Annotated in this window: 51 protein-coding genes (2 of these 51 running past the window's edge); 15 read left to right on the plus strand and 36 right to left on the minus strand. The window is 60.1% G+C overall.

The genetic code is table 11. From position 1 onward, the window contains the following. The 6 genes in view from HCG46_RS06120 to HCG46_RS06145 are tightly spaced (at most 14 nt apart) and all read left to right on the plus strand, a layout consistent with a single transcriptional unit that may run on beyond the window. Positions 1-560, plus strand: the end of a protein-coding gene (locus tag HCG46_RS06120) for a phosphotransferase (protein WP_168685134.1). Its footprint begins 1,075 nt before the window's first position; 560 of the gene's 1,635 nt are visible here — the last part of the coding sequence; its start codon lies beyond the left edge, outside the window; its stop codon occupies positions 558-560. Next, positions 553-1,443 carry a GAK system ATP-grasp enzyme gene (locus tag HCG46_RS06125; RefSeq protein WP_168685136.1) on the plus strand — a complete coding sequence of 297 codons (891 nt, stop codon included), beginning with the start codon at positions 553-555 and terminating at the stop codon, positions 1,441-1,443. Before HCG46_RS06120 ends, HCG46_RS06125 begins: the two co-directional genes overlap by 8 nt. Next, positions 1,440-2,540 carry an HprK-related kinase B gene (locus HCG46_RS06130; RefSeq protein ID WP_055656270.1) on the plus strand — a complete coding sequence of 367 codons (1,101 nt, stop codon included), beginning with the start codon at positions 1,440-1,442 and terminating at the stop codon, positions 2,538-2,540. Before HCG46_RS06125 ends, HCG46_RS06130 begins: the two co-directional genes overlap by 4 nt. After that, positions 2,537-3,238 carry a histidine phosphatase family protein gene (locus tag HCG46_RS06135; protein ID WP_168685138.1) on the plus strand — a complete coding sequence of 234 codons (702 nt, stop codon included), beginning with the start codon at positions 2,537-2,539 and terminating at the stop codon, positions 3,236-3,238. Before HCG46_RS06130 ends, HCG46_RS06135 begins: the two co-directional genes overlap by 4 nt. 14 nt (positions 3,239-3,252) lie before the next feature. Further along, on the plus strand, positions 3,253-4,617 hold the full coding sequence (locus tag HCG46_RS06140) for a metallophosphoesterase family protein (RefSeq protein ID WP_209009324.1): 1,365 nt from the start codon (positions 3,253-3,255) through the stop codon (positions 4,615-4,617). Continuing rightward, positions 4,614-4,889, plus strand: coding sequence for an amphi-Trp domain-containing protein (locus tag HCG46_RS06145; protein WP_152505618.1), 276 nt, complete (start codon positions 4,614-4,616; stop codon positions 4,887-4,889). Before HCG46_RS06140 ends, HCG46_RS06145 begins: the two co-directional genes overlap by 4 nt. Before the next feature lie 249 nt (positions 4,890-5,138). On the opposite strand, the gene hypE is transcribed toward HCG46_RS06145, so the two are convergent. From hypE to HCG46_RS06240, 19 genes are all read right to left on the minus strand, one after another. Next, positions 5,139-6,128, minus strand: a complete 990-nt coding sequence (hypE, locus tag HCG46_RS06150; RefSeq protein ID WP_168685629.1) for a hydrogenase expression/formation protein HypE — start codon at positions 6,126-6,128, stop codon at positions 5,139-5,141. Between the two features lie 44 nt (positions 6,129-6,172). After that, the gene (gene hypD / locus HCG46_RS06155; protein ID WP_168685142.1) at positions 6,173-7,324 is read right to left on the minus strand and encodes a hydrogenase formation protein HypD; all 1,152 of its coding nucleotides are present in this window, start codon (positions 7,322-7,324) and stop codon (positions 6,173-6,175) included. Then, positions 7,321-7,590, minus strand: a complete 270-nt coding sequence (locus tag HCG46_RS06160; protein WP_168685143.1) for a HypC/HybG/HupF family hydrogenase formation chaperone — start codon at positions 7,588-7,590, stop codon at positions 7,321-7,323. Before HCG46_RS06160 ends, hypD begins: the two co-directional genes overlap by 4 nt. A 12-nt stretch (positions 7,591-7,602) precedes the next feature. After that, positions 7,603-8,424, minus strand: coding sequence for a hydrogenase nickel incorporation protein HypB (hypB, locus tag HCG46_RS06165; RefSeq protein WP_205838376.1), 822 nt, complete (start codon positions 8,422-8,424; stop codon positions 7,603-7,605). Beyond that, positions 8,424-8,765: a hydrogenase maturation nickel metallochaperone HypA gene (hypA, locus tag HCG46_RS06170; RefSeq protein WP_168685145.1), complete on the minus strand. Its 342-nt coding sequence runs from the start codon at positions 8,763-8,765 to the stop codon at positions 8,424-8,426. The genes hypB and hypA overlap by 1 nt, the downstream gene beginning before the upstream one ends. After that, positions 8,758-9,216, minus strand: a complete 459-nt coding sequence (locus HCG46_RS06175; protein ID WP_168685147.1) for a hydrogenase maturation protease — start codon at positions 9,214-9,216, stop codon at positions 8,758-8,760. Before HCG46_RS06175 ends, hypA begins: the two co-directional genes overlap by 8 nt. 207 nt (positions 9,217-9,423) lie before the next feature. Next, complete coding sequence (locus HCG46_RS06180) at positions 9,424-10,866, minus strand: Ni/Fe hydrogenase subunit alpha (RefSeq protein ID WP_082809895.1); 1,443 nt, start codon at positions 10,864-10,866, stop codon at positions 9,424-9,426. Positions 10,867-10,877: 11 nt separating this feature from the next. Next, a complete protein-coding gene (locus tag HCG46_RS06185) occupies positions 10,878-11,447 on the minus strand; it encodes an NADP oxidoreductase (RefSeq protein ID WP_055656289.1) in 570 nt (189 codons plus the stop codon). Continuing rightward, the gene (locus HCG46_RS06190; RefSeq protein ID WP_062487256.1) at positions 11,444-12,172 is read right to left on the minus strand and encodes a 2Fe-2S iron-sulfur cluster-binding protein; all 729 of its coding nucleotides are present in this window, start codon (positions 12,170-12,172) and stop codon (positions 11,444-11,446) included. Before HCG46_RS06190 ends, HCG46_RS06185 begins: the two co-directional genes overlap by 4 nt. Further along, the gene (locus tag HCG46_RS06195; RefSeq protein WP_168685149.1) at positions 12,169-14,049 is read right to left on the minus strand and encodes an NAD(P)H-dependent oxidoreductase subunit E; all 1,881 of its coding nucleotides are present in this window, start codon (positions 14,047-14,049) and stop codon (positions 12,169-12,171) included. The genes HCG46_RS06190 and HCG46_RS06195 overlap by 4 nt, the downstream gene beginning before the upstream one ends. Before the next feature lie 324 nt (positions 14,050-14,373). Next, positions 14,374-16,749 carry a carbamoyltransferase HypF gene (hypF, locus tag HCG46_RS06200; RefSeq protein WP_168685151.1) on the minus strand — a complete coding sequence of 792 codons (2,376 nt, stop codon included), beginning with the start codon at positions 16,747-16,749 and terminating at the stop codon, positions 14,374-14,376. 226 nt (positions 16,750-16,975) lie between these two features. Then, on the minus strand, positions 16,976-18,160 hold the full coding sequence (locus HCG46_RS06205; RefSeq protein ID WP_023003072.1) for a M56 family metallopeptidase: 1,185 nt from the start codon (positions 18,158-18,160) through the stop codon (positions 16,976-16,978). Beyond that, positions 18,147-18,542 carry a BlaI/MecI/CopY family transcriptional regulator gene (locus tag HCG46_RS06210; RefSeq protein WP_023003071.1) on the minus strand — a complete coding sequence of 132 codons (396 nt, stop codon included), beginning with the start codon at positions 18,540-18,542 and terminating at the stop codon, positions 18,147-18,149. Before HCG46_RS06210 ends, HCG46_RS06205 begins: the two co-directional genes overlap by 14 nt. A gap of 167 nt (positions 18,543-18,709) precedes the next feature. Next, positions 18,710-18,991 (minus strand): DUF2160 domain-containing protein, encoded by a 282-nt coding sequence (locus HCG46_RS06215; protein ID WP_023003070.1) that lies wholly within the window; start codon positions 18,989-18,991, stop codon positions 18,710-18,712. After that, entirely contained in the window at positions 18,988-19,785 is a 798-nt protein-coding gene (locus HCG46_RS06220; protein ID WP_023003069.1) for a carbohydrate ABC transporter permease, read from the minus strand. The genes HCG46_RS06215 and HCG46_RS06220 overlap by 4 nt, the downstream gene beginning before the upstream one ends. 11 nt (positions 19,786-19,796) lie before the next feature. After that, positions 19,797-20,663 carry a sugar ABC transporter permease gene (locus tag HCG46_RS06225; protein ID WP_023003068.1) on the minus strand — a complete coding sequence of 289 codons (867 nt, stop codon included), beginning with the start codon at positions 20,661-20,663 and terminating at the stop codon, positions 19,797-19,799. After that, positions 20,660-21,751 carry an ABC transporter ATP-binding protein gene (locus HCG46_RS06230; RefSeq protein ID WP_168685153.1) on the minus strand — a complete coding sequence of 364 codons (1,092 nt, stop codon included), beginning with the start codon at positions 21,749-21,751 and terminating at the stop codon, positions 20,660-20,662. Before HCG46_RS06230 ends, HCG46_RS06225 begins: the two co-directional genes overlap by 4 nt. A 12-nt stretch (positions 21,752-21,763) precedes the next feature. Beyond that, entirely contained in the window at positions 21,764-22,828 is a 1,065-nt protein-coding gene (locus tag HCG46_RS06235) for an ABC transporter ATP-binding protein (protein WP_062487252.1), read from the minus strand. A 175-nt stretch (positions 22,829-23,003) separates the two neighbouring features. Next, positions 23,004-24,743 carry an ABC transporter substrate-binding protein gene (locus HCG46_RS06240; protein WP_031270305.1) on the minus strand — a complete coding sequence of 580 codons (1,740 nt, stop codon included), beginning with the start codon at positions 24,741-24,743 and terminating at the stop codon, positions 23,004-23,006. A 559-nt stretch (positions 24,744-25,302) separates the two neighbouring features. Here HCG46_RS06240 and HCG46_RS06245 point away from each other — a divergent pair. Next, positions 25,303-26,361 (plus strand): NAD-dependent epimerase/dehydratase family protein, encoded by a 1,059-nt coding sequence (locus HCG46_RS06245; protein ID WP_168685155.1) that lies wholly within the window; start codon positions 25,303-25,305, stop codon positions 26,359-26,361. 390 nt (positions 26,362-26,751) lie between these two features. Here HCG46_RS06245 and HCG46_RS06250 read toward each other — a convergent pair whose 3' ends face one another. The 3 genes from HCG46_RS06250 to HCG46_RS06260 all read right to left on the minus strand — a co-directional run bounded on the left by HCG46_RS06250 (position 26,752) and on the right by HCG46_RS06260 (position 30,091). After that, positions 26,752-27,888, minus strand: coding sequence for an ABC transporter substrate-binding protein (locus HCG46_RS06250; RefSeq protein WP_023003062.1), 1,137 nt, complete (start codon positions 27,886-27,888; stop codon positions 26,752-26,754). Positions 27,889-28,008: 120 nt separating this feature from the next. Then, on the minus strand, positions 28,009-28,863 hold the full coding sequence (gene kynA / locus HCG46_RS06255; protein ID WP_168685157.1) for a tryptophan 2,3-dioxygenase: 855 nt from the start codon (positions 28,861-28,863) through the stop codon (positions 28,009-28,011). 136 nt (positions 28,864-28,999) lie between these two features. Further along, positions 29,000-30,091, minus strand: coding sequence for an ABC transporter substrate-binding protein (locus HCG46_RS06260; RefSeq protein ID WP_168685160.1), 1,092 nt, complete (start codon positions 30,089-30,091; stop codon positions 29,000-29,002). Positions 30,092-30,695: 604 nt separating this feature from the next. Between HCG46_RS06260 and HCG46_RS06265 the strand changes: the two genes are divergently transcribed. The 4 genes from HCG46_RS06265 (at position 30,696) to HCG46_RS06280 (ending at position 38,960) form a co-directional block, all read left to right on the plus strand. Continuing rightward, positions 30,696-34,028 carry a transglutaminase family protein gene (locus HCG46_RS06265; RefSeq protein WP_168685162.1) on the plus strand — a complete coding sequence of 1,111 codons (3,333 nt, stop codon included), beginning with the start codon at positions 30,696-30,698 and terminating at the stop codon, positions 34,026-34,028. A 33-nt stretch (positions 34,029-34,061) separates the two neighbouring features. After that, a complete protein-coding gene (locus tag HCG46_RS06270) occupies positions 34,062-36,467 on the plus strand; it encodes a circularly permuted type 2 ATP-grasp protein (RefSeq protein ID WP_168685164.1) in 2,406 nt (801 codons plus the stop codon). 42 nt (positions 36,468-36,509) lie between these two features. Next, entirely contained in the window at positions 36,510-37,385 is an 876-nt protein-coding gene (locus tag HCG46_RS06275) for a transglutaminase family protein (protein WP_023003057.1), read from the plus strand. A 138-nt stretch (positions 37,386-37,523) separates the two neighbouring features. Continuing rightward, positions 37,524-38,960 carry a serine protease gene (locus HCG46_RS06280; RefSeq protein WP_168685166.1) on the plus strand — a complete coding sequence of 479 codons (1,437 nt, stop codon included), beginning with the start codon at positions 37,524-37,526 and terminating at the stop codon, positions 38,958-38,960. Between the two features lie 38 nt (positions 38,961-38,998). On the opposite strand, the gene HCG46_RS06285 is transcribed toward HCG46_RS06280, so the two are convergent. The 9 genes from HCG46_RS06285 to HCG46_RS06325 all read right to left on the minus strand — a co-directional run bounded on the left by HCG46_RS06285 (position 38,999) and on the right by HCG46_RS06325 (position 49,838). After that, complete coding sequence (locus HCG46_RS06285) at positions 38,999-40,057, minus strand: ABC transporter ATP-binding protein (protein WP_168685168.1); 1,059 nt, start codon at positions 40,055-40,057, stop codon at positions 38,999-39,001. A gap of 10 nt (positions 40,058-40,067) precedes the next feature. Then, positions 40,068-41,357: a trehalase family glycosidase gene (locus HCG46_RS06290; RefSeq protein ID WP_168685170.1), complete on the minus strand. Its 1,290-nt coding sequence runs from the start codon at positions 41,355-41,357 to the stop codon at positions 40,068-40,070. Between the two features lie 43 nt (positions 41,358-41,400). Beyond that, on the minus strand, positions 41,401-42,633 hold the full coding sequence (locus tag HCG46_RS06295; protein WP_077291865.1) for a carbohydrate ABC transporter permease: 1,233 nt from the start codon (positions 42,631-42,633) through the stop codon (positions 41,401-41,403). After that, positions 42,630-43,934 carry a sugar ABC transporter permease gene (locus tag HCG46_RS06300; RefSeq protein ID WP_023003052.1) on the minus strand — a complete coding sequence of 435 codons (1,305 nt, stop codon included), beginning with the start codon at positions 43,932-43,934 and terminating at the stop codon, positions 42,630-42,632. Before HCG46_RS06300 ends, HCG46_RS06295 begins: the two co-directional genes overlap by 4 nt. Positions 43,935-44,134: 200 nt before the next feature. Beyond that, on the minus strand, positions 44,135-45,484 hold the full coding sequence (locus tag HCG46_RS06305; RefSeq protein ID WP_055656322.1) for an extracellular solute-binding protein: 1,350 nt from the start codon (positions 45,482-45,484) through the stop codon (positions 44,135-44,137). A 1-nt stretch (position 45,485) separates the two neighbouring features. After that, a complete protein-coding gene (locus HCG46_RS06310) occupies positions 45,486-46,592 on the minus strand; it encodes a substrate-binding domain-containing protein (RefSeq protein WP_168685172.1) in 1,107 nt (368 codons plus the stop codon). A gap of 297 nt (positions 46,593-46,889) precedes the next feature. Continuing rightward, on the minus strand, positions 46,890-47,300 hold the full coding sequence (rbsD, locus tag HCG46_RS06315) for a D-ribose pyranase (protein WP_062487232.1): 411 nt from the start codon (positions 47,298-47,300) through the stop codon (positions 46,890-46,892). A gap of 27 nt (positions 47,301-47,327) precedes the next feature. Further along, positions 47,328-48,509, minus strand: a complete 1,182-nt coding sequence (locus tag HCG46_RS06320) for a GAK system CofD-like protein (RefSeq protein ID WP_168685174.1) — start codon at positions 48,507-48,509, stop codon at positions 47,328-47,330. A 72-nt stretch (positions 48,510-48,581) separates the two neighbouring features. Further along, complete coding sequence (locus HCG46_RS06325) at positions 48,582-49,838, minus strand: glycerate kinase (protein ID WP_168685176.1); 1,257 nt, start codon at positions 49,836-49,838, stop codon at positions 48,582-48,584. 190 nt (positions 49,839-50,028) lie between these two features. Here HCG46_RS06325 and HCG46_RS06330 point away from each other — a divergent pair, with 190 nt between their 5' ends. Beyond that, the gene (locus HCG46_RS06330) at positions 50,029-50,418 is read left to right on the plus strand and encodes a DUF427 domain-containing protein (protein ID WP_208984244.1); all 390 of its coding nucleotides are present in this window, start codon (positions 50,029-50,031) and stop codon (positions 50,416-50,418) included. 66 nt (positions 50,419-50,484) lie between these two features. Here the strand turns inward: HCG46_RS06330 and HCG46_RS06335 are convergent, their stop codons facing one another. The 5 genes from HCG46_RS06335 to HCG46_RS06355 form a co-directional block, all read right to left on the minus strand. Continuing rightward, on the minus strand, positions 50,485-50,856 hold the full coding sequence (locus HCG46_RS06335) for a phosphate acetyltransferase (protein WP_168685178.1): 372 nt from the start codon (positions 50,854-50,856) through the stop codon (positions 50,485-50,487). Beyond that, positions 50,853-51,242 carry a MaoC/PaaZ C-terminal domain-containing protein gene (locus tag HCG46_RS06340; protein ID WP_168685179.1) on the minus strand — a complete coding sequence of 130 codons (390 nt, stop codon included), beginning with the start codon at positions 51,240-51,242 and terminating at the stop codon, positions 50,853-50,855. Before HCG46_RS06340 ends, HCG46_RS06335 begins: the two co-directional genes overlap by 4 nt. A 3-nt stretch (positions 51,243-51,245) precedes the next feature. After that, positions 51,246-52,787 (minus strand): AMP-binding protein, encoded by a 1,542-nt coding sequence (locus HCG46_RS06345; RefSeq protein WP_168685181.1) that lies wholly within the window; start codon positions 52,785-52,787, stop codon positions 51,246-51,248. 98 nt (positions 52,788-52,885) lie between these two features. Beyond that, positions 52,886-53,659 carry an enoyl-CoA hydratase/isomerase family protein gene (locus HCG46_RS06350; protein ID WP_168685183.1) on the minus strand — a complete coding sequence of 258 codons (774 nt, stop codon included), beginning with the start codon at positions 53,657-53,659 and terminating at the stop codon, positions 52,886-52,888. Positions 53,660-53,669: 10 nt separating this feature from the next. Further along, positions 53,670-54,296 (minus strand): TetR/AcrR family transcriptional regulator, encoded by a 627-nt coding sequence (locus HCG46_RS06355; RefSeq protein ID WP_168685185.1) that lies wholly within the window; start codon positions 54,294-54,296, stop codon positions 53,670-53,672. A 460-nt stretch (positions 54,297-54,756) separates the two neighbouring features. Here HCG46_RS06355 and hemA point away from each other — a divergent pair, with 460 nt between their 5' ends. The 3 genes from hemA to HCG46_RS06370 form a co-directional block, all read left to right on the plus strand. After that, positions 54,757-55,974, plus strand: coding sequence for a 5-aminolevulinate synthase (hemA, locus tag HCG46_RS06360; RefSeq protein WP_031270302.1), 1,218 nt, complete (start codon positions 54,757-54,759; stop codon positions 55,972-55,974). A gap of 493 nt (positions 55,975-56,467) precedes the next feature. Further along, positions 56,468-57,202, plus strand: a complete 735-nt coding sequence (locus HCG46_RS06365) for a DUF1194 domain-containing protein (RefSeq protein WP_168685187.1) — start codon at positions 56,468-56,470, stop codon at positions 57,200-57,202. A gap of 149 nt (positions 57,203-57,351) precedes the next feature. Further along, positions 57,352-57,671 carry the 5' portion of a cation:proton antiporter gene (locus tag HCG46_RS06370; protein ID WP_168685189.1) on the plus strand. 928 nt of this gene lie beyond the right edge of the window, so 320 of the gene's 1,248 nt are visible here — the first part of the coding sequence; the start codon lies at positions 57,352-57,354; its stop codon lies off the right edge, out of view.

Below are 57,671 nucleotides of genomic sequence, written 5' to 3' on the forward strand. Positions count from 1 at the left end.
GAGACGTCCGCAGGGTTCACCCGGAATTCAAGGAAACCGGCATCCATTTCGCGGGAGAGACCCTTCCCTCGCTCGACGCCCTGATCACCCAGGCAGCCGACCGCGAGGCAAGGGTAACCGCTCCCTTTTCCGTCTATATCCACGGTGACTTCAACGTCGACAACATCATCTACGACCCCGGCGAGAACCGGATCCACTTCGTCGATCTGCATCGCTCCCGCTACATGGACTACGTTCAGGACGTGTCCGTGTTCATGGTTTCGAACTACCGGCTTCAGGTGCTCGACAGGGAAACACGTCGGCGGATCAGCGATGTCTCTCTCGCATTCTACAAATCCGTAAGAGCCTTCGCCCGCAAGCAGGGTGACGACACGTTCGAATATCGGCTTGCCCTTGGCCTTGCCCGGTCCTTTGCCACGTCGACGCGGTTCATTCTGGACAAGTCCCATGCCCGGCGCATGTGGCTGCGTGCCCGCTACCTGATCGAACAGGCCCTTGCCTGCCCGCCTGGCGCCGAGGCCCGGTTCCGCCTGCAAATGAAGGAGATCTTCGTTGACTGACCTCAGGATCGGCGTTGTCGGCATACCCGGCAAATGGTCGACGGAAGTTCTGGCGGACGCCCTGGAAGCACAAACAGGTTTTCGCTGCGTGGTCGACATGGCCGACGTCGTTCTGGATCTGGAAGCCAGGGCGCTGATGGCTGGGCAGATCGATCTTTGCAGCCTCGACGGCATCGTGGCCAAGAAGATCAGCCAGACCTACAGCCCCGCAACGCTGGACCGGCTGGAGATGTTGCGCCTTGCCGAGGCCAGCGGCACCAAGGTCTTTTCCAGCACAAGGTCCATTCTCGGCCTGGTCAACCGGCTGAGCTGCACCGTGACCCTGGCCAATGCAGGCATTCCCATGCCAGCCACCTGCGTGAGCGAAAGCGAAGACGAAGCACTGGCCGCCGTCCTGCGGTTCGGCAGTGCGGTGTTCAAGCCCCTGTTTTCGACAAAGGCCCGCGGCATGACGCTGATGGATGCCACTGAAGGCGAAGCAGCCCTCCGGCACAAGATTGCCGCGTTCAAGGCCGACAATCCGGTGATGTACCTGCAGAAGAAGGTCAATCTTTCCGGCAGGGACCTCGGCATGGTTTTCCTCGGCGGGTCCTATCTCGGCACCTATGCCCGCGTTGCCCAGACAAACAGCTGGAACACGACCATCCTTCACGGCGGCAAATACGAACCGTTCGAACCTGATGCCGACCTGATCGAACTGGCGCGCCGCGCGCAGGAACCGTTCGATCTCGACTTCACCACCGTGGATGTCGGCCTGACGGACAACGGACCGGTCGTGTTTGAGGTCTCGGCCTTCGGTGGTTTCAAGGGAGCTCTGGAAGGCGCCGGCATCGACGCTGCCAAGCTTTACGCCAACCATGTAATTGAAAAGGTGCGCGGATGACCGGCATAACCGTCCAGGACGTTGTGGACGCTCTTTCCCCGGCTCGGGAAACGCGAAACTGCGATCCGGTGTGCCTCACGGTCGGCGGCCATGTGGTCGAGGTAAGATGCACCTCTTCGGCGCTTCTGGCCGAATTGCTGCGCTATTTCCAGCATGTGATTTCCGCGCCGAGCGAACCGGACAGGATCGTCCATGTGCTCGGATCCATGGAACTGCCCTTCGACCCGGAGTACACCGACTGGGAGCGGGAAACGGGAAAGTCCGGCCGCAAGGATGCGGTCTGCGACCTTGAAAACGGGCGCCTGATCCTGAAGGTCCGCACGGGTCTGCAGTTCCTGCAATCCCCCGACTGGGCGATCGCCTTTGGCCCTACGGACGATCACCCCAACCAGGTGATCAACTTCATCAACACCCAGTTTCTCAATCACTTCCAGCGGCAGGGGTGGGTCGCCTGTCATGCAGCGGCTGTCCGCACCCCCAACAGGGGGCTTGCGATATCGGGCCTTTCCGGCGGCGGCAAGTCCACCTCGATGTTGCGCCTGATGGAGCTCACCGGCACGCAGTATGTCACCAACGACCGCCTTCTCGTGCGCAATGCCGGCAACAGTACCGATGCGCTCGGCATTCCGAAGCTGCCGCGCATCAACCCGGGCACCATCGTCACCAATGCACGGCTGACCGGTCTTATCGACGAGGAGCGCGAGGAGGAACTGCGCAACCTGGAACCGGACGAACTCTGGCACCTGGAAGAAAAATACGACCTCTTCATCGATGACATCTATGGTCCCGGGCGCATTTCCCACGATGCGCGCCTGACAGATTTCTGGGTGTTGAACTGGTCCCGCGACAGCGCCGACGCGACCGAAGTAAGCAAGACGGATCTGAAGGACCGGCCGGATCTTCTGTCGGCGATCATGAAGAACCCCGGCCCGTTCTACCAGACGCCGCAAGGCCCGTTCTGGCCGATGAAAACACCGCTCGACACAGAGGCCTATCTGGGGGCGCTCGAAGGTGTTCAGGTGTGGGAAGTGAAGGGACTGATCGATTTCGACGCCCTGTTTGAAGCCGGTGCAGAGCTGCTGGGACAAACGCCATGACAGACCGCTTCGCCATCCTGGTGCGTCATGGCGCTTACAATCAAAAACCGGACACGCCGAGTGCCCTGCAGCCCTATGGCCTGACCGATGCTGGCAAGGTGCAGGCACAAGAACTTGGCGCCGAGATTGCAGACATCGCGCGGCAGGAAGGCATCCGGCTGGCACCGGAGATCTTGTGTTCACGCCAGCTCAGAGCCTGGCAGACGGCAGCGCTTCTTGGCCAGTCGCTTGGTGAAGTCCTCGGATCGGACTTCACGATCACCGAGGATGAAGCTCTCGCCGAACGCAGTGTCGGTGCCCTTGCCAACCTGACCTTGCGGGAAATCGAGCAGGTGATAGCAGACGATCCACGCACCGCCTCGCTGCCGGGCGACTGGAAGTCGAACAGCCACCACAGACTGCCGGTCCAGGGCGCTGAGAGCCTGATGGAAGCCGGACAGCGGGTGGCTGCGTTCATGGATCAGAAGATGACAGATCTGGATGACGAGGCAGGGCCTAATGCCCGGATCTTCGTCGGACACGGCGCTTCCATACGCCATGCCGCCCACTGCCTCGGCGTTCTGTCGTTCGACCAGATCCGCCAGCTCAGCATGCACCACGCCCGTGCCCTAGTCCTGAAACTGGACGAGAACGGCACCTGGACGCACCACGGCGGCGACTGGAAACAGCGCCAGCCTCTTGAAACCGCAACGGATTGAACCGGATTGCTGCCATGATGACCCATCTGCCACTGACCCCGCTTCTGCCGCCGATGGACCAGGCGGAAGCCATTGATCTCGGCCTGCCCGAAAGTTGTGTCCCCTGGCCACTGGCGCCCATCGGGAATCTGCGCCTCGGCCAGTTCACCACCGAAAGCACCCTTCCCGGTGTTGTCGGCAGCCTTGCCCGGGCAAATGCTCTTGGCCCCTGGGACTGGCCGGAAAAGCCGGTGATCTTCATTTCCGACCTGCATGCGGATGCGGAAAGCCTGTTGAGATCCCTGACGGCGGCACGGGCAATCCAGCGCAATGGAGATGGTCTGAGCGACTTTCACCTGACGCCCTTCGGCCGAAGCTGCCAGTTCATCATCGGTGGCGATTGCCTGGACAAGGGCCCCAGCAATCTGGACCTTCTCGACAGCCTCAGCGCCCTTCTGAAAACCGGCGCCGATGTCGTCATCCTCGCCGGCAACCACGACCTGCGGCTTTACCTCGGTCTCGAAGCCCTGACGGTCAAGCGCAGCTCGCTCAACGCCCATATGTTCGTTCGCATGGGCAAGAAGGTGATGCCGCTCTTGAAGGAAGTACACGAGCGGTATGTCGGCAGCTCGGCCAACCTCGCCATGCTGCCCGACGAGGAAACCTGCCTATCGCTGATGGTTCCGGGAAAGAAGTGGACCAGACAATTTCCGAAGGCAGCCTCACGCTATCTGAGTGACGCGGCCATCCGCAAGGAAATGCAGCGGCTCAAGAAGAAGGCGGACAAGTTCGCGGAACACGCCGCCGAAGTCGGCCTTACCATTCGTCAGCTGTATGCTGCCGCGCTCAAATGCCGGGAACTCTTCGTTGAACCCGGCGGACGCTACGCCTGGTTCTTTCAAAGCCTCAAGGCCGTGCATCAGAGCGGATCGTTGCTGTTCGTGCATGCCGGTATCGATGATCACATGGCGTCCCAGATTTCGGCAAAAGGTGTGGCCCACGTCAATCGCCGCTTTCGGAAGGAAAGCCGGAAGGATCCCTTCGTGTTCTACTCCGGCACCATCGCCAATCTGATGCGCACGAAATACCGGGATGTGGACCATCCCCTGACCGAAACCGGCGTAGACGATCTCCATCTTGCCGGCATCAGGATGCTGGTACAGGGGCACGTCAACAGGCACAGCGGACAGGAGCTGACGTCCAAGCACGGCCTCTTGCATCTGGAAGCGGACATCACGCTCGACCGGCATTCCAGAAGCTCCGAAGGCCTTGAAGGCATTGGCACCGGCGCCACGATCATCTGCCCGGATGGCAACATCGTCGGCATCAGCCGGGATTATCCCCACGCCAAGCTGTTCAATCCGGCGCACATTCTCCAGCAACACGGATTGTCGTCATGATGGAACGCAAGGGCCGTTTCCGGCACCAGTCCCTGCAGGACAGGAAATCGATCCAGAAACTGCTCGACGCCGTCAAGCGTGGCATCGCCAAGGGCGAGCTGCAATTCGGTGACGACACCGGCGAGATTACCCTGCACCCGAAAGGTCTGCTGGCCATCAGGGTGACAGCCACCACGGAAGACGACCAGTCCCGCCTGGACCTGCGCATCACATGGGCCAATGATGGCCAGGACAAGAAGGACAATGGCAAGCTGAAGGTAAAGGGCGGATAGGGACAAGCTCCACCAATCTTCTTACCCCCTCACCCTCATTCCGGACCAGGAAGGCGCAGCCGCCCGCAGATCCGGAACCCGGTCATGAGTCGCGCTGCGAGCGCGTCCTCTCAAGTCCCTGGCTGAGAAAACAAAGCAGCCTCTTCTGGAGGAACACAAAGGCCGGTGTGTACCGGATCCCGTCCTGGCTGCGCCAAACCGGGATGACAAGCATCGGATTGGGAAAAAGCCTTGGGGCCAATGCGGCCCTCAGCAGATGCGCGGCAGTTGCTCGCCCGAGAGCCAGTCGACAACACGGGAGCCGCCGAAGCCGGTCTTCATGACCACCATGCAATCGGTGTCCTCCACGATTTCGCCGATCTTCGCAGCGTTCTGACCCAGCGGGTGAGCCTTCATGATCTCCAGCAACCGGTCTGCATCAGACGCCTCGCAGATGCAGATCAGCTTGCCTTCATTGGCGACATAAAGCGGGTCGAGACCGAGCAGCTCGCAGGCCCCTTCCACATCCGGGCGAACAGGGATCTCACCCTCGTCGAGCATCACGCCAACCTTCGAAGCATGAGCGATTTCGTTCAGCGCAGCTGCCAGTCCCCCCCTGGTCGGATCCCGCAGAACCGAAATGCCCGGCACCGCGTCGACCATCGAACCGACGAGGCCATGCAGCGCTGCACTGTCGGACTGGATTTCGGTTTCGAAGGTCAGGTTTTCCCGTTTCGACAGGATGGCAACACCATGATCGCCAATAGTGCCGGACAGGAGAACTGCCTGACCTGGCTTGGCCGCAGCGGGAGAAATCGAAACGCCTTCCGGCAGAACGCCAACACCGGTCGTTGTGATGAAGACCCCGTCGCCCTTCCCCTTTTCAACCACCTTGGTATCGCCGGAAACCACCGGCACTCCGGCTTCACGGGCAGCGCGCGCCATGGATATGACAATGCGTTCCAGATCTGCCAGCGGGAACCCTTCTTCCAGTATGAAGCTCGCGGTGAGCGACACCGGCCTCGCACCGGCCATGGCTACATCGTTCAAGGTGCCATGGACCGACAGCGATCCGATATCGCCACCTGGAAAGAACAGCGGCGAGATCACATGGGCATCGGTCGACATGACAAGACGACCTGGCGGCACTTCAAGCACCGCCGCATCATGGCCCTGGTCCAGGATTGTATTTTTCAGATGCCGGTGAAACAGGTCCTCGATCAGGACGGCCATGGCCCGGCCGCCGCCGCCATGGGTCATGTCGACAGCGCCGGTACGGAATTTTGCCTGCGGATCGATGCTGGTCACGCCGCGGCTCCCTTGGCGGCGGCAATCGCCTCGCGCTTGCGGCCATAGGTCCAGTATGCGGCGCAGGCACCTTCAGAGGAAACCATGCAGGCCCCCATAGGATTGTCCGGCGTGCAAACCGTGCCGAACAGCTTGCATTCCGTGGGCTTCTTCACTCCGCGCAGGATCGCGGGACATTCGCAGGATTTGACTTCGCGCGACTCCTTCGGGCTGAGTGCAAAACGCTCTTCGGCATCGAAGTCGACATAGGCTTCTCGGATTTTCAGGGCACTGTCAGGAACATAGCCCAGCCCGCGCCATTCAAAGGTCCGGCGCAACTCCAAAACGTCGTCAACCAGCCGTTGGGCCTTGCGATTGCCTTCCTTCGTGACGACCCGGGTGTACTGGTTTTCCACTTCATGCCGGCCTTCGTTGATCTGGCGGATCAGCATCAGGGTCGACTGCATCACGTCGAGCGGCTCAAAGCCGGCAATGACGACGGGTTTCCTGAAGTCCCGCGCTGCCGGTTGGTACGGCGCCCAACCGATGACCGAACTGACGTGAGAAGGCCCAAGGAAACCGTCAATCTTAACCGGCGGCTCCCCTGGCTCTGCCGGAGCGTTGACGATATGGGCGATGGCAGGCGGTGTCAGAACGTGATTGCAGAAGACGGAGAAATTCTTCAGGCCTTCCGCCTTTGCCTGCAGGATCGCGACCGCCGTTGGCGGCGTCGTCGTCTCGAAGCCGATGGCGAAAAAGACCACCTGCCGTTGCGGATTTTCGCGCGCAATCCGCAGCGCATCCTGGGTCGAATAGACCATCCGGATATCGGCGCCTTCGGCCTTGGCCCGGATCAGGCTCTTCTGCTTGGTGCCCGGCACCCGCATCATGTCGCCATAGGTGGTCAGGATAACATTCGACTTCAGTGCCAGCTCGATCGCATCATCGAGACGCCGTACCGGCAAGACACAGACCGGGCAGCCCGGCCCATGCACATACTCGACATTTTGCGGAACCAGATCCTGCACTCCGTAACGGAAAATGGCGTGAGTATGCCCACCGCAAAATTCCATCAGATGGTAACGCCGGTCCGGATCAGCTTCCTGCCGGATTGCAAGGGCAAGCTTTTGCGCCAGTTTGCCGTCCCGAAATTCCTTGATGTATTTCATGCGCCCGTCCCCACCACCGGCTCGCCCGCCATCTCCTCCAGCTCCACGGCAAGAACACCGGCTTCCGCCATAAGCTGAAGGGTCCGTTCGGCTTCCTCCTCGCTGAGCTTGTGCAGGGCATAGCCGACATGGACGAGCACATAGTCGCCAACGGCCACCTCCTCCAGGAGAGCTGTCGAGACCGGTTTCCGGATCCCTTCCAGAGCGACGGTTGCCATGTCGTCGCTATCGACGGAAACCACCCTTGCGGGAATGGCGAGACACATGACGGAGAACTCCTATTCCGCAGCAAGACCGCGTGCGTGCGCTGCCTGCGTCTTCAAGGCACCGTCCAGCCAGACTAGCCAGCCTTCCAGGCCACCGCCAGTGCGCGCCGACACTTGTAGGACCTGGATCTTGTGATTGACCCGTCGTGCATTCCTGATCGCCGCGCCGACGCAAAAATCGACATGCGGCAGAAGGTCGGTCTTGTTGAGGATCATCAGGTCGGCGTTGGCGAAGATATCGGGGTATTTCAGCGGCTTGTCCTCGCCTTCAGTCACCGAAAGGATCACCACCTTGAGGGCTTCACCGAGATCGAATGCCGCAGGACAGACCAGGTTGCCGACATTCTCGATGAAAAGCACGCTGCCTTCGTCCAGCGGCAACTTCTCCAAGGCATGACCGACCATATGTGCATCCAGATGGCACCCCTTGCCGGTGTTGATCTGAATGGCAGGTACTCCCGTTTCCCGGATCCGCTCGGCATCGTTTGACGTCTGCTGATCACCTTCGATGACCGCAGCCGGGATCCTGCCCGCCATCCGCTTCAAGGTTTCGACAAGCAGCGTTGTCTTGCCGGAGCCGGGGCTTGAAACAAGATTGAGTGCCAGAACGCCTTTTGCGGCCAGCAAGGCACGATTGTTGTCCGCATAGGAATTGTTCTTGCCCAGAATATCGGTTTCGATCTGGATCAGCCGTGCCTGGCTCATGCCCGGAACGGAAACGCCGGCTTCCCCTTCGCCGAAATGGACATGACCTGCGTCATGTGAATGGGCGTGTCCATGGTGATGCTCATGGTCATGTTCGTGAGACCCGCTGCAACCGCATACCGTACACATCACACCACCTCCAGTTCCCGGATCTTCAGCTCTTCCCCGCTGACAACCTGCAGGGCTTCCGAACCACATTCCGGGCAGCAATCGAACCGTGTGTTCAGCTGCACGGTCTTGAAACAGGAAAGACATAGCGCCTCGGCTGAAGGCCTGGAAATTTCCAGAATGGCGCCTTCGGCGAGTGAGCCCCGCATGACGACGTCGAATCCGAATTTCAGCGCCTCTGGTTCGACGCAAGACAGCGGTCCGATGTCGACCGCGACCCGCTTCACCCGGGTAAAGCTATCCTTCGCCGCCTGATCCTTCAAAATGTCGAGTATGCTCTCGCAAAGTGACATTTCATGCATGGGCTGCCTCCCTCTGCTGATCTGCCTTTTGCAGCCACTCCAGCAAGAAAGCCTCGGCTGCAGCCAGATTGGCAGCTGCCTTGTCGGACAGCCCTTCCTTTACCTCACCGAATTCATAGCCGGAGATACCAAGCACGAAGGCTTTCGGTCGGGCGCCATAAAGGGTATCGCAAAGAGCCAGAACAGTCTGCGGAATCAGACTGTGGCTGCCAAGCACTTCCGGTGCACCCGGCGCGATTTCCCGGAACGAATAAGGTCCCGCGGCACCGATCTCCGCGTCAACGAAGATCACCACATCGTGCTCTGAGACCGCCAGCGCATGTTCGGCGACGAGCTGATAATCGGTATCGACCTCCAACCCCGGCAATCCGCGCACGGCGATAGCCTCGGACAAGGCCGGCCCAAGCCCGTCATCGCCCCGCCCGGGATTGCCATATCCGATCAGAAGCATGAAGACGTCCTCTCTTCAGAGTTCCTACAAAAACCCTTTCCAGCGTCATCCCGGCCAAGCGCAGCGCGAGCCGGGATCGGGGAGGCACAGATTTCTCGGCAATTCATTTCCCGAAAGAGAGTATCGAACTCGCCGATCCCGGATCTCCGCTTTGCTGCGTCCGGGTGGACGATCTGAGAGGCTGTCATATCGTCGAACCTCCCACGCTCACACACACTGCGTCCGGCTGTCGACCAACGCGCCATCCGCATTGAACAGCTCTACCTGCAGCGGCATCTGACCGAGAGCGTGGGTGGCACACGAAAGGCATGGATCATAGGCGCGGATCGCGACTTCGACATGGTTGAGCATGCCCTCGGTGATCTGCTCCTTGCCGGAAAGATGCTTGACCGCAACATCCTTCACCGCGCGGTTCATGCCCTCGTTGTTATGGGTCGTGGAGACGATCAGGTTGCAATAGGTAACCTGGTCATGTTCATCGACCTTGTAATGGTGGATGAGGTTGCCACGCGGAGCCTCGATCACGCCGATGCCTTCCTCGCGCCGGTCCCCCTTGGCAATCAGATCCGTTCCTTGCAGATCCGGGTCGTTCAGAAGCTCCCGGATCTTCTCCACGCAATGCAGAACCTCGATCATCCGCGCCCAGTGATTGGCCAGCGTGGAATTGTTCGGCGTACCGCACGTCACGGCCTTGAGGTCTTTCAGGGCTGCATCGGCGAGAGGCGTGTCGATGAAGGCAGCCGTGTTCATGCGTGCCAATGGCCCGACCCGATACCAGCCGACATCCGGACCAAGCGTCGTGATGAAAGGGAATTTCATGTACGACCAAGAGCGCACGTCCTCGACAATCAGCTCGTGATATTTCGTGTAAGGCACCTGATCGAAGATCATGTCTCCGGTGGAGCTGAGAGCCCGCAGGTTGCCGTGATAGAGATCAAGCGCCCCGTCGCTCTCGCGCACCAGTGACATGTAGTTGGAGGGGAACGAACCGAACTCGGCGACCAGGTCTTCATGCTCCAGTGTGTAGTTCCTGGCGAGTTTCACCGCATCCAGGGACCATTCGATCATCTGGTCCACCGAGGCAAGAAAATGATCCCGCCGTTCAATGGGCAGGTTTCGGTTGATACCACCGGGAATGGCGCCGGTGCCGTGCACCTTCTTGCCTGCCGTCGCCTCGATGATTTCCTGCCCGTATTTGCGCATCAGGACGGCGCGCTTGCCGAGTTCCGGATTCTCCTTGATCACCTCGAAGATGTTGCGCTTTTCCGCAGGCGCACCGAAGCCGAACAGAAGATCGGGCGCTGCCAGGTGGAAGAAGTGCAGCACGTGGGACTGCATCACCTGGCCGTAATGCATCAGCCGGCGCATCTTTTCCGCCGTCGGCGTCAACTGGTCGACACCGGCGATCATGTCCATGGCTTTCGCTGCCGCCAGATGGTGGCTGACAGGGCAAATGCCGCAAAGCCGCTGCACGATCACCGGCACTTCCCACATCAGCCGGCCTCGGATGAACCGCTCGAAGCCGCGAAATTCGACAATGTGCAGCCGGGCTTCATCCACTTCGTTTTCCGCATTGAGGTGGATCGTCACCTTGCCGTGGCCTTCCACGCGGGTAACGGGAGAGATTTCAATCAGTCTGGGTTCAGTCATCGCCATCACCCTCAGTCGAACTTGATCATTTCACGCTCGAAGCCCCGGAACTTGCCGGTCAGCAGCTTGGAAAGCGTGTCGAAGATGATGTCCCCACTGGGTGCACAGCCGGGGATCTGGTAGTCGATCTCCACCACCTGGGAACACGGATAAACCTCGTCCAGAAGCAGCGGGAGAGCCGGGTCGTTGGGCACGTTGTGGGTCGTGTTGCGGATGTACTTGCCGGTGATATAGGCCTCGTCCAGACACTCGCGCAGCGGCGCATCGGAATGCATGATCGCGTTGCGCATGGCCGGCAGCCCACCCATGATCGCGCATTGGCCGAGCGCGATCAGCACATCGCAGTTGCGCCGGAAGTCATGCAGCACATGCACATTTTCCTCGTTGCAGCAGCCGCCCTCGATGATGCCGATGTCGCACCGCTGGGTGAAGCGCTTCTTGTCGGTAAGCGGCGAGCGGTCGACGTCGACAAGCTGCATCAGTTCGATCAGGCGCTCGTCGATATCCAGGATCGCCATGTGACAGCCGAAACAGCCGGCAAGAGAAGCGGTCGCGATCCGGGCCTTGGGCAGCTCGCTCATTTGCGCTTCTCCTCGATGTCGTGACCGATCAGGCCATGATCGAATTCCCGCTCGCCGATGGGAACGGCGAAACCGACGCGCTTGCGGATGATGCAGCCGACCGGGCAGACCTCCGCCGAAATCGCGTGATCGGTCACCTCCGCATCGGTATCGGCAAGGTTCTCGCCGTTGACCGCGACCCGACGATGAATGCCCCGTCCGACATAACCGAAGATGCCCTTGCCATCGACGTCCTGAGACGCGCGGATGCAGCGTCCGCAGGAAATGCAGCGGTTGGTGTCCAGCGCGATGTCGGGATGGGAAGCATCCAGCGCCCGGCACGGTTCCAGATAGGGAAACCTGGTGGCTTCCGTCATGTCCAGCCTGTAGGCCATCGCCTGAAGCTCGCAATTGCCACTGGCCTCGCAGATCGGGCAAAGGTGATTGCCCTCATGAAACAGCATTTCCACCAGGTCGCGGCGCATCTTGGTCAGGCGCGGTGTCTCGTTTTCCACCGCCTGCCCCGGCGCCGCCGGCTGGGTGCAGGCGGCAACGCTGCGCCCGCCCGCCTTCACCGTGCAGACCCGGCAACTGCCCTGATGGCGCAGGCCTTCGTGATCGCACAGGCGCGGGATATAGACCCCGGCTTCGTCGGCCGCTTCCATGATGGTCTGGCCCGCGTAGGCGGTGATCTCCACCCCGTCGATGGTGAAGGTGAAGCCAGTCTCTCTCTTCGTGCCGCTCATTGGGTGAAATCCTTGTCGAAGATATAGGAGCGGCGCTTGGCGATCTTGCGTGCCCCGTCGATGGCCGACTGGATGTCGAACGTATCGCGGATGCCGTCCTTGCTCGGCTTGATCACCGCCGAATAGACCAGCGGAAAGTTCTTCAAGGTGGTGAGAACCGGGTTGGGAGACGTCATGCCGAGACCGCAGCGGCTGGTCTCGATGATCGTACCGGAGAGGTCCTTGAGGTAGTCGATGTCCTCCGGGTTCGCGAGCCCCTTGCGGAACTTCTGGATCGCCTTCTGCAGGAAGACATTGCCGACCCGGCAAGGCGTGCAGTAGCCGCAGCTCTCATGCACGAAGAAGGACATGTAGTATTCGACGATTTCCAGAACGTTGCGCTCGCCGTTGAAGACAATGACCGCCCCGCCGGTCGCAAGGTCGTCGAACGTCAGTTTGCGGTGAAAGCTGTCGCGGGCGATCATCGTGCCGCTCGGTCCGCCAACCTGAACCGCGGCGGCATCCTCGCCGCCGACCATCGCCAGCAGTTCCCGGACCGTGTGTCCGTAAGGCAGTTCATAGATACCCGGGTTCAGGCAATCGCCACAGACGGAGAAGAGCTTGGTGCCGTGCGAGCCTTCCATGCCCATGGCATTGAACCATGCCGCCCCCTTGTCGAGAATGCGCGCGGCATGACAGAAGGTCTCCACGTTGTTGACCACCGTCGGATACCCGAGATAGCCGCGGTTAACCGGGAACGGCGGCCGCGTCTTGGGTTCGCCCGGCAGACCCTCGCAGGAGCTGATAAGCGCACCTTCCTCGCCACAGATGTAGGCGCCCGCGCCAAGCTGCAGGCGGATATCGAAATCAAAGCCCTTAACGCCCAGAATGTCCTTGCCGAGAAGACCGCGCCGGCGTCGTTCTTCCAGAACCTGAAGCAGAAGCTCGCGCAGATAGACATATTCGCCGCGCAGATAAAGGATACCCTCGCGCGCACCGACAGCCCTTGCCGCTATAGTCATGCCTTCGATCAGGAGATGCGGCCGTTCGGTCAGGAGAACGCGGTCCTTGAAAGTGCCCGGTTCGCCTTCATCGGCATTGCAGATGACGAAGTGCTTCTCGGCACGTTCACTGGCCGCGAACCGCCACTTGCGGCCGGTGGTAAAGCCTGCACCGCCACAGCCGCGCAACCCGCTTTCCTCGATCGCGGAGATGATCTGCGTCGGGGTTATCGTGGCCGCCTTGGCAAGCCCGGCGTCTTCTGGAACAGGCCCCAACAGCACTTCACCCGCATGGCGGATGTTGTTGTCGACCATATGCAAGGCGCGTTCGGAAGGTGTCAGCGCCTCGAACCTTTCGCTGATCAACTGCTCCGGGCTTCGGCCCGCCTTCAGCGCCTGCGCAGCGCTGCGCGCGGTCTCCGGCGTCAGTTTCGTCAGGACGATGTCGTTGACCATCGCGGCCGGTGCCTGATCGCACATGCCGATGCAAGGAGTGTATTCCAGCGAAAACGCACCGTCGTTGCTGGTTTCGCCGATTTTGAGCCCAAGCTCCTCTTCAAAAACACAGGCAACCTCTGACACCCCGGAGAACCGGTCAACGATATCGTCACACAGCCGAATGGTGACCCTGCCTTTCGGCGCCAGGGAGAGGAAGGAATAGAAGCTGGCAACGCCCTCCACCTCGATCCGGGTGAGACCGGTAGCGGCGGCAATATGGTCCATGGTGGCCGGGGCGATGCAGCGGTAGCGGTCCTGCACCTCGCGCAGGATGTCGAGCATTCGGTGCTTGTCGTTGCCAAATTGCGCGCAGATCGCTTCGATCTCTTCGGCAGGAACAGGCGCGGTTCCGCAGATGGCCGTGGAGACCCCGTTCCCGGTCTTGTGCCCGTTGTCCATGGCCCCTCCCTCCTGATACCCAAAGCAGATTGCACCCGCGTAGGCGATGACCGTTCCGTCCGGCGCGATTGGCTGGTGTTGCGCCCTGCCGCTAAATCGATTTGAGATCAAACCGGACTGCAGCACATGATGGCAACGACCCGCAATACACTTGTGAAATTTCCGAGTAGTTCCACGCTTCCAGACTTGCAGGAAAACGTCTTTGAGGAAGATCAACCTGCTTAAAATCGGGGCAGATGGTACCTGATGGCCTATCAGTCGATCCTGCTGAATAAGGCGCGTTCAAGGACCTTCAGTCAGGGCAAAAAATCAGTCATCGAAGGTTCAGGGCGCTTGCAAATTTGCCGCGATCACCGCCTGACCGAGCGCAAGGCCGCCATCGTTGGCGGGCACACTTTTGTGGTTGAGAACGGTGTAGCCATCGGCTTCCAGCTTCTCGGTCAGGCCGTCGCGCAAGAAGGCGTTCTGGAAAACGCCACCGGAAAGAACGACCTTGCCGGATGGTCTTGCGCCCGCAGCCGACAGGCCGCGCGCAAGGCCGTCGATCAGGCCCTGGTGAAAGCGCGCGGAGATAGTCTCATGCTTCACCCCCGATTTGAGATCGCCAAGAAGCGCAGGCCAGACCTTGTCGAACGACAGCAATACGGTCTCCGACGTCGTCACCTCCACCGGATATCCTTCCTTGCCAGCCACGGAGCCTCGCGCCAGTACCTCCAGCTGCATCGCAGCCTCACCTTCGAAACCTTGCTTGTCCGGACAAATATCAAGCGCGGCAGCCACCGCATCAAACAGTCGCCCGGCAGAGGACGTCATCGGTGCGTTGACACCTTTCTGCATCATCTGACCAAGCAGCTTTGCCTGATGGCCGGCAAACCTGGTTTCCAGACCGGTTCCCACCAGGTTGGCGCGGTAGTTCACTCCAAAGGCAGTAAACAATTGCGCTGCCAGATTGCGCCACGGCTCCCGGTTTGCAGCCTCTCCTCCCGGCAACGGCACTTGCCGGAAATGGCCACGCCGCACGAAGCCGCCGTAGCCTCCCTGCAGGATTTCACCGCCCCAAACCGTCCCGTCCGCACCCCAGCCTAGCCCGTCCAGAACAACGGCATGAACGTTCCCGGTCATCGCCTTGTCTTGCCCCTGGTCAGCCAGACAGGCCGCAAGATGCGCATGGTGATGCTGCACCCGAACCAGCGGCAGGCCACGCTCCTGAGCAAAGTCTTCGCCGGTCCGCGTCGACAGATATTGCGGATGTGCATCGACGGCGACAATATCAGGTTCGAACTGGTAGAGGTCCAGATAGAGCCTCAGCATCTTCTTGTAGTCCGCAAGGGTCGGCGCGTTTTCAAGATCGCCGATATGCTGCGACAGGACTGCATTGCGGCCGTCGAGAAGGCAGAAGGTCGCCTTCAGCTCTCCCCCAAAAGCAAGAACCTTCGGCGCCCCCTCGAAAGAAATGGGCAGACGGATCGGCGACGGAGCGTATCCGCGCGCGCGGCGCAGGATGGAAACGCCGGATCGATCCTGACGAACGACGCTGTCATCCAGCCGGTTGACCACGTCGCGGTTGTGCATCAGGAACCCGTCGACAATGCCTGCAAGGTTGTGCCGGGCACATTCGTTTTGTGTTTCCTGCGGGTTCTCGGAAAGATTTCCGGAGGTCAGCACGATCGGCCCCTTCAGCTCGGCCATCAGCAGATGGTGCAAGGGGGTGTTCGGCAGCATGACACCCAGGCGGTCGAACGGACCGGCGATACCGGACGCCAGTGGTGCGCCCGCTTTCTTGAGTAGAACGATCGGTGCCGCCGGGCTTTCCAGCAGCGCCACCTCTTTTGCATCAGCCAAGGCGAAGTCCCGGATCTGGTCCAGATCCCGCGCCATAAGGGCGAGTGGCTTCACCGGACGGTGCTTGCGCAACCTCAGCTTTTCAATGGCGCTCTGATTGCCTGCATCGACCGCTATCTGAAACCCGCCAAGACCCTTGATCGCCAGAATGGCACCGCGCCCGAGCCGCTCGGCGGCAAGGACGACAGGATCGCCATCAACAGCTCGTCCGTCTTTGTCTTCAAACCAGAGTTTCGGCCCACACTGCGGACAGGCAATCGGTTGGGCATGGAAGCGTCGGTCAGCCGGGTCTTCATATTCGATGCGGCACGCCCGGCACATTTCGAAGGCCGCCATGGCTGTCGAGGCCCGGTCATAAGGAATGTGCCGTAGAATGGACAGGCGTGGTCCGCAATGGGTGCAATTGGCAAAGGCATAGCGGTAACGCCGGTCGGCCGGGTTGCGGATGTCGGCCAGGCAGGCCGGACACGTTGCGGCGTCCGGCACCACGCCAGTGGCGACCTTGCCTTCTTCACTCGGCAGAATTCTGAAATCTCCGGCATCGGGCGCACCTGCCAGATCGGACACAACAATCTGGTCGATACGTGCCAGCAGTGGCGCGTCCGATTGCAGACGGCTCAGAAAAAGGTCAAGCGAGCGCTCGTCACCACTTGCTTCGATCAGCACACCTTCGCCGTCGTTCAGCACATGACCGGCAAGACCCAGGCCCCTTGCAAGCTGCCAGACAAACGGCCGAAACCCGACGCCCTGGACAAGACCCCTGATCCGTATGGATTTGGCTGACCTCAATGGACCTGTTTCTTGCACGCGCTCAAGATCTCTGGATTGCCCGACACCGCCGCCGACGATGACCTTCATTTCTCGCCAGCCACGAGGCACCGCCCCTGTGGAGGCACGGATCAGTAATCCCCTGAATGGCGAATGATTTCCAGATGGATATTTTTTGAATGACCCGCAATCGAGGCACGCGCAGCCCGAACGGGAGCTCGAGGTAGCCTGTCGGAGAAAGGCCTCAAGGTTTGTGGAACAGAGGGGAAATGCTCCTGCTCCGGACGACTTTCCGCCCGGAGCAGTGCTGGATCACTCAGCGCAGCGGGCGCTGCGCAAAGGTATTATAGGCCTGTTGCCCGTTCGAACCGTTTCTGGTTTCCAGGCGTTCCAGATTGATGATGGCCGACAGCATCAGCCGGTCCTGGCTCCAGTCCGCCGGTTTCTGGATCGATAGTGCCGACAGGAAAACCACCGCCACCATGGGCAGCACGGCCAGGCAGGTAACGCCCCAATGAGGACGAACCCGATTGGTCTCCAGCAAGGCCTCCACGCGGCGGCGCAGTTTCGCGGCCGGGGAACGGCGAAGCAGCTTGTCCTGCACCTCCAAAAGGGCAACGGCTGCGATCCCGACGGAACGTTTGCGCGCTTCCTTGTCCTGGCGCTTGCGGATCCCCGCCTGGGCGGCGCGGAGCAGACACATGCAATAGGACCTCAGGTCCACATGGGCGTTTTCGGCGACCTTCTGATCGCAGGCCAGTTCACGCAGACGCTCGACTTCCGACTTCCACATGTAGAAGAACGGGTTCCAGAAGAACAGCGGGCGCAGCAGTTCAAGCCCGATTTCCCAGGTGACATCGCCCTGGCGCAGATGCTGGAACTCGTGCTTGAGAACCAGCTTCAGGTCTTCCGGCTCGGCCAGCAGGTCGGACGGAATGACCACGTAGTGGCGCCTCAGCCCACGTGCGGAAAACGGCACCATTGCGCGATCCGACAGCAGCAACAGCACACGGCCATTGCTCCGCCATTCATGGCAGGTTGCCAGCACCCGGTACAATCGGACGAAGCTGACGACAAGCTTCAGCGCGAAATAGCTGAACCCGGCCACGAAAGCCAAAGCAATCCCGGCACCCAGACCGGTAGACAGGGTCAGGATCGTTTCGCTGATCTGCGTGCGCAGTCCAAGCAGCGACTGAAAGTCTTCCGCCGAAATGGCGATGCCGCCACGCAGGTACTGCGACACGGCGTAATCGGCCAGGTTGACGGACATGGTCCGGGGGACCACCTCCGCCGACAGCATGTGCTGGTAGCCCATGACGGCGAAGGGTGTTAGCAGGATCAGGGCGAACAAGCCGTTCAGCAGCCCAAGCTGTACGGAAAAGTCGACCTTCTTGCCGGAACGGGCCAGCAGAAGTTTGGCGCTCAGCCACACCATTGCGGTAATGGCCAGTGTGATGTTCAGATCGATATAGATATCGAAAATCTGGTTAAGTAGCGTCATCTGTCCTCCTCCTGTCCAGCAACGCTCTGATTTCCTCCAGATCGTCTCCCGATAGTTCGTATTCATCGACAAGTCGGGCCACGAGGGACGCCGGTGTGCCGTCGAACAGTTTTTCTGAAAGGTTTCGGAGAGATCGGGACTGGTAGGTATCCCTGGTCAGCCGAGGGGAATAGATGAATGTCTTGCCTTCTTTGCGGCTGTCCACGAAGCCTTTTTCATCCAGGATCCGCATGATGGTGGCGCAGGACGTATAGGCGAGTTTTCTCTCCGGCGGCAGACATGCAAGGATGTCCCGCACGGAACCTTCGCCGAGTTTCCAGAGTTCGGTCATGAACTCCAGTTCGACTTCGGTCAAAAACTCGTTGCTCTTACGCTTTCTCATTACAGTCCTGCACCGATTGCGGAATGGATGTGGCTTACGCATCTATTCATGCACCAGAATATCGGAAATTACTATGTCTTTAGTCGACGAAGGTGTTCGGGTTTCTCCCCTGATCGTGACCACCTGATGGACGAAGCGCGCGGGAAACCCGCGCGCCTTTATTCACATCAGACTTTCCAGAAGCAGAAGACGCCCCAACCGATGCTCAGAGCGAGCGGCCACCAGAGCGGGTTGCCCACCAGGCCAAGCCAGGCCAGGAAGATATAGGCCGTTCCGAGCAAGGTGATGAAGAGGCGGTCGCCGCGGGTCGTTTCAAGTCCCAGGACACCGCGCCGGGCAGCGCCACCGGGAAATTTCACTTCCAGAGCAGTCAGCACCCCGATTGCGGAGAATATACCGACGAACAGCAGAGCCGTCGGCAGGGTCCAGGCCATCCAACCGAGCATCATACCCTCCCCAGGGCAAAGCCCTTGGCTATGTAGTTACGGACAAAATAGATGACGATGGCGCCGGGAATGATGGTCAGGGTCCCGGCGGCCGCCAGCAGACCCAGTTCGTAACCGGCGGAGGAAGCGGTTCGGGTCATCACGGCGGCAATGGGTTTCGCCTCGACGGCGGTAAGTGTCTTGGACAGCAGCATTTCCACCCAGGAGAACATGAAGCAGAAGAAGGCGGCCACCCCGACGCCGGACTTGATGGCCGGCAGGAAGATCGTCATGAAGAAGCGCGGGAAGGAATAGCCGTCCACATATGCGGTTTCGTCCAGTTCCTTCGGTACCCCGCTCATGAAACCCTCCAGGATCCAGACCGCCAGCGGCACGTTGAACAGGCAGTGTGCCAGTGCAACGGCAAGATGGGTGTCGAACAGGCCGACGGCGGAATAGAGCTGGAAGAACGGCAGCGCGAAGACGGCCGCCGGAGCCATACGGTTTGTCAGCAGCCAGAAGAACAGGTGCTTGTCGCCCACGAAGGAATAGCGGGAGAATGCATAGGCTGCCGGCAGCGCGACGGTGATCGAAATGACCGTGTTGATGGTCACGTAGATGATCGAGTTGATGTAGCCCCAGTACCAGGTCGGATCGGTGAAGATCTCGATGTAGTTGGCGAAGGTCCAGGTCTGCGGGAACAGGGTGAACCCGGACAGGATCTCGTTGGTGGTCTTGAAGCTCATCGCGACGAGCCAGTAGATCGGCAACATCAGGAAGAGAATGTACAGGATGGGAACCAGGCTTTTCAGGCGCATGACGGTTCTCCTCAGGACTTGTTATCGTTCATCGTCATCAGCGTGTAGAACAGCCAGGAGGCGAACAACGTGATGGCGAAGTAGATGAGGGACATGGCGGCTGCCGGTCCAAGGTCGAACTGACCCAGCGCGATCTTCACGAGATCGATCGAGAGCAGCGTCGTGGAGTTGCCCGGACCACCGCCCGTCAACACGAAAGGCTCGGTGTAGATGTTGAAGCTGTCCATGAAGCGCAGCAGCACGGCAATGGTCAGCACCGTTTTCATCTTCGGCAACTGGATGAAGCGGAACACCGCCCACCGGGAGGCTCCATCGATTTCCGCCGCCTGATAATAGGCGTTCGGGATCGAAACCAGACCGGCATAGGCCAGGAGCACCACCAGCGACGTCCAGTGCCAGACATCCATGACGATGATCGTCACCCAGGCAGCGATCGGGTTCTGGGTCATGTCATAGGAGATGCCCAGGGTGTGGTTCAGGAAGTAACCGAGTAGACCGATGTCCGGCAGGGTGAAGATGTTCCACATCGCGCCGACCACGTTCCACGGGATCAGCATCGGCAAGGCCATGGTGACGAGGCAGAACGGCACCCAGAACCCCTTCTTGGGCATGGACAGCGCAATCGCGACACCAAGCGGCACCTCGATAATCAGGATCAGGAAAGTGAACAGGAACTGCCGTCCGAGCGCATTGTGAAAACGCTCCGAGCGAAGCACCTGCTCGAACCAGTCCAGACCCTGCCAGAAGAACAGGTTGTCGCCGAAGGTTTCCTGAACGGAGTAGTTCACCACGGTCATCATCGGGATGAGCGCGTTGAAGGCGACAAGAATGAGCACCGGGGTTACGAAGAACCAGGCGCGTTGATTTTGCGTTTTCATCGGGCCCCTCCCTCAGGCTGGCTCGCCAGCCAGCCGTCCTTGTAGAGACGCGTCTGGGATTGTTTGAAGTCGAGCATCACGTCGTCTCCGGCATTGGGCGCTTCGCCCTCCAGAATGGCGTTGATACGCATGTCATGAGCGATCGCCTCAACCACCTTGTGGCGGCCGATATCGGCAACCTTGCGGACCTTCGCCGCAATGCCTGCACCGTCGGCAGACACCTTGACGAATTCCGGACGGACGCCGATCTCCGCCGTGCCGTCGCCGGCGGCAATCACCGGGCCTTCCAGCGCGACCTTTTCACCGCGGAAGAACGCGGCGCCGTTCTGGACGTCGCAGGGTAGGACGTTCATTCCCGGAGAGCCGATGAAGTGACCGACGAAAGTGTGGGCCGGACGTTCGAACAACTCCACTGGCGTCCCGATCTGCACGACTTCACCGTCCTGCATCACCACCACCTGGTCGGCGAAGGTCAGCGCTTCGGTCTGGTCGTGCGTCACGTAGATCATGGTCGCCTTGACCCGCTGATGAAGCTCTTTCAGCTTGGATCGCAGCTTCCATTTCAGATGCGGGTCGATCACCGTCAGCGGCTCGTCGAACATGACGACGTTGACGTCCTCGCGGATAAGGCCGCGGCCCATGGAGATCTTCTGCTTGTTGTCCGGCGAAAGATTTGCCGCCCGGACCTTCAGCATGTCGCTGACTTCCAGCATTTCGGCGATCGCGGCGACCCGGCGCTTGACCGTGTCCTCGTCCCGCCCGCGGTTTCTGAGCGGAAAGGCCAGATTGTCGTAGACGGTCATCGTGTCGTAGATGACCGGAAACTGGAACACCTGCGCGATATTGCGCTTTGCCGGCGGCAGCGAGGTGACGTCCTGATCGTTGAACAGGATCTTGCCTTCAGAAGGAACCAGCAGGCCGGAAATGATGTTCAACAGCGTGGACTTGCCGCAGCCCGACGGGCCAAGCAGAGCATATGCGCCGCCGTCATCCCACGTCAGGTCGATCTTCTTCAGCGCGTAATCCGCATCGCTCGCCGGGTTGGGCTGGTAGCTGTGACGCAGATTGGAGAGTTTGATTTGTGCCATGATGTCCTCTCCTCAGGCGACCAGCTGGCCGTCAGGCGCAAAGAAGAAACAATGGCTCGGATCCAGGTAGAAAGTGTGGACCTCGCCGACGGAATAGGGATGAACACCGGGTGACAGAGAGACCCAGGCGTTGCCGTCCATGTCGAAATGGGCACTGCTTTCCGAACCGCTGAGCTCCGTCACCAGTACGTGTCCGTCAAGCTTCACGGTATGATGCGCACTTGCCACCGGCATCACGTGATTGGGCCGGATCGCAAGGGTGTAGGCGCCATCCCGAAGACCCGACGCAGCACCTGTGGCCTGCCAGCTCGTAACCTCGTTCAGGATCACCAGGTCTCCGCGCTTGGTCACCGGAGCGACATTGATCGGCGGGTTGGAGAACACCTTGGCGGCATCCAGATCCTTCGGCTTGCGATAGATGTCGGCGGTCGGGCCGAACTGCACCACGTTGCCGTCGGTCATGAGGGCCGTGTGCCCTCCCAGAAGAAGGGCCTCTTCAGGCTCGGACGTTGCGTAGACGACGACCGCGCCGCGGCCTGCAAAAAGTTCCGGAAGCTGGTCGCGCAGTTCCTCGCGCAGCTTGTAGTCGAGGTTGGCGAGCGGTTCGTCGAGGAAGACCGCATCGCTTTCCTTGACGATGGCCCGCGCCAGCGCGGTGCGCTGCTGCTGGCCGCCCGACAGTTCATGCGGCTTGCGGTTGAGATACGGGTTCAGCTTCATCAGCTTGGCCGCTTCTTCCACCCGGCCTTCGATCTCCGACCTGGCAACACCTGCAACCTTCAGCGGCGAGGCGATGTTGTCGAAGACAGACATATGCGGGTAGTTGACGAAAAACTGGTGCACCAGGCTGATGTTGCGCTTTTGCGCGGAAAGGCGGGACACGTCCTTGCCATTGAGCACGATCTGCCCTGTCGCCAGGCTGTCGAGACCAGCCATCAGCTTGATCAGCGAGGTCTTGCCCGAGCCGGTTTCCCCAAGCAGAACGTTGAAGTGACCGGGATGCAGCGTCAGGCTCGTTTCCTTGACATGGGTGATGCCTGCAACGCGCTTGCTGACGTTCTTAAGTTCTAGAGACATTTATTTTTCGCCCGCGTCCGGACAGGTGCAAGTGGCGAAACATCGATTTCGCGCCCTGTCGCTTCGGATCGGTGGTGGACCGGGGAGACGCCCCGGTCCGGTTTGTTGGGTGATGGGTGCCCGGGCATCATGTTCTGCATGGCAGACACGATGCCCTTGCACGTCGCGCTCAGGTTTACTTTTCAGCCCAGCGTGCGACCAGCTCGTCGTAGTTCACGGTCTGGCCCTGCGGCTTCTCGTTTTCGAGCTTTGCCTTCGGTGCGCCCGGCTTGTTCAGCCATTCTTGCGGATCCGACTCTTCGTTCAGACGCGGACCGCAGCCACCGTAGACGTTGGCGCGTTCGTCAGCCTGCTGCATGCGGGCCATGACGATGTCCATTTCCTGTGCCAGACGATCCATGGCTTCCTGCGGCGTGAACGCGCCGGAGTTCACGTCACCGATCTGCTGCCACCAGATCTGGGCCAGCTTCGGATAGTCCGGAACGTTGATGCCGGTCGGGGACCAGGCAACACGGTCCGGCGAGCGATAGAACTCGACCAGGCCGCCGAGCTTCGGAGAACGCTCGGTGAAGGACTCGTGACGCACGGTACTGTCGCGAATGAAGGTGAGACCGACATGGCTCTTCTTCACGTCAACCGTCTTGGAAACCACGAACTGGGCATAGAGCCAGGCTGCTTTCGCACGATCCACCGGAGTGGAGTTCAGGATGGTCCAGGAACCCACGTCCTGGTAGCCGACCTTCTGGCCTTCTTCCCAGTAAGGACCATGGGGGCTCGGAGCCATGCGCCACAGCGGCGTGCCTTCGTCGTCAACCGTGTTGTTGCCTTCGGACTTCGGCTTCACCATGTCCGCGGTGAACGCGGTGTACCAGAAGATCTGCTGGGCAACGTTGCCCTGGCTGAGAGCCGGCAGGGACTGATAGAAGTCGAAGCTGGCAGCACCCGGAGGCGCGTAGTTGCGCAGCCATTCGTCCCACTTGCGGATCGCGTAGACGGCCGCCGGGCCGTTTGCAGCACCACCGCGGGAAACCGAAGCGCCAACCGGGTTACAGGTGCCGGCTTCCATGCGGATGCCCCACTCGTCAACCGGTACGCCGTTCGGCTCGCCCTTGTCGCCTGCACCCGCCATGGACAGCCAGGCATCGGTCATGCGCCAGCCGAGGTCCGGTGCGCGCTTGCCGTAGTCCATGTGACCATAGATCTGAACGCCGTCGACTTCCTTAACGTCCTTGGTGAAGAATTCGGCGATGTCCTCATATGCGGACCAGTTGACCGGCACGCCGAGTTCATAACCGTATTTTTCCTTGAAGGCTGCCTTCAGGTCTTCACGGTCGAACCAGTCCTTGCGGAACCAGTAGAGGTTTGCGAACTGCTGGTCAGGCAACTGATAGAGGTCGCCGTCCGGGCCAGTCGTGAACTGGGTGCCCATGAAGTCTTCCAGGTCGAGACCCGGGTTGGTGACATCCTTGGCGTCGCCGTTCATCCAGTCGGTCAGGTTGTAGGCGAGCTGCAGACGGGAATGGGTGCCGATCAGGTCGGAGTCGTTGACATAGGCGTCATAGAGGTTCCGGCCGGTCTGCATCTGGGTCTGCACGGCCTGCACCACTTCCCCTTCGCCGAGAATCTGGTGATTGACCTTGATACCGGTGATTTCTTCGAAGGCCTTGGTCAGAACTTCCGACTCATAGGAGTGCGTCGGAATGCCTTCGGACAAGACATTGATTTCCATACCCTTGAACGGTTCGGCCGCATTGATGAACCACTGCATTTCTGCAAGCTGCTCATCTTTTGACAGAACGGATGGCTGGAATTCCTGGTCGATCCACTTTTGCGCCGCTGCTTCATCGGCAAAAGCGGACCCTGCCCCCGCAAGCACAGCACCAGCTGCGACTGCGGTGAGTAGATACTTACGCATCTGCATCTCCTCCCGTGAGATATTAAACGCCGTCATTAACCGGCTACGAATAGATGGTCACAGCATCGCCATGTTGTCAAACTAAATTTTTAGTAGATAATCAAGCCTACTCAAAAGAGTGGCAAAATATTGTTTTCAAAGGCTTTTCAAGAACAGGAACGCCCCCTGCACTCGACCCGAAAACCCGGTCACCTGTCGACCAGCACCGTCAGTGTGGCACAATCTTGACATCAGATGTAGCACGAAATCGGGTTTCGAGTCTTTCATATTTTTCTACATCATACTTCTATTGAGGTTCGTTTTGCATCGCAAAACGAAATCCGAATACTGACTTTGCACTGCAGCGTGGCCTGCTCGCCCGTGTCCCCAGCCTGTCTGCACCCCGGATACGACGTTCGCCGGGCAGGTCTTCACGATCGTCTGTCGCCCATTGGCTGCTGGACGGGCATCTATGGCAGAAAAAATTCCTGTGTTGACGCACACCATCCAGCGGCTATCTCACTGCTTGGACAAGCTGCCGGCGCAAGAGCGGCCTTCAAAGGAAGGATGACCCGATCCGATGACCTCTTTTTCCACCGATGCACCGGTCTTGGTAACAGGTGCCACGGGCTATGTTGCCGGCTGGCTGGTGAAGGAATTGCTCGATGCCGGAATTACGGTGCACGCTGCTGTCCGCGACCCGGACCGCAAGGACAAGGTCGCACACCTTCAGGAGATTGCGGCCGGATCTCCGGGCACCTTACGTTTTTTCAGGGCCGACCTGCTGGAGGAAGGTTCCTACGCCGAGGCGATGGCAGGCTGTGCCATCGTCTTCCACACGGCCTCCCCTTTCACCACATCGGTCAAGGACCCGCAGAGAGAACTGATCGAGCCCGCAGTGAAAGGCACACGGAGCGTTTTGGAAACCGCCGCGCGGACTGCAAGTGTCAAACGCGTGGTCGTCACCAGTTCCTGCGCGGCCATCTACACGGATGCAGTCGACTGCTTAAAAGCCCCGGGTGGCAAACTGACGGAGGAGGTCTGGAACACCACCGCCTCTCTCGAATACCAGCCCTACAGCTTTTCCAAGACGCTTGCGGAACAGGAAGCCTGGAAGATCGCCAGGGCTCAGGATCGCTTCGAGCTGGTCACCGTCAATCCGTCGCTGGTGATCGGTCCGGCCCTTAACGCCAGGCCGACATCCGAAAGTTTCAACATCGTCCGCCAGATGGGCGACGGCACCATGAAACGGGGCGCTCCGAAACTTGGCCTTGGCGTCGTGGATGTGCGTGACCTTGCCAGGGCACATATGGAGGCGGGTTTCCGGGAAGAGGCCGAGGGCCGGCATATCATCTCCGGCCACGACACCAACATTCTGGAACTCGGCAAGGCCTTGATCGAGAAATACGGCGAACGTTATCCGGTGCCTCGCCAGTCGCTACCCAAATGGATCGTCTGGCTGGTCGGGCCGATCGTCGGCGGTATTTCACGGAAATTCGTCACCAACAACGTCGACGTGAAATGGCGCGCCGACAATTCCAAAAGCAAACGCGCCCTCGGCGTAACCTACAGGCCGATGAAAACCTCCATGGAAGAGATGTTCCAGCAGATGATCGATACAGGTGCGTTCGGGAAGTAGCTCGCTTCAGACCACACCATCTGCGTTCGCTGAGATCACGGCATGGATTGCAGGGTCAAGCCCTGCAATGACGGAAGCCGGGCAAAGTATCGCCGTGTCCATGCCCTCTATTCTCCCACTTGCTCGCCGTCATCCCATGGCTCGTCCATGGGATCCATGCGTTGCCCTTGCGCCAAACCGCAGCCCCGGCAGGCATGGTCAAGGTGCGGATTACAGGGGCAAGCCCTGGAAAGACCGAAGTTAGGTGAGGAGTAATTTCGCCGGCAAAGGTAATTGACCCCAGCCCCATACTTCCTGCGAGCCGGGACCCGGAAGCCCCACGATTTCAAAAAGAAAAAGGCGCAGCCCTGAGACTGCGCCTTTCGCAAAGCTTGGAGAACCCGCCGGGTCTTACATCTTGCACTCGGCTGAATAGGCATCACCGTGATCGGTCAGGGCCGTTCCGACGATCTTGTTGGTGTAGACATCACCTTCCTTGATCACCTCGCGAACATAGATGTCCTGGATCGGATGATGGTTCGGGCCGAAGCTGAACTTGCCGCGCACGGACGGGAAGTCAGCTGCTTCAAGCGCTGCGCGGAAACCGTCAGCGTCCGTCACATCCGCTTTCGCCATGGCCGACAGCAGCAGATTGGCCGTGTCGAAACCCTGGGCCGCATAAAGCGACGGCAGGCGACCGTATTCGGCCTGGAAGCTTTCAACGAAGGCCTTGTTGGCATCGTTGTCGATATCCTTGCTCCACTGGCTCGTGTTCTTCACGCCCAGTGCAGCATCCCCGACGGCCTGCAGGATACCCTGATCAAAGGAAAAGGCCGGACCAACGACCGGAAGGCCGACGCCGCTGTCGGCATATTGCTTCAGGAAGGAAATACCCATGCCGCCAGGCAGGAAGAAGAACACGCTATCGGCGCCCGATGCGCGGATCTGGGCAATCTCGGCCGCATAGTCGGTCTGGCCCAGCTTGGTGTAGATCTCACCCGCCAGTTCACCATCGTAGTAGCGCTTGTATCCGGTCAGCGAATCCTTGCCGGCCGGATAGTTCGGCGCGAGGATGAAACTCTTCTTGAAACCGGCTTCCTTGGCGTAGGCACCTGCCGCCTCATGCAGGTTGTCGTTCTGATAGGCAACACTGAAATAGTTCGGGTGGCAGCCCTTGCCGGCCAGAGCGGACGGACCGGCGTTCGGTGACAGATAGAACTTGCCCTGGGCCGTGACAGACGGCACGACGGCCATGGCCAGGTTCGACCAGATAATGCCGGTCAAGACGTCGACCTTGTCCGACTGGATCATCTTGTCGGCAAGCTGAACCGCGACGTCCGGCTTGCGCTGGTCGTCTTCGATGATCACTTCCAGGTCCTTGTTGCCGGCCTGTTTGACCGCCAGCATAAAGCCGTCACGTGCATCGATGCCAAGACCTGCACCACCGCCGGACAGGGTCGTGATCATGCCGACCTTGACGGGTTCGGCCTGTGCCGCTCCCGCCAGAAGGGCCACCAGGCTGGCGGCCGCAGCAAATTGTTTCAACATAGGAAATCCCCTCTTCAGTCCCTTGAGCCCGCTTGCGGGGCTCTTGAAACGACACTCTATCGGCACAAACGCCGATGGCAAACATGCAATTCGTCCAAGAATGACGAGACGCAGACTGTTTCAGAGCGCAGTGCGCACATGCCAGAGCTCGGGGAAGAGTTCGACTTCCAGCATGCGCTTCAGGTAACTGACGCCGCCGGTTCCGCCGGTTCCACGTTTGAAGCCGATCACCCGTTCCACGGTGGTGACATGATTGAAGCGCCACCGGCGGAAGTAGTCTTCCAGATCAACCAGTTTCTCACCGACCTCGTAAAGGGCCCAATGGGCGGACGGATCTCGGTAAACCTTCTGCCAGAGCGTCATGATCGCGGGAACTTCGAGATGTGGAGCAGAAGCAGGTACCGCAATGGCGTCATCCGGCACATCGAGACCCTGGCGGCGGGCGAATGCCAGCACGACCTGGTAAAGGCTGGGGCGGGCCAGCTCCGCATTCAGCAAAGCAACGCTTTGCGCGTCGTGCTCGTGCGGTCGGATCATTGCCGTGTTCCGGTTGCCCAGCGCATATTCGATCAGCCGGTATTGCAGCGACTGGAAGCCCGAGGACATGCCGAGGGCATCCCGGAACTGGGTATAGTCGCTCGGCGTCATTGTCCGCAGCACATCCCAGGCAGAATTCAGTTGCTCCATGATCCGGCTGACCCGGGCAAGAAGCTTCATCGCCTGCGGCATGTGATCATCGGTAATCGCATCGCGAGCGGCGTTCAGCTCATGCAGCATGAGCTTCATCCACAATTCCGACGTCTGGTGCTGAATGATGAAAAGCAGTTCGTCGGAAGCGTCCGACAAGGGGGCCTGTGCATTCAGAATCTGCGTCAGCCCCAGATAGTCGCCATAGGACATCTTGTCCGCAAAGCGCATCTCGGCGCCTTCCGCTTCCGGATTATAGGCTTTGCCCGGTTCGGCTTCGTCGCTCATGGCTCTCTCCCGCTGGGCTCTTCAAATGGCCCTTCCAAGGCATCTATACCGTCCGGACAGCAGACTTGGATAGGTGAGAATTCAAAGTGTTACGAGAAAAGAAACAACAGCCGTCCCCTTCCAGCCGACACGCCGGTCAACTGCCGGCAGCTTCCAGAATGGCGTCAGCTGAAAAATCGTAGTGGCTATGATTGGAAGACGATTTGCAGAAACGTGCAAAGTCGATCTTGTCCCAATTCCCGTCACCAAGCCTGCTGAGATATAGCTCGACGTTCTGGGTGGTGATCGGCGACATCTTGAACACGACATCGACGAAAACTTCCCCCTGAACACTTCTGAAGAAATGATCCCTCAGCATCACGATCGCCCAGGCACCTGCAAAGAAATGCCCGCCATGAGTCATGGTCAGTTCGTTGGACCGTACCGCGTTCATGCCGCGGTTCGACCAGTTCAACCCGGCGAACAATATATCCTTGCCGATGTTCAGCCCGGCATCGGTTGCTGCACGCTGTGCACCGAAAGCAATGTCATCGTTCGCACCCCAGACGACGTCAATTCGCGTACGGTTCAAAACGCTTTTCGTCCGCGCGAAAGCAAGTTCCTCGCTCCAGTCGACCGGAATGGCATGGACCAGTTTGACGTCGCTGTTGTCTGCGACAGCCCGCAACATGCCGAGTTCCCGCTGCAATCCGGCAGGCGTGGTTGAATCGCCAGTCAGGGACAGCAACCGGATTTCCCCTTCATCCGGGTTGAGCCGCCGCGCTTCGGCAAACAACGACTGTGCCATCTCGTAACCGGCCGTTTCATTGTCCGGAACGACCGAGGCGATAATACCATGAAGATCGATGTTCCTGCGTTCCAGGTCGACCCGTTGCTTCGGTGTCAGCTTGTTGAGCAGAAACAGAACCTTGCTCTCCCGGCCCTCCATAAGCTGCATCAGACGGGCAGCCGCCTGGTTCTCGTTGACCAGAATGAAATAGTCCGGCAGCTCCCCCTGTTCCAGCCGGAGGCTGAGAAGCTCTTCCATGCCGTAGGGACGCCGATCGGCGTGCAGGATTTCCAGGTCGACGTTCAGATCGGCAGCAGCCGCCATCATGGTTCTGGACACGTCACCCCAGAAACCGGTCTCACCACCCGGATTGATGAAGGTCACGCGGAAATCCGCCGCCTGGACCACGCCGGCTGCTACCCAGAACCACACCATGCACAGCAGTCTGACGATCATCATTATCCTTCGCTCTTCATCCTTGCCCGTCCCGTCTTGGAGCTCTTCACGCAAGAACGGCCCCGCTTCAGATCACGGACATTCACCGCAGCACCGGTTGAATGTTCGAAAGCCGAACGGAACCTTGACATGGGGCCGGACGATCGCACCGAAACAGTGCCTGGTCATACCCCCGGCGTCATATTAGCCACCACAAATATGTTCTGCAGAAGTGGCAACCACTTACGCACATTTTATTGGCGCATATCCAAAGATTGCCAGAAACCGGTTCCTGAGGCATTCCTACCTGAAACCCGGCCGCAACAGAGCTCATGCCTGCTGGCCGTTCGCTGGCAGCCGGCACCTTGATCCGATTGTGTTAATCAATCCGAAATTAGCACAGGAAAAGCGCTCGTCAGAGCCGGCTTCGCCGGAAGGATTGCATCGTGTTTAACGAACCCTGACCGGCGACACGAGATTTCACCTGGTTTCCGGTCTTCTCCTTTCACAAGATGCTTGCAGCCCATTCGTGAGGCGAAACTGCCTACAGAAAGACGTGGTTATGCGTTTGATTTTGTGAAAACCTGACACTCGCGCTTTGAAACGGACAAATACCGGGACCCTGTAAATGTCAATTCGTGCAAGCATTTATCACCTGACCCATTACCGATACGACCGTCCGGTTACCTTAAGCCCGCAGATTATCCGCTTGCGGCCGGCCCCTCACAGCCGCACCCGGGTCCTGTCTCACTCGTTGAAGGTTTCGCCCGAAGGGCACTTCGTCAATCACCAGCAGGACCCCTACGGCAACTGGCTGTCCCGCTTCGTGTTTCCCGAGCCTGTACGCGAATTCAAGATCGAAGTGGATCTGGTCGCCGACATGGCCGTCTACAATCCCTTCGATTTCTTCATCGAGGAGAGCGCGGAAGAATGGCCCTTCGACTATCCGCCGGAACTTCGCGAAGATCTTCAGATTTACCGTCGCCTCGACCCGACCGGCCCGCACATGACCGCGTTCCTGGAATCGGTCCCGAAGGATCGCCAGAGAACCGTCGACTTCATCGTCGGGCTGAACGCCAAAGTCTCCCAGACCGTCAATTATGTCATTCGCATGGAGCCTGGCGTACAGACACCGGAAGAAACCTTCGAGAAAGGAACCGGGTCCTGTCGCGATTCCACCTGGCTGCTGGTTCAGGCGCTGCGCCATCTCGGTTTTGCCGCAAGGTTTGTCTCCGGATATCTCATCCAGTTGAAGCCGGATCTGGAAGCACTGGACGGCCCCTCCGGCACCGATCACGATTTCACCGATCTTCATGCCTGGGCCGAGGTCTTCCTGCCGGGTGCAGGCTGGATCGGGCTCGATCCGACCTCCGGCCTTCTGGCAGGCGAAAGCCACATTCCGCTGGCTGCGACGCCGCATTACGTCAACGCCGCCCCGATTGTCGGCATGGCAAGCAAGGCGGAGGTCGACTTTGCCTTCGACATGAAGGTGGCCCGCGTCGCCGAACATCCGCGCATCACCAAGCCGTTTTCAGACGATGCCTGGTCGGCACTCAATCAGCTCGGCACCAAGGTCGACCGGATCCTGTCGCAGGAGGACGTCCGCCTGACCATGGGCGGTGAACCCACATTCGTCTCGATCGATGATTTCGAAGCCGCTGAATGGAACACCGACGCGGTCGGCCCGACCAAACGCCAGAAGGCGGACATTCTGATCCGCCGGCTGCGTGAACGCTTTGCCCCTGGAGGGTTCCTGCATTACGGCCAGGGGAAATGGTACCCGGGTGAAACCCTGCCCCGCTGGACTTTCTCGCTCTACTGGCGCCGCGACGAAAAACCGATCTGGCATGATCCGGATTTGATCGCGGAAGAAGGCGACGATACCAAGGCCAGCGCAGATCAGGCCGCAGCGCTGCTGCAGGAGATCGCAACGAAGCTGGAAATCGACCCGGACCACGTGGTGGCCGCCTATGAAGACCCAGCGGTGTGGCTGGTGAAGGAAGCCAACCTTCCGGAAAATGTCACCCCGAAAAATTCCAAGCTGGAGGATGCCGAGGCCCGGCATCGTATTGCCCGTGTCTTCGACCGCGGGCTGACCGAACCTGCCGGACATGTGCTGCCGATCCAGCGCTGGCAATCGAAGGCCGGCGGACACCGCTGGCGATCCGAACGCTGGAAGCTGCGCCGTGATGCGCTGTTCCTCGTACCCGGAGACAGCCCTGTCGGCTACCGCCTGCCGCTGGAATCCCTGCCCCATGTCCCACCGGCCCAATACCCCTACACCAACATCGCCGATCCGACCGTCCCCCGCGATCCGTTGCCGGAGTTTCCTGCGGGCCCGCGCGCTGACCGCAGGCAGGATGTTGCCCATTTCACCGCCAGCGAAGGCCAGCAGGACCGGCGGGAACAAACCCTGACGGACGACGAATTTGGCGGAGCATCGGTCCGAACAGCGCTGTCGGTGGAAGCTCGCGACGGACGTCTTTGCGTCTTCATGCCGCCGGTGGAACGGATCGAGGACTATCTGGAACTCATCTCGGTGGCGGAATCTGCCGCAGCTGACTTGAACCTGCCGGTTCATATCGAAGGTTATCCGCCCCCGCCCGACCCGCGCATGAATGTCATCCGCGTTGCACCGGATCCGGGCGTCATCGAGGTCAACATCCATCCGGCATCCAGCTGGCAGGAATGTGTCGCGATCACCGAAGGCGTCTATGAAGAAGCCCGGCAGTCGCGGCTCGGTGCCGACAAGTTCATGATTGACGGCAAGCACACGGGCACCGGCGGCGGCAACCATGTGGTAGTTGGCGGCGCGACTCCACTCGACAGTCCGTTCCTGCGCCGGCCTGATCTCCTGCGCAGCCTGATCCTGCACTGGCAGCGCCATCCAAGCCTGTCCTACCTGTTCTCCGGCCTCTTTATCGGCCCGACCTCGCAGGCTCCGCGCGTCGATGAGGCCCGTCATGACGGCCTTTACGAGTTGGAAGTCGCGCTGTCACAGATCCACCGCCCAGATGAAGGGGCAACGCCGTTCCCCTGGCTGGTTGACCGGTTGCTGCGCAACCTTCTGGTGGATGTCACCGGCAACACCCACCGGGCGGAAATCTGCATCGACAAGCTCTATTCGCCCGACGGCCCGACAGGACGGCTGGGCCTCGTCGAGTTTCGCGGCTTCGAAATGCCGCCGGACCCGCGCATGAGCCTTGCCCAGCAGCTGTTGCTGAGGGCGCTCATTGCGCGCTTGTGGCAGCAGCCACTGTCCGGCAACCTGACCCGTTGGGGCACGGCCCTGCACGACCGGTTCATGCTGCCGCATTATGTCTGGACCGATTTTCTCGACGTCCTGGGTGATCTGGAGCATCACGGTTTTCAGATGCGTCCGGACTGGTTCGAAGCCCAGGCCGAATTCCGCTTCCCCTTCTGCGGAGAACTCGAGGTCGATGGTGTTCACCTTGAACTTCGACAGGCGCTGGAACCCTGGCACGTACTGGGCGAGACCGGCGCCATCGGTGGCACCGTGCGCTATACGGACAGCTCCACCGAACGTCTTCAGGTCAAGCTCACCACCAGCGATCCGGACCGTTACGCCGTCACCTGTAACCGGCGGACCTTGCCGCTCAGGAAAACCGAGACCAACGGCGTTTCGGTTGCCGGTGTCCGTTACAAGGCCTGGCAACCGGCCATGGCGCTGCACCCCGTGCATCCGGTCGACGCTCCGCTGACCTTCGATATCTTCGATCGCTGGAGCGGCCGGGCCCTTGGTGGCTGCGTCTATCATGTTGCTCATCCGGGCGGACGGAACTATGACACGTTTCCTGTCAACGGGAACGAGGCAGAAGCCCGCCGCCTTGCAAGGTTCGAGCCGCACGGCCATACGCCGGGGCTCTATCTTCCGGGGCTTGAACGGCCGCATCCGGAGTTTCCGTTGACGTTGGACCTGCGCAGACCGCAGAATGTCTGACGAACCGGCAGCCCCGCCGACTGGAAACGATGCATGAGCTTGGACGAAAACGCAGAACCCGGAGCGCTTCGCTACGGCCTCTTGAAGGCCTATCGTCCCTTTCCGGATGTTTCGGACGAGCTGCTCTTCCCTGATGGCCGGGTAAGACCGGTCTGGCGGCCGTTTCTAGAGCATCTGAGCGCTCTGACGCCGGAGGAAATCACCGAGCGTTTCGCGCGCGGCAATCAGTATCTGAACGATGCCGGGGTCTATTTCCGTCAATACGGGCAGGACGGGGCGAATGAGCGGGAATGGCCGTTGAGCCATATTCCGGTGATCATCAGCCAGGACGACTGGCAGGTGATTGCAGACGGTCTGACCCAGCGCGCCGAACTTCTGGAACAGGTTGTCGCCGATCTTTATGGCGACAACAGGCTGGTGTCCAACGGCTATCTTCCGGCAAGCCTGATTGCGCAAAGCCCGGAGTGGCAGCGCCCACTGGTGGGCATCAAGCCGAAATCCGGACACTTTCTGCACTTCCTGTCGTTTGAGATCGGCCGCGGGCCGGACGGAACCTGGTGGGTTCTGTCCGACAGGGCACAGGCGCCTTCCGGTGCCGGCTTCGCGCTGGAAAACCGGGTCGCAACCGGACGCGTCTTCAACGAGTTCTTCGCCCGTGCCAATGTCCATCGGCTGGCCGGGTTTTTCCGGCGGTTCCGCGACCACCTGGTCGAGCTGCGTGGAGAAAGCGAAAGCCGCGTTTCGATCCTGACACCAGGCCCGCTGAACGACACCTATTTCGAGCATGCCTACATCGCCCGCTATCTCGGTTTCATGCTGCTGGAAGGTGAGGACCTGACCGTTGAAAACGGCAAGCTGATGGTTCGCACGGTCGCCGGGCTGAGACCCGTCAGCGTTCTCTGGCGGCGCCTTGATGCCGCCTGGGCCGATCCGGTGGAATTGAACGAAACCTCTCACATCGGTACACCGGGTCTTGTTCAGGCGGTCCGCAGCGGCGCAGTCACCATGATCAATGCGCTCGGCACCGGCATTCTGGAAACACGCGCGCTCCTTGCCTTTCTGCCGCGCATCAGCGAACACCTGCTCGGCGAGCCGCTGAAACTGCCGAACGTCGCGACCTGGTGGTGCGGTGAAGAGGGAACCAAAGCCTACGTGAAGGAAAATGCGGAAGGCATGATGTTCAGCCCCGCGCTGTCGACCGCGCTGCCCTTCACGTCCTCCCATACCGATTTTATCGGCAAGGATTTCGACAAGTTCCACAAGGGCATTCTGGAAACCTGGATCGACAGCAAGAGCGACAAGCTGGTCGGGCAGGAAGCCGTGACCCTGTCGACGACGCCTGCTTATGACAACGGGCTTCTGGTCCCCCGGCCGATGAGCCTGCGCGTCTTCCTGGCCCGAACGACCAACGGCTGGGAAGTCATGTCTGGCGGCTTTGCCCGGATCGGACAAACGGAAGATGCAAGTGCGATCGCCATGCAGGCGGGCGGATCCGCGGCCGATGTGTGGATCGTCGGCGGTCAGAAGCCGCACAAGGAAACCTTGCTCCACCAGACGGAATCGCCGTTCTTCAAATCACAGACCGGTTCCCTGCCATCGCGCGCAGCCGACAACCTGTTCTGGCTCGGCCGCTACGTGGAGCGTGCGGAAGGCGCGGTGCGGCTGCTGCGTGCCTATCATGCCCGTTTGATGGAAACGGCGGACCCGGAAGCCCCGCTTGTGGCATTGACGGCGGAATATCTGGACAAGATCGGCATGGCGCCCGTCGAGCCGGTTCCCGATGGCCTGTGCGACATGCTGCAATCGGCCGTCGCCAGCGCTGCAAAGGTACGCGACCGGTTTTCCGTCGATGGCTGGCTGGCGCTGAACGACCTTGCCCAGGCCGCGAACGGCGCCAAGCGCACGATGCGCGACAATGCCGACGTTACCAGAGCCATGGGCCTGCTGCTGCGCAAGATCACCGGTTTTTCAGGTCTTGTGCATGAAAACATGTACAGGTTTATCGGCTGGCGTTTCCTGTCCATCGGCCGTGCACTGGAACGCGCCCACCGGATGGCTGATCTCCTGTCGGTCTTTACCGACGAAGACGCCCCGGAAGGCTCTCTTGAACTGCTGCTTGAGGTTGGCGACAGCGCCATGTCCATGAGCCGGCGTTATGCGGTCTCTCTCAGCCATGCCACCGTGCTGGACCTTTTGGCGATGGACACCAAGAACCCGCGCGCGGTGCTCTACCAGCTGACCGACATGAAAGACCATATCGGCGTGCTGCCCAATGCGACGGAAAACGGACATCTGTCGGAGCTGGCCCGCTCCGTCCTGCAGGTTCACACACTTCTGGCAATCGCCACCCCGGAGACACTGACACCGGCTTCTCTTGCCGATCTTCGCGATCAGATCTCCTATCTCTCCGTGGAGCTGACCGATGCCTATATCCGGTAACGGACGGTCGCTTTCACCCGACACGCCCGACGCGAGGCGCCCGTGCATTACGATGTAACGCTTGAAATCACATACGACTATGCCAGCCCGGCCAACTACGGACATCATGCGCTCCGTCTGATGCCGGCGACCATTCCCGGCGAGCAGAAGCTGATGGCGGGGCAGATCCATATCGTGCCTGGCCCTTCTGAGCGTCACGACCGGACGGACTTCTTCGGCAATGCTGTCACCGACGTTGCCTACCGGCGCAGCCACAGCGAACTCAGTTTCAAGCTTAAGGCCCGTATCGACAGAACCGCGGTGCCGGAAGAACTCGACATTTCACCGCCGTTGCACGCGCTGGCAAGGGAGCTCTCCGGCGTTCAGTCTCTTGCCCCCAGGGCGCCGGTCCATTTTCTTTCCGCCTCGCCGCGCCTGCCTCTCGACCCCGCGTTTGCAGTCTATGCGCAGGACCATGTCGTCCCGGGCATGAGTACGATTTCCGCCGTCGAAGCCATCGGCAAGGCCTTGAACACGGACATGCGTTTCGATGCCGAGGCCACAACAGTCGACACTCCGGCCATCGAGGCGTTCGAGCGGCGTCATGGCGTCTGTCAGGATTTTTCGCACATCATGATCGCATGCCTCAGAAGCATCGGCATTCCGGCAGGCTACGTCAGTGGCTTTCTCCGGACCATTCCGCCGGAAGGCCAGGAACGGCTGGAAGGTGCGGATGCCATGCACGCCTGGGTCAGGGCCTGGTGCGGCATCGAGATCGGCTGGATCGAATATGACCCCACCAATGCCCTCAGGGTCGGACAGGATCACATCGTTGTCGCGCATGGCCGCGACTATGGAGACGCGGCACCGGTGAAAGGCGTGTTGCGCACGTCAGGATCCCAAACCACCGATCACAAGGTCGATGTTGTTCCGCTTTGAAACATGGTTTTTCAGGCCGCTCCATCTGAACACCGCCTCCGGAATTTTATCGCGAGATATCCCCGACTGAGCAGGGCGAGCCTGTTTCCATCATCGCCGTTTTGCTAAAATGTGGAACGCGACCAAGGGGAGCTGGTTATGCGTTCGTTTCTTCATGCCATCGTGTTTTTGCTGGTATCAACCGGCACCGTGCAGGCAGGTTACGATCAGTCCAAGGACTGGTTCCATGCCAGGGACTGGCGAGAACGGGTCCGGATCCAGTTCCTGCTGGTCTTTACGGGAGACTACGCCTCACAGGTGGACGGAACCTTCGGCAGGCTCACCTATAACGCACTCACAACTTTCCAGAAGCACCGGGACTTCACCCCGAACGGTGTGCTCGACGATGAGCAGATGCAGATCCTCCAGCGCGATGGCCTCGACCTTGTCGAACGGGTTGGTTTTGAAACCTACAAGGACGCCGTTTCCGGATTGCAGCTCGGCGTTCCGGGCAAGCTCTTCGAACCGTCCACCCAGACGCCGCGCGGACACCTCTGGCGGGCCTACGACAACAGCATCGAACTGGAAACCCTGCAGGTTTCGGCGGAAGAAACCGACTACGCGGCCCTCTACAAGCGTCTGACCGATACCAGCGACGGGCGGACCGTGGAGCACAAGCAATTCCGGAATGACTACTTCGTCGTCTCCGGTCGGCAGGATGGGCGTGATTTCTACCTCCGCATGATGAAGACCTCTTCGGACAGCCGTGGCTTTTCGCTTGCCTGGCAGGCACGCCATGCCGTCTTCATGGACCGCGTGGCAGTTGCCATGTCGAACAGCATGACGTTTTACGATGGAGCGGACGAGGAGAAACTGGACGCGGTCACATCAGCTCCCGGCCTGCAGGTTCTGGAAGAGGACAACAGCAGCGATCCGCTTCCCAAGGGAGCACGCAAGGATATTATCGGCCGCAAGACCTCCTCCTCCGGCAGCGGCTATTTCCTGACGAGCAAAGGCCACATCGGCACCAATGCGCATGTGGTCGGCAACTGCCGCTCGCTGGATATTCCAGGCCACGGTACCGCGAGGCTGGTGAAAGCGGACACGGAAAACGACCTCGCGATCCTGCAGCTCGACAGCGGCAAGTCGGATCATGTTGCGCAGTTCCGCTCAAAACAGCCGATCGTTCGCGGAGAGGAGATTTTCGTGATCGGCTATCCCTTTGCCCAGATCCTGGACAACAACCTGAACTTCACTCCCGGCATGATCTCGTCGCTGGCAGGCGTCAAAGGCGACAGCCGCCATTTCATGCTGACAGCACCGGTACAGCCAGGCAATTCAGGTGGCCCGGTTCTGGACAGGACGGGAGCCGTCGTCGGCACCGTTGTTTCTCGTCTGGACAAGTTCAAGACGCTCAAACTGGCCGGTGACCTGCCGGAAAACGTGAATTTCGCGGTCAGGGGCAAGCTGATGGCGGAGTTCATGGAAGATCTCGGCCTGACGCCTTCCTACAACACCATCACCAACATCAAGAGCCCCACCCGGATCGACGAGGAGGCTTCTCAATACACCGTGCTGGTGCTCTGCCGGAACTGAACCCGCCGAAAAGGCAGGGCTCATTCCGACAGACAGTCTTAGCGGATAGCCTTGTCTTCGCCGTCGAAGAAATGCAGGCGGCTCTCGTCGAAGGTCAGACCAACACGAGTGCCCTCCTCCACGTCTTCGGCACCGCTGATGCGCACCAGGATCGTTTCAAGCCCGTCGAGCGCCACGTAAAGGAAGGTGTCTGCACCCAGATACTCGGCCACTTCCACCGTCCCGGTGCAATGCCCCTCGCCCGGCGTTGCAAGGCTGATGTGCTCCGGACGGATGCCGAGTTTAACCGGTGTTTGCCCGCTGCCGGCATACGGATAAGGACCGCCGCCATGCCCGCGCAGCGAAAACCGTCCTTCTTCGAGTGAACAGGGCAACACGTTCATCTTCGGCGAACCGATGAACTGGGCCACGAACAGATTGTCCGGCCGCTCATAAAGTTCGCGCGGCGATCCGACCTGTTCGATCCTGCCGGCATGCAACACCACGATCTTGTCGGCCAGCGTCATGGCTTCCACCTGATCGTGTGTCACGTAGATCATGGTGGTGCCGAGGCTCTTGTGGAGCCGGGCGACCTCAAAACGCATTTCAACGCGAAGCGCTGCGTCCAGGTTCGACAACGGTTCATCGAACAGGAAGGCACTTGGCTCGCGAACAATGGCGCGGCCGATGGCCACCCGCTGGCGCTGTCCACCCGAAAGCGCCTTGGGGCGCCGGTCGAGATATTCGTCCAGCTTCAGCACTTCAGCAGCCGCATTCACCTTGCGGTCGATCTCCGCCTTGGGAAAGCCTGCCGTCTTTAGACCGAAACCGACATTCTCGCGCACCGACATATGCGGGTAAAGCGCGTAGGACTGGAAGACCATCGACAGTCCCCGCCCCGATGGCGGCAGTGCAGTGACGTCCTTGCCATCGATTTCGATAGCACCACGGCTGGTTTCCTCAAGCCCTGAGATCAGACGCAACAGTGTCGACTTCCCGCAGCCGGACGGTCCGACAAAGATGACAAATTCGCCATCCTTGATGTCGAGGTCGATGCCCTTGATGACCTGCAGGTTGCCGAACCACTTTTCAACCTTGTTGAGCTGGATCGCTCCCATCGCGTCCCCCTTAAGCTGCCTGCTCGGCGTGTGAAGGCGAAGCCCAGGTCAGCCAGATGGCCGACGTCCAGGAGAACGATCCGCCACCTGCTCCTGCGCCCGTTTCCGGACTGAAATATTCCGCAAAGCCCCCGGTTTCGATCAGCCGTGCGGTGTCGGCGCGCAGTCGTTCGGCCCGGACGGCATCGCCTGCTTCGGCAAAGCCTTTCGCGATCATGTAATTGATCATCGCCCACACCGGTCCGCGCCAATACCGCAAGGGCTCGTAACTGCGGTGATCGGGATCATAGGACGGCATCAGGTATTCGACCCGCTCCGCGATCCTGTCAAAATGCGCCTGAAGCGCACCAAGGGTCTGCGGATCATGGAGCCCGGCATAGAGCGCCAGGAAGGAAGCACTGGAGATGCCATCTGTCTGCTTGCCGCGACGCTCGTCAAAAGCGACATGTGCCTTGACCTCATCATTCCAAAGCGTCCGGCTGCCTTTTTCCATCGCCGCGATCCACCCTCGGATCTCGTCGGCTTCCGCACTCATGCCGAGTTTTTCGGCCAGCGCGAGAAGATCCCGGTTGGCGCGCAGGAAGATGAAGGTAACGCCTGGGTCGGCAACGAAGAACGGGCAGGTTTCGGCGACTTTTTCCGGATCCCAGCCTACCTTTCGGCAAGCAGCGACAATGCTGAGATAACGGTCGTAGTCCTCCTTGTGCGGCCGCATGGCCGGATCGACATGAGAGGTGTCCTTCCGCTCATAGGGACCAATGTCCTTGACCTCGACCGCCCGCAGCGCCTCGTCCCAGTCCGGCAGGTTGTCCCGCCCGGATTCCCAGGGGTGAATGACGGCAATGACACCAAGGTTTTTCGGGTCGCGATAGGCAAGATACCAGCGATGCCAGGCCATCAGTTTCGGCAACAAGGCCTTCGCCCGCTCCAGCGCCTTGCCGGTCCGGTCAGCCTCCACCAGGCTATGGACGACGGACGCGGCCACCGGCGGCTGGGAATGACCGGAACTCGGGATCGGACCGCCGTCGGTTCCCCACACGCCCGGTCCGGGAAAATAGCTCGGATCGTCCTTGCGAAACAGGATGTGCGGCACCATTCCGTCGCGCCACTGGCCCTGGAACAGCATCTCGATTTCCTGCCAGGCCCGGTCCTGGTCGAATTCCGCAAACCCCAGGGCGACAAAGACGGAATCCCAGTTCCACTGGTACGGATAAAGACCCTTCGTCGGGATCGTGTACCCGCCCTGGTCGTTTTCGGTCAGGATGGCCTTTGCCGCCTGGTCTAGATCTGCGTGTGCCACAGCGTACTCCCTCGGGCTCTTCAGAGCCCCTTCTCTTGATCGTTCAACCCTTGACGCTGCCGGCCGTCAGGCCCTGGACAAGGAAACGTTCGAACCACAGGAAAATGAAAAGGACGGGCACGGTCGCAATTACCGCGCCCGCCATGAGATGCTGACGTGGCACCTCGGAGGAATTGAGGGACACCACTCCGCGCGACAGCGTGAAGATGTCCGGATCGTCCAGGAACATGAACGCGAACAGGAACTCGTTCCAGGCGATCATGAAGACGTAAAGCGAAACGGAGGCCAGCGCCGGAAGGGACAGCGGCAGGGTGATCTTGAGGATCACGCCGATGCGCGACAGCCCGTCCATCAGTCCGGCTTCCTCCAGCTCCGACGGCAGACCGCGAAAGTAGCCCTGCAGCATGTAGAGCGCGACCGGGATGGTGGTTGCCGGATAGACAATCAACAGACCGGTGAGCGTGTTGCGCAGGCCAAGCTGCGAGAACACCGCATAGAGCGGGATCACCAGCACGATCGCCGGCACCATGTAAATGAGCAGAACGGAGCGGGCCAGGAATGCCTGTCCCGGAAACCGCAGCCGCGACACGGCATAGGCACCCGGCACCGAGAACAGCAGTGTCAGCACGACGGTTGCCACCGACACGAAGGCGGACACCATCAGGTAACGGCCGAAGTTGAACTGGGTGAAAAGCTCGACATAGGACCGGAACAGCCCGCTGATGCCCTGACTGACGTCGATCGACAGGTCCAGCGGATTGGCCAGCAGTGCCTGCTGACTTTTGAGCGAGGTCATGATCATGACGTAGAACGGCAAGGCGACAATGATCGAGAAGACGACGAAGCCGACGCCCTTCGCGATGCGAATATAGACAACCTCACGCTCGTAGCGCGACATGGCACCAAGCCGGGCCCCACCGAGGCAGATCGCATTGGCACCGGTAACGCCGGCGACAAACATCACCAGACCAAGTCCCTGCCACAAGGAGTGCTGACCAAGCGACAGACCGAAGGGCGCCGCGAAGGAAGCCACCATCAGGACGACGAACAGGACGGCAGCACAAAGCCCCCTGTCCGCCATGGCTCCAGCGCCCCCGGTCGACTGCCTCCAGACCAGAACCAGAGCACTGACAAGCCCTGCAAGACCCGCCGCCGTTGCCTGCGGTTGCGCCACATCGCCGGTCACCAGTGTCAGCGTGACACCGATGACCACCATGGCAGTGACGCCCCAGATCAGGCCGGTCAGCGCCGCGAGAACGATACTGCCGGGTCTCATAGCCCTTCCTCCTTCGGCGAAAAGCGGATGAACAAAGTGGCGAAGGTGACAAGGACGACAAAGACGACCACGGCAACGGCCGCACCGGCGCCGAGATTGGACAGGGCAAATCCCTGCTCATAGACATCGACGGTCAGCGTACGCGTGCCCGCGTTGCCGCCGGTCAGAAGGAAGATGTCGTCGAACTTGTTGAAGGTCCAGATGAAGCGCAGCAGGAACAGGACCGAGAGGATCCCCATCAGTTGCGGCAGCGACAGGTACCAGAACTGTTGCAGCGGCGTCGCCCCGTCCATTTCGGCAGCTTCATACATGTCGGTGTTGATCGACTGCATGCGCGCCAGGATGAACAGGAAAGACAGCGGAAAGTAACGCCAGGCCTCGAAGGCTATCACCGTCGTCAGCGCCAGCGGAAACTCCATCGGAATGCCGAGAACGGAAAACTCGATCGCCCTCTGGCCGAAGAAATTGATCGGATCGGCGACAACGCCCATTTTGGTCAGCAGCGCGTTGAGCGTGCCGGAAAACGGGTCGAACAGAACGACCCAGGTGAAGGCAACCGCGATCACCGGCGAGACGTAGGGAAACAGAAACAGGCCCCGCAGGACACCGCGACCGGGGAAGGTCGTGTTCAGGAGCTGCGCCGCAAAGAGACCCAGCACCAACGCGCCACCCGTCCCGAAGATGGTGTAGTAGAACGTAATGCGCAGCACTGACCAGAACTCGTCCGCGCTGAAGATCCGGCTGAAGTTCTCGAACGTGAATTCGAAGTTGGTCAGCACATTGTTGGCTTCGCCCGAAATAACCGGCTCGCTCGCACGTTCGGGACGGTTTGCATCCAGAAACCCCTGCGACACGGTTCCAACCAGTTCGACGTCTCCGCGCCAGCCAGGCGCTACGGTTCCAAGATCGCACGTCAGCGCGGCGCCATTGAGCGAACAGTTTTCGGAATGCGAAGTCACCGTGAAGCCATCGGGCACCACATCGCTCAGCGTCACGTTGCGGACTTCCTCGTCCTGAGACGAATTGCGCAGCCGGTATTCCAGCCGGGCCTCGTCGCCTGGTGCTTTTGGCCGGCCACGAACCCGTTCGTTGACGAGCACGGTCGGCGGCCGCAGGTCGGCAAGCTGAACCGGCTTCACACTGATCCAGAAATTGGCAAGCAGCGGTCCGGCAACAATCATCAGGATGATGGCAAATGTCGGCGCCAGCATCAGATACGCCAGCCACATTTCACGCCGCTGCATCGGACCGATGCCTTTCGGCGGCCCTGAGGAAGCGTCAGCTTCGGTTTTGGTGTTCATGTTTCCGCCCGGGGTCTAGATCCCGTTCTGCCGTTGGCGACCGACAAGTCCCAACCGGCAACTGTCTGGAGCCCATCTCGGCTGCCGGCAATTCAGCGGCAGGAGATTGGGAAGGACCGGGCATCCGACAGACGCCCGGTCCGGGCTGTTATGTGCGGGCTTTCCCACCCCCTCGTGGGGTCTTGAGGGGTGGAAAGGCGTTACTGGATCTTGGCCAGTTCCTCGTTGAGCTTGGCAACGGTTGCCGCAGCATCGCGTTCGTCGTCGATGTATTCACGCACCAGACGGTTCATCACCTGGCTGTTGATCATCTTGGAGGCAAGCGAGAGCTGGCCTTCCTTGACGCCCCAGCGGCTGGCGGTGTCGAGACCGGAGACGATGGTCTTGATGGTGTCGGCATCGTAGAGATCGGTCAGCGGCGCCTTGCGGTCGACACCCACCGGGAGCTTTGCCCAGCCATCGACGAATTCGGTCGCGTTGTCGGCTGAACCACGACGGATCGGGAACTTGCCTTCCGGCGCGATCGACAGGGTCGACAGGTAGCCGTCATCCATGGAGAACTCGACGAACTGCATCGCCGCTTCCGTGTCCGCGTCATTGGTGATGCCGAAGTAGCGGATGTCGGCCCAGGCTGCCCCATCTGGATTGGACGGGCCGCTCAAGGTGGTGACAACACCGGTCTTGGAAGCAAGTTCCGTGGAGGTAGGATCATCGGTGATGGTCGGCGGAGCGCTGTCACGCAGGCCGGCAAGCTCATCCAGGATGAACGGCGACCAGATGATCATGGCTGCTTTGCCGGCAAAATAAAGCTCGCGCGACTGCTTCCAGAAGAGGTCACCGGGAGGCGATGCCTTGGCGATGGCTTTGTAGAACTCCAGCGCTTCGACAGTCTTCTTCTCGTCCAGCGGCTTGAAACCGTCGTCACCGACAGGGCTGACACCATTGGCCAGAAGCACGTGCTCCAGCACCTGACTCATGAAGTTCTCGTCAACCTTGGTCGCGGCGACGAAACCGAACATCTCTGGCGGGTTATGCAGTTTTTCGACGGCTGCCAGAATGTCTTCATAGCTGTCCGGAGCGGCAAGGCCGTTTTCCTCAAAGAGGTCCTTGCGGTAGATCACCATCTGGGTCCAGCCGTCCACAGGCACGGAGGCGACACCGTCTTCAACGGCAGCCATGGCAACCGCGCCAGGCGCGAATGTGCCGGCACCCAGTTTTTCAAACACTTCGGTCGCAGCTTCCGTATCCAGGATGCCTGCTTCGGCCCAGGGCAGCGCGTATTGCAGTGTGTGGTAGATGACATCCGGCAGATCGCCGGCGGCAAAGGCTGCCGTGGCACGCGTGCCGAGATCGGATTCCGTCACCGGAATGACGTCCACCTCGATGCCTGTCTTTTCCTTGAACGCGGCGGCCATTTCTTCCTGCTTGGCCAGGCGCTCCGGTTGTTCTTCAGTCGTCCAGAACCGCAACGTCTCGGCCTGTGCGGCCGTCAGACCGAGCGTCAGAACGCCCGCGATGGTCGAGGCCAGGAATGTTGTCCTCCCAAACATATTACTCTCCCTTCCTGCCGGAATGTGGCTGTTGGTTCAGCCGGTCGCGGAGCGCGCTTGCAAGCGCCTCCGATGAATTTGCCGGAGCGCCATCCGAGGCGCGCCGGATCAGGTTTGCCTTGGCAAGGGCCTGCAGATCCGTGGGGTTCTTGCCGTCCAGAACATCGATAAGCATGCGGGCAACCCTGCCGCCTGCTTCCTGGGCGCTTTGCGAAAAGGTCGTCAGCGGCGGGTCCAGGTATTCGCCCACCGGCAGGCCGTCATAGCCGACGACGGTAACGTCGGAGCCGACCTTAAGACCGAATTTGCGGCAGTACTGCACCGCTCCGATGGCAAGGGCGTCAGTCACGCACAAAAGTGCGGTTGGCGGCGCCTCCAGCGACAACAGCGCCTCGGCCCCTGCAAAGCCGCCTTTTTCGCTGAGCGGCTGAAGATTTTCCAATGCCGGATCATGCACAAGGCCCAGGGCCTCCAGACCCTGCCTGTACCCGTTGCGGCGCTGAAGCGCGAAGTTGAGTTCCATCGGACCGCCGATGAACCCGATCCGCTCGTGTCCGAGGCTGTAGAGGTGGCGAACGCCGTCAGCAAAGGCCGCCTCGTTATCGATATCGAACCAGGCATAGCCTGCCGGATTGCGCGTGCGGCCGTGGGCGACGAATGGAAAATTCTGTTCCCGCAGATAGGCGATGCGCGGATCGTCCACTTCCGTTCGGGTGACGATGAAACCGTCCACCTTGCGCCGGGCGATCAGCCGCTTCACGGTCTCGATCATGTGTTCGCGTGAATGGGCAGTGGTCACCAGAAGGTCCAGCCCCAGTTCGTCGAGAGCTCTTGCGATGCCGTCGATGAATTCGGACAGGAACGGATCCGCTCCACTGCCGTGACCCACGGGGATGACGATGCCGAGCGTGTCCTGACGTCCGCGCTTCAGATTGCGCGCGGTGGCCGACGGCTGATAGCCCAGATCCTGAACAGCCTTGAGGATACGTTTGCGGGTGGCTTCGGAAATATCGGTGTAATTGTTGAGGACCCGCGACACGGTTCCTTTCGCAACGCCCACATGGCGCGCCACGTCATCAATGGTGACGGAATCGCGAAGTCGCGACATCGATCCTCCCTGCGAGCCCGAAGGGCTCAATTCCCGGCCTGCAGCCTCAAAAGGCAACAGATTGTTTTATTGAGGAAAATTTTTACAAAACCGATTTTGTAAGTCAACAAAATCGGTTTTGGAGATCAAATTTTTATTTTTTGCAGAGCGGGAAGCGACTGACGTTGCAACGAAACATGCCGTCGCAACGTTTCGGAAAACAAAAATGGGAGGAGCATTTCCGCTCCTCCCTCGCATCGGTCAGTTCTCATCGATGGCTGTCGAGACAGGCCTTGCAGACACCGTCTGCGGCGATTGTCAGAACGGCACGCCGGAGACGAGAATCAGATTTGCGTAAGGCGTGCATTCACCGGTGCGAATGACCGCACGTGCCTTCGAACAACGCTCCTTGAAGTCCTCGTGAGACATGCGGACATGCTCGATCGGCTTGCCGGTGTCAGCCGCCCAATGGGCCAGCCGGACCTCGATCTGCGTGACGAGATCTTCCGATGCCTCGTCCGCAAAGACCGCCTGCTCGACGATCATTTCATCGGCCAGCGCTTCCAGAACATCGAAGAAGGCCGGAATACCGGGGCTGACTGCCAGGTCGATCACACCAACATTGGCAGGAACCGGAAGGCCTGCATCGGCAAGGACGATCTCGTCCATATGGCCGAGCGAGGCTACCAGTTTGCTGAGATGCCGGTTTAGAAGCTTCGTACGTTTCATGGCCTTGTCCTGAATGTTCGGTGGTGCTTACGTCAGCGAGACCAGAGTTTCGCAAAGCGGCACAGGGGCATAATAGGGTGCGGACGCCTTGCTGACGAGATCGAGCCGAAGCACGGAAAGCCCAAGCGCCTGCAGCCCTTCCGTTTCCTTCTCCGGAACCGCTTGGTCGACGATCACGAAGTTGAGCAGACGGTCGACCGGGCAATCACTGCCCGCGTCCCGCCGCAAGTAGGCAAGCAGGGTCTGCACCTTGTCGGCAACACTCATCGTGCCGGTTTCCGGATCCTGCCCCGTTCCGGGCAGATAGACCTTCGGAACGGTACGTGCGGCAATGGCTTTTCCGACGCCTTTCGGCAGAAGATTTGCGATCAGGCTGGTATAGAAACTGCCCGGCGCATAACAGATGAGGTCAGCAGACTGGATGAGGCTCCGGTTGCGGTCCGGAAACGCTGCTTCCGCAGGGTCCTTGCCGGTCAGCCCCCGATTGAGGAACAGGTTCCTGATCGGCGAGACCAGTGGCGGATGCTCCTTGCCGGTCAGAAGGTGCTGGCCGATAACAACTTCGCCATCCTCAAGGTCTGCCCCCAGATGCAGGTTGTCGTCGGCAACGGCCCGGACGGTGCCCTGAACACCCACCAGCTTGGCCACCAGAAAGATGATCGGTTCAAGTTGCTGGTTCTGGTTGAGGTAACCACCGGCCAGGATCAGGTTGCCGATGCTCGCGCCGCGCAGGTCGAAATCTATCGGGCGTGCGGCGTGAAACATGCCCAGCTGATTCTGGATGAGCGTGCGCATCGGCTGCTCTATCGCCTCCACCAGCGGATGCGTTCCGGCGATCATGCTTTCCAGCTCGGCAGCCAGATCCACTTGCGAGGCTGTTTTCGAAAACCGATGTGTGAACAGGCGAAAAACGTCCGGATGGCCGAGCACCGTTTCGTCGGCGAGTGCCATCAACCGGCTTCTGAGATCACCAATGGCCGGCATGTTGAAGGCAATCCTGAGCCCTTGCGAGCTGCCGCCGGAATCGAACGGTGTCACCAGGTGGATGGAATTATGCGTGTAGCGCTTCAGGCACTGGGCGACACCGTTGAGTGCCGATCCACCGCTGAAGAACAGCGTCCTCGGGCCAAGCTTGGGATTGGACAGAAACCGTTCGATCCGAAATGGATCCGGCAGGCGCGCCACACGGGTGATGGTGATTTCAGTCAAGTCCGGTCCCTTGGGAATTCCGGCGCCATTTGCCGGGTAAAGGATTTGCGGGCGTTCGTCCCGGCCAATGCGCTATCCGATCCATATGGCACGGAAATCATTGACATTCGTCAGTGTCGGCCCGGTGACAACCTGATCTCCGATCGTGTCGAAAAAGCGGTGAGCGTCATTGGTAAGAAGTGCCTCTTCCACATCGGCACCCGCCTTGTCCGCCCTCGCCAGCGTATCCGGGCCAATGACAGCACCCGCTACCTCTGCTGCCCCGTCGACACCGTCCGTGTCGCAAGCGATCGCGTGGATACCCGGAGCCCCGCGCAAGGCAAAGGCAAGAGCCAGGGCGTATTCGGCGTTCGGTCCGCCAATGCCCTCGCCGCGTCGGGTCACCGTCAGCTCACCGCCGGACAGGAGCAGCAAGGGCCGGCTGCCGTCGGGGCGCTCGCTCTGGCGGCTGAGGGCAAGCTCTGCATGGGCACGCGCAACTTCCCGCGCTTCGCCTTCCAGGGCATCCCCCAGGATCTCGACATCACAGCCTTCTGCTTCGGCTAGGGTCCGGGCAGCTTCCAGCGACTGGGAGGGAGCTGCGAAGATGACATTCGACACACGGCCGAGCTTCTCGTCATCGGGCTTCAACACACCGCTTCCGGCGGCGAGAACCTGTTGCACCGAAGCCGGCACTTCGATCTTCCACTGCTCCAGGATCGCCTTGGCATCGGCCGTCGTGCTGGTATCACCAACCGTCGGACCGGACCCGATTTCAGCAGGATTGTCACCGGGAACATCGGAGATAAGCAGAGCCAGCATCTTTGCAGGATAGGCAGCGGCTGCCAATTGCCCGCCCTTCACCCGGCTCAGATGTTTCCGCACGACATTCATCTGGCCGATCGGCGCACCGGAGGCCAGAAGCGCCTGGTTGACCGCCTGCTTTTCGGCCAGCGAGATTTCTCCGGCAGGCGCAATCAGCAAGGCCGAGGCACCACCGGACATGAGCGCCAGCACGTAGTCGTTCTCACCCAGGCCGGAAACAAGCTCGATCATGCGTTTGGTCGCGACAAACCCCATTTCGTCCGGAACCGGATGCGCGGCCTCCACGATCTCGATCCCTTCGCACGGCCTCGCGTAGCCATAGCGCGTGATCACCAGGCCTTCGCACGGCCCCCAGACCTTTTCGACCGCTTCCGCCATTCGGGCGGAGGCCTTGCCTGCGCCGATCACCACGACGCGGCCCGCTGGTTTCTCCGGCAGAAACGCACCAAGGCTCTGCATCGGGTCCGCCACTTCGACGGCCCGCAGGAACAGCCGTTTCAAAAAATCCTGAACGCTCTCGGCCATGGCACCACTTCTTCCTAAATTCATGTTCTCCTGTTTGAGCGCAGAACTGCAGGAATTATCAAGGCCGAAACGATGACCTTCAACCTGCGAACGCCCAAAACCCAGCGAAACCGTGTGCCCTGCAGCATAGAATTGTTTTGCGTTTCACCGTCACCATCCACACATGAGGGCCAATTCCACGGAGGACCTCATGACTGCGCAGACAATGCCCGCCTTCGATACGGCGATCCGCAACCCGGAAAACCCCGACCACCTGATGGTGATTAAGGACGTGCCCCGGCGAATTCGCATCTACCAGGGCGCGGCCCTGCTGGCGGACAGCATCAATGCGGTTCGCGTTCTTGAAATCGGCAAGTCTTTTTATGACCCCGTGATCTACGTGCCGGAAGCCGATCTCAAGACCCGGTTCGGGTATGTCGACAAGTCTACCCATTGCCCCATCAAGGGCGACGCCAGCTACATTTCCCATGATGGCGAGGAGATCGGCTGGGTCTACAGATCGCCGGTGCCGATGGCGGAGAAACTTGCCGGGCACTACGCCTTCTGGCCATCCAAGGTCCGGATCATCGAGGGCGAGTAGAAGGCCCTCGAATGCGCACCCGGTCAGCCTAACGCCGCGCGGCAGCCGAAAACCTGTAACAACGGCTCAGTCCTTGCCGACATCCTCGACATAGACAAGCGCCCGGCCCTGACAGATGCGGGTGCCGTCCTCGGCTTCACAGACCGTTTCCAGATCGACCAGGTGTTTTTCCGGCCGCAAGCGCGTGATGGTCACCGAGGCCGTCAGCGTCTCCCCGACCGGGGCGGGCGCCAGAAACTCCAGGCTCTGCTTCAGGTAGTTGGTTCCTCTCCCCGGCAGCTCGACGCCCAGCAGATAGGAAAAGAGCCCGCCGATCAGTGGCCCCGGAACAGACACAGGTACTTCCGTGCCGTTTCCGGCAAGCTGCGCGAAACCACGCATGTCGTCTTCTGTGTAGCTGCGTTTGACTTCCGCGCGCGCTCCGACTTCCAGGCTCATGTCCGCACCCCCAGTTTACAGGAACCGGACAAGGTCACGGCCCCGTCCGCCACACGGGCGACCTCGATCAGGATCAGGTCTGCATCGTCCTCGCTCGGCGTGAACGAAAACGCCAGTTCCTCATCCGCATAGGCCGGATTGGGAAACATCAAAGTCTGCACGGCATGGCTTCGCCCCGGATGGAGGGCCTTCAGATGCGCAAAGACCCGCGTATAGAGCAGCATTCCGTGGGAGACGGTCCGGCCGAACCGTGTGCGAGCCGAAAATTCGGGATCGACGTGGATCGGGTTGTCATCACCGGACAGATCGGCAAATGCATCGAAATCCTCCTGACGGGGGATCCAGCTAAACGTTGCGCTGTGCTGCGCGTCAGCGGTCAGGCTCATCGGTTATGCTTTCTCCAGGGAATTGTCGGCAAGGAAGTCGTCTTTCAGAATGTTCTTGCGCACCTTGCCCGCCGCGGTGCGCGGCAGGTCATCAACGACGGTAAAGCTTTTCGGCACCTTGTAGGGCGCCAGCTGCTTGCGGCACCAGTCGGCCAACGTCGTCGTGTCGAGGTCTTCGCCGGGACGCACAATCAGGAAGGCTGCACCGACCTCGCCCCACTTAGCATCAGGCACACCAATCACCACAGCCTCCAGAACGGCCGGATGACCGACAAGAACCTTCTCGACTTCGGCCGGATAGACGTTCTCGCCTCCCGATATGTACATGTCCTTGATCCGGTCGACGATGTAGTAGTAGCCGTCCTCGTCACGGCGCCCGATGTCACCGGATTTCAGCCAGCCGTCGACCGTGAAGGTGGCAACCGTCGCTTCCTTGTTGTCCATGTAGCCCGGCGTGATGTTCGGCCCGCGAAACTGGACTTCCCCCTCCCCCGGCCCTTCGACGATACCGCCATCGCCGTCGACCAGGCGAACATCCGTCAGGATCTGCGGTTTTCCGACTGAACCGATCTTGGCGGGCGCATGGCCCTTGTCCATCAGGAACACGGTTGGCCCGGTCTCGGTCATGCCCATGCCGTTGCAGATGGTGACGCCCCGCTCCTGAAACTCCGACAACAGGTGTTTCGGCACCGGCGCACCGCCACAGCCGAGCGACCGGACCTTCGAAAAGTTCGTCTTGCCGATCCTGGGTGACAGCGCCAGCGCCTGATAGATCGCCGGAACACCGAAGAAGCAGGTGACGTTTCCGGCGGAAACGAGATCAAGCACGATCTCCGGATCGAACTTGCGCAAGACAGTCGACATGCCGCCGTTCAGGAAGATTGGCAGCGTCGGCAGGTTGATCCCCGCCGTATGGAAGAGCGGCAGGAAATTGACGCCCTTTTCGCCGATCGAAAGACCCGTTGCCTGGCAGTAGTTGATCATGTTGGCATAGGCCATGCCCGCTGTCTGGATGACCGCCTTGGGCAGGCCCGTCGTTCCGGAAGTGTAAAGCAGATACCAGGGGGCCGAAGCCTTGACCTTGCCGCATCCGATCGCTGCAGGACTTGCCCCCGTCAGAAGACGATCAAGAGCGCTGCCGCCCCGACCCTCGGCGCCCAGTGGTAGAAGCGACAGACCGGTTGCGGCGGCAAGTTCTTCGGCAATCTCGACAAACGCAAGATCATGAAACAGCAGCTTCGCACCGGAGGCCGCCAATATGGGCTGCAGCTCGGCAACCGGCTGTCGCCAGTTGAGCGGCACAAGCAGGATGCCGGTTTTCTGAGCCGCAAACAGCAGCACGAAGAAATCCGGGTGGTTATGGCAGAGCACCGCCATGCGGTCGCCCTTGGCAAGGCCGCGACCCAGCAGAAGATTGCCCAACCGGGTGGCGCGCTCGTTGATCTCGCAGAAACTGAAAGATCTGCCGCTTTCATGATCGACAAAGGCTGTCGCCCCGGGCGTGAGCTCCGCCCGTTTTGCGGCCATGTCGGTTAAATATTCCATGCATCCTCCCAACACCTGGCTGGGCCTCAGGCCAGCGCCTTGCAAGGCGAGGTGTCTGTCTTGCAGTCGCCGTCCTGGCCCTTCGGACGGGCTTCTCCTCAGGCCCGTTTCCTGGTGAATTCCTTCATGCCGTCGAGCGTGCTTTGACGGCTCACCAGGTCCAGGAACCTGGCCTTTTCCTGGTCGAGACGCTCTCGCACCATCGCGCATCTGCGTGCATCCCAAACACTCTGGCGTGTCGTGCGGTGGGTCTGCGCGAAGCCTTTGCCGAGATCCACGACCCAGCCGTCAACAGTTGCAACAAGCTCAGCCCCCGGCACCTGACAGACGGCAAGCCCCAGTTCCACAGCCTCCGAAGCACTGATGCGCGTGTTGCGATACTGGATCGCAAGTGCCTTCGAAGTGCCGATGCGGTCCGGCAGCAAGGCTGTCCAGCCGCCATCCGGCCCGAAGCCCACCTGATTGTAGTAGGGCTGGACAAAGGTCGTCCCGGACATGGCAACCATGTCTGCCGCCAGCATCAAGCCAGCAGACCCACCCGTCACCGGCCCATTGACCGCCGCCAGCACCGGCGCCGGAAAGGACAGCAGGTCGAGGATCGTCTCGTGCAGGCTGCCGACAAGCTCGTCCGAGTAGGCCACGAGTTTACCTTGCGATCCGGCATGGTCCAAAAACCCGCCAATATCGCCACCGGTCGAAAAGCTGGATCCACGGCCCGACAGTACCAGCGCCACCGGTTCGGCCATCGCCGCTTCGGCAATGGCGCTCCGCAGTTGCGAAACCAGGGCCGGAACCAGGGCATTGTGCCGGTCCGGCCGGTTCAACCATATCCAGATCGCGCCGCCGCGTGTTTCTGCCTCAACGAGACCCATGACATGCGCCTCAGGGTTTGATGCCGTTGGCAATCAGTTCGTAGGCACTGGCAACCAGTTCGGAAATGGGTTTTTCCGACTTGAACACGACCAGCTGCTCTCCAAGAGCCCGGGCGATGCCCATGAGGGCCCAGGCACGGGTTTCCGTGTCCCCCTTGGAGATCTGTCCGGCGGCCTCGGCGGCAACCAGTCCCGACCGGTAACCGGCGGCGAATGTCTTGTAATATTCCTCATAGGCGGCAGGATCGACGAACAGTGCTTCCTGAACGATCCGGTAGAGGTCCGGATGGGCCTGGACGAATTCCAGGAAGGCCCGCAGGCCGGCCTCTTCCGCTTCCAGCCGGTTGCCGATGCCCTGCGTTGCTTCGGCGATTGTGTGTCGGACCAGCCGCCCCATTTCCAGGACGAGCTCCGAGAACACCTGCTCCTTGGTGGTGAAGTAGATATAGAAAGTGCCTTGGGCGACACCTGCCTCACTGGTAATGTGACCGATGGAGGCGTCGTTGTAGCCCTTCTCGCCGATCACCCTTTCGGCAGCTGTCAGGATCGCCTTTCGGGTGGCTTCACCGCGCGCCGTTTTCGGCTGGTTGCCTGCAGCCTTTTGCGGCGCGTCTGCTTCTGCGGCTGGTTTGCGCACCTGCTGTTTCCTCCCAATTCATGAAACATGAATCAGTATTCATGTTTGAGGGTTGAAAGCAAGAAACTTCTTCAAACCGGGCCGAAGAATGCGGCAATTTGGCCCCATGCACATTCTGATGCCGTACCCATGTTTGCCGTAACAGCAAAAACTTTCCGGCAATCACCTTGGGATATTCTTCGGTTTCACCGGGAATTGCGCACATTTTCCGACAAGGGAACAAGGCCGGTTTTCCTTGGCAAACCACGGCAACGGACACTATGGCGATTGGACGCAGCCGGGGTTTTTGACCTTGATCAAGGCCAAAACTTTGATAAGCAGTTTTGAATGGCTATAAGTTAGCTGCTAGTCTGGAATCGGACGGAAAGGTTCCAGGCAGCAAATTGGCCGCGCGGGACGCGAGTTGCGCGGGCAGGAGAGAGGCGCTGGCAAAGGTGCCCGCGATGAGAGGATCCTGAGAATGGACGTGAACGCGTATCTGGAAGAACGCCTGGGCAAACTGCATGACAACGGCAATTACCGTGTGTTTGCAGATCTGGAACGTCAGGCAGGTGCTTTTCCGCGCGCAACCCGTTACCGCGAAGATGGTTCCGTTCAGGACGTGACCGTCTGGTGCTCCAACGATTATCTCGGCATGGGCCAGAACGAAAAGGTCGTGTCCGCGATGCAGGACGTGATCTCCAAATGCGGCGCAGGCGCAGGCGGAACGCGCAACATTTCCGGCACCAACCACTACCATGTTCTTCTGGAGAACGAGCTGGCCGACCTTCACGGCAAGGAAGCTGCTCTGATCTTCACGTCCGGTTATGTTTCCAACTGGGCAGCGCTGGGTACGCTCGCCTCCCAGGTTCCGGGCATGATCGTCTATTCGGACTCGCTCAATCACGCTTCCATGATTGAAGGCATCCGCCACGCCCGCTGCGAAAAGCGCATCTTCAAGCACAACGACTATGAAGATCTGGAACGCCAGATGGCGGCGGACGATCCGGACGCGCCGAAACTGGTAGCATTCGAAAGCGTCTATTCCATGGATGGCGACATCGCGCCGATCAAGGAGATCTGCGACGTTGCCGACAAGTTCGGTGCACTGACCTACCTCGACGAAGTGCATGCCGTGGGCATGTACGGCCCGCGCGGTGGCGGCGTTGCCGAACGCGAAGGCCTGATGGATCGTCTGACCATCATCGAAGGCACGCTCGGCAAGGCCTTCGGCGTGATGGGCGGCTACATCACCGGTTCGAAGACGGTTGTCGACTTTATCCGCTCCTTCGCCTCCGGCTTCATCTTCACCACCGCCCTGCCGCCGGCGCTGGCAGCGGGCGCAGCCGTCTCCATCCGTCACCTGAAGGACAGCCCGTTCGAACGCAAGGCGCACAAGGACCGGGTCGCCCAGGTCCGCGCCGCTCTCGACAAGCGCGGCATCCCGCACATGGAAAACCCGAGCCACATCGTTCCGGTGATGGTGGGTGATGCCAAGAAGTGCAAATGGATCTCTGACATCCTTCTGGACACCTATGGCATCTACGTTCAGCCGATCAACTATCCGACGGTTCCGGTCGGCACGGAGCGCCTGCGCTTCACCCCGACCCCGCTGCACACGGCCGAGGACATCGAACACCTCGCCAACGCGATCAACGACCTGTGGTCGCAATGCGCACTGGCCCGCGCTGTCGCGTAAGGTCAGAATTAAAACAGATCAGACAAAACCCGCTTTCCGATGGAAGGCGGGTTTTTTGTTTCTTCGTTTCCAACCGTCGTCATCCCATGGCATGACCATGGGATCCAAGCCGTTGCACCTCCATACAAAGAGCGTGAACGAGGAAACGCATTGGCATGGATTGCGGATTAAGCACATCCGAACCTCCATGATTTGTCGTCCCGGTTTGTTGCGTCAGCAGCAAGACCGGGACCCAGTACGCCGTGTCGTATGAGACGAAAAAAAGCAAACTCTGTGAATTACTGGATCCCTGCCTGCGCAGGGATGACAAGTTGCCAGTGCTTGAGTGCAAATATTCTGTGGCGAGAGCTTCCCCGAATACGAGTGGGGCAAGCCGTATTATGACACGTGAAAACAAGGACAAACTTCGCGACACGACCATCATCCACCCTGCCCTTTTCCCGACCCCGCCCTAGCTACTCTCAAATGCCTTTGCCATGGGGAGACGGTTGCGATGCGGATAATCCTTGCTGTTGTTGTCTGGTGCCTTTTTCTGATCCCCCCAGCCGTTTCCGAAGAACTCGACCTGGAACTGGTGCTCCTGGCCGATGCGACCGGGTCAATCGATGACGAGGAAATCCGCTTCCAGCGCAAGGGCTATGCCGACGCGATCACGGATCCGTCAGTGCTGAATGCCATCGCAAGCAACATCTACGGCAAGATCGTCGTCACCTATGTCGAATGGGCGGACATGCACTCCCAGGATGTTGTCGTGGACTGGACAGTCATCGACGGACCTGAGAGCGCCCAGCATTTTGCAACGGAACTGATGGCTGCCCCGCGCCGCGCCTACGGCCGCAACGCCATTGGCGCAGCGCTTCTGAAAGGCAAGGAGCTGATCGACGACAATGCCTTTGAGGGCTTGCGCAGGGTGATCGACCTGTCTGCCGACAGCGCCAACAACTGGAACGGCCCGACCATTCCCGAAGCCCGAGATATCGTGGTTTCCTCCGGTATTGTCATCAACGGCCTGGCGGTTCTGTGCCGGCACTGTTCCGGCCGGCCGATTGCCTACGATCTGGAAAAGCGGTTCTACGAGAGCATCATCGGCGGTCCGGCCGCCTTTGTGGTGACTGCCGACAGTCCAGCGACATTTGCCGAAGCAGTGCGCAAGAAACTGATCCTTGAAATCGCCGCCAAACCCACCGATGCGCAGCGCATCCTGAAGCAATTGGCGGCCTTGCAGTAATCCTCACACGTGCCTTGGCCCCACCCTTTCCAGACGCATTTTCGCCTTTGGCAAATCACGGCTGTCGCACAACCGCGTCATCGCATTATGATTTGAGACGGCAGCTCGCGCTGTCCTAACGTCACAGCGTTCGAGGGGGATACCGTTTCATGACAACCGGCCTGTTGCTTCTGGCGCTGTTTACGGTCTGCTACACGCTGCTGGCCAGGACATTGTCGAAGGGCGTCCTGACAGCGCCGATCCTCTTCATCTGCTTCGGCTACCTGATGGCCCAGACCGGGTTGATGCCCGGAACCGATGCTGAACGCCTTCTGCATATCGTTGCCGAAATGGCTCTCATCGTCCTTCTGTTCCTGGACGCTGCCCAGATCAATCTTCAGGCCCTGCGCCAGCGCCACCAATGGCCCCTGCGCATGCTCGCCCTTGGCCTGCCACTTGCCATCATTATCGGAACCATGGCAGCCATACC

The sequence above is a fragment of the Labrenzia sp. PO1 genome, from assembly GCF_012273635.1.
In the GTDB taxonomy this organism is placed as follows: Bacteria; Pseudomonadota; Alphaproteobacteria; order Rhizobiales; family Stappiaceae; genus Roseibium; species Roseibium algicola.

Excerpts from the sequence above, each read along its gene's own strand:
- HCG46_RS06130 (WP_055656270.1), top strand. The coding sequence starts at position 1,440 with ATGACCGGCATAACCGTCCAGGACGTTGTGGACGCTCTTTCCCCGGCT.
- HCG46_RS06135 (WP_168685138.1), top strand. The coding sequence starts at position 2,537 with ATGACAGACCGCTTCGCCATCCTGGTGCGTCATGGCGCTTACAATCAA.
- HCG46_RS06140 (WP_209009324.1), top strand. The coding sequence starts at position 3,253 with ATGATGACCCATCTGCCACTGACCCCGCTTCTGCCGCCGATGGACCAG.
- HCG46_RS06145 (WP_152505618.1), top strand. The coding sequence starts at position 4,614 with ATGATGGAACGCAAGGGCCGTTTCCGGCACCAGTCCCTGCAGGACAGG.
- hypE (WP_168685629.1), bottom strand. The coding sequence starts at position 6,128 with ATGACCCATGGCGGCGGCGGCCGGGCCATGGCCGTCCTGATCGAGGAC.
- hypD (WP_168685142.1), bottom strand. The coding sequence starts at position 7,324 with ATGAAATACATCAAGGAATTTCGGGACGGCAAACTGGCGCAAAAGCTT.
- HCG46_RS06160 (WP_168685143.1), bottom strand. The coding sequence starts at position 7,590 with ATGTGTCTCGCCATTCCCGCAAGGGTGGTTTCCGTCGATAGCGACGAC.
- hypB (WP_205838376.1), bottom strand. The coding sequence starts at position 8,424 with ATGTGTACGGTATGCGGTTGCAGCGGGTCTCACGAACATGACCATGAG.
- hypA (WP_168685145.1), bottom strand. The coding sequence starts at position 8,765 with ATGCATGAAATGTCACTTTGCGAGAGCATACTCGACATTTTGAAGGAT.
- HCG46_RS06175 (WP_168685147.1), bottom strand. The coding sequence starts at position 9,216 with ATGCTTCTGATCGGATATGGCAATCCCGGGCGGGGCGATGACGGGCTT.
- HCG46_RS06180 (WP_082809895.1), bottom strand. The coding sequence starts at position 10,866 with ATGACTGAACCCAGACTGATTGAAATCTCTCCCGTTACCCGCGTGGAA.
- HCG46_RS06185 (WP_055656289.1), bottom strand. The coding sequence starts at position 11,447 with ATGAGCGAGCTGCCCAAGGCCCGGATCGCGACCGCTTCTCTTGCCGGC.
- HCG46_RS06190 (WP_062487256.1), bottom strand. The coding sequence starts at position 12,172 with ATGAGCGGCACGAAGAGAGAGACTGGCTTCACCTTCACCATCGACGGG.
- HCG46_RS06195 (WP_168685149.1), bottom strand. The coding sequence starts at position 14,049 with ATGGACAACGGGCACAAGACCGGGAACGGGGTCTCCACGGCCATCTGC.
- hypF (WP_168685151.1), bottom strand. The coding sequence starts at position 16,749 with ATGAAGGTCATCGTCGGCGGCGGTGTCGGGCAATCCAGAGATCTTGAG.
- HCG46_RS06205 (WP_023003072.1), bottom strand. The coding sequence starts at position 18,160 with ATGACGCTACTTAACCAGATTTTCGATATCTATATCGATCTGAACATC.
- HCG46_RS06210 (WP_023003071.1), bottom strand. The coding sequence starts at position 18,542 with ATGAGAAAGCGTAAGAGCAACGAGTTTTTGACCGAAGTCGAACTGGAG.
- HCG46_RS06215 (WP_023003070.1), bottom strand. The coding sequence starts at position 18,991 with ATGATGCTCGGTTGGATGGCCTGGACCCTGCCGACGGCTCTGCTGTTC.
- HCG46_RS06220 (WP_023003069.1), bottom strand. The coding sequence starts at position 19,785 with ATGCGCCTGAAAAGCCTGGTTCCCATCCTGTACATTCTCTTCCTGATG.
- HCG46_RS06225 (WP_023003068.1), bottom strand. The coding sequence starts at position 20,663 with ATGAAAACGCAAAATCAACGCGCCTGGTTCTTCGTAACCCCGGTGCTC.
- HCG46_RS06230 (WP_168685153.1), bottom strand. The coding sequence starts at position 21,751 with ATGGCACAAATCAAACTCTCCAATCTGCGTCACAGCTACCAGCCCAAC.
- HCG46_RS06235 (WP_062487252.1), bottom strand. The coding sequence starts at position 22,828 with ATGTCTCTAGAACTTAAGAACGTCAGCAAGCGCGTTGCAGGCATCACC.
- HCG46_RS06240 (WP_031270305.1), bottom strand. The coding sequence starts at position 24,743 with ATGCGTAAGTATCTACTCACCGCAGTCGCAGCTGGTGCTGTGCTTGCG.
- HCG46_RS06245 (WP_168685155.1), top strand. The coding sequence starts at position 25,303 with ATGACCTCTTTTTCCACCGATGCACCGGTCTTGGTAACAGGTGCCACG.
- HCG46_RS06250 (WP_023003062.1), bottom strand. The coding sequence starts at position 27,888 with ATGTTGAAACAATTTGCTGCGGCCGCCAGCCTGGTGGCCCTTCTGGCG.
- kynA (WP_168685157.1), bottom strand. The coding sequence starts at position 28,863 with ATGAGCGACGAAGCCGAACCGGGCAAAGCCTATAATCCGGAAGCGGAA.
- HCG46_RS06260 (WP_168685160.1), bottom strand. The coding sequence starts at position 30,091 with ATGATGATCGTCAGACTGCTGTGCATGGTGTGGTTCTGGGTAGCAGCC.
- HCG46_RS06265 (WP_168685162.1), top strand. The coding sequence starts at position 30,696 with ATGTCAATTCGTGCAAGCATTTATCACCTGACCCATTACCGATACGAC.
- HCG46_RS06270 (WP_168685164.1), top strand. The coding sequence starts at position 34,062 with ATGAGCTTGGACGAAAACGCAGAACCCGGAGCGCTTCGCTACGGCCTC.
- HCG46_RS06280 (WP_168685166.1), top strand. The coding sequence starts at position 37,524 with ATGCGTTCGTTTCTTCATGCCATCGTGTTTTTGCTGGTATCAACCGGC.
- HCG46_RS06285 (WP_168685168.1), bottom strand. The coding sequence starts at position 40,057 with ATGGGAGCGATCCAGCTCAACAAGGTTGAAAAGTGGTTCGGCAACCTG.
- HCG46_RS06295 (WP_077291865.1), bottom strand. The coding sequence starts at position 42,633 with ATGAGACCCGGCAGTATCGTTCTCGCGGCGCTGACCGGCCTGATCTGG.
- HCG46_RS06300 (WP_023003052.1), bottom strand. The coding sequence starts at position 43,934 with ATGAACACCAAAACCGAAGCTGACGCTTCCTCAGGGCCGCCGAAAGGC.
- HCG46_RS06305 (WP_055656322.1), bottom strand. The coding sequence starts at position 45,484 with ATGTTTGGGAGGACAACATTCCTGGCCTCGACCATCGCGGGCGTTCTG.
- HCG46_RS06310 (WP_168685172.1), bottom strand. The coding sequence starts at position 46,592 with ATGTCGCGACTTCGCGATTCCGTCACCATTGATGACGTGGCGCGCCAT.
- rbsD (WP_062487232.1), bottom strand. The coding sequence starts at position 47,300 with ATGAAACGTACGAAGCTTCTAAACCGGCATCTCAGCAAACTGGTAGCC.
- HCG46_RS06325 (WP_168685176.1), bottom strand. The coding sequence starts at position 49,838 with ATGGCCGAGAGCGTTCAGGATTTTTTGAAACGGCTGTTCCTGCGGGCC.
- HCG46_RS06330 (WP_208984244.1), top strand. The coding sequence starts at position 50,029 with ATGACTGCGCAGACAATGCCCGCCTTCGATACGGCGATCCGCAACCCG.
- HCG46_RS06335 (WP_168685178.1), bottom strand. The coding sequence starts at position 50,856 with ATGAGCCTGGAAGTCGGAGCGCGCGCGGAAGTCAAACGCAGCTACACA.
- HCG46_RS06340 (WP_168685179.1), bottom strand. The coding sequence starts at position 51,242 with ATGAGCCTGACCGCTGACGCGCAGCACAGCGCAACGTTTAGCTGGATC.
- HCG46_RS06345 (WP_168685181.1), bottom strand. The coding sequence starts at position 52,787 with ATGGAATATTTAACCGACATGGCCGCAAAACGGGCGGAGCTCACGCCC.
- HCG46_RS06350 (WP_168685183.1), bottom strand. The coding sequence starts at position 53,659 with ATGGGTCTCGTTGAGGCAGAAACACGCGGCGGCGCGATCTGGATATGG.
- hemA (WP_031270302.1), top strand. The coding sequence starts at position 54,757 with ATGGACGTGAACGCGTATCTGGAAGAACGCCTGGGCAAACTGCATGAC.
- HCG46_RS06365 (WP_168685187.1), top strand. The coding sequence starts at position 56,468 with ATGCGGATAATCCTTGCTGTTGTTGTCTGGTGCCTTTTTCTGATCCCC.